Genomic DNA, 56,432 nt, shown 5'->3' with positions numbered 1-56,432 from the left:
GGCGATGAGCTTGCGGCAATAGTGATTGAATGGCAGTAGCGAGGCCAGCCGGAAGCCGCTGTCGAGCTGCGTCTGCACATCGAGAAACTCCGCCCCGGCGCACTCCCAGGTGTCCGGGCTCTTGCGGTCGCCGGCTACGATAAGCGCGTGTGAGTCCCTGCCTGCGAAGAGTCTCACCGCTTCAGTCGGCGGGAAGATGCTGGTAATGGCGATGAATCTCATTGACTGTCAATCACGTCGATCATGGTGCGAACGGTGCCGCCCCAGGTGTACTCCCGCAGGCATCGTGTTCGGGCGCGCCTGCCCATCTGGTACAGGCGAGCACGATCGGCAAAGGCATGCAGCAGGGTCTGGGCCAACGCCTCCGGGGTCTCTGCCGGAGGGGCCCAGCCGAACCGGCCTCCACCGCTCAACTCGGGAAAGCTGTTTCGGTTTAGTCCCACGATGGGCATGCCGCAGGCCATGGCCTCGAGATACACGAGACCCCACGGCTCATTTGTGGCGGGAAGCAGAAAAAGGTGATGGGTCTCGAACAGGCGCTGCAGCTCCTCGAACGGCACGAAGCCAAGGGTCGTCATCCCCTGCGTAGGCGGAAGTTGGAGGCCATCCTCGCACCCTACCAGGGTCAGTTCGAGCTCTGGATCCTGTTCGCGTGCCAACCGAAACGCCTGAACCGCGAGCGGCCCTCCCTTATCAAAAAACCGGCCCTTCGCCGTGAACAGGATCCGCTTTCGGGTGCCGTCCTTCTCTCCGTGAAAGGGCTTCACCAGACCAAGCCCTGTGCCGACCGCGGTTACCTTCTCCGGTGCCAGTCCGTAGTGGTTGATCAGGTCTTCGCGCACGTACTCGGCGATGGGGAAAACGTGCGCGGCCTGCTCATAGGCCTGACGTTCAAGCCGCTCGGCGCTTTCAACCAGGCGGGGATGGAAGTGAGCCATGTCTGTGGCACCCGCCTTCCAGAGATTCCAGGTCGCATCGCAAAACAGGTAGTGATGCTGACCTTGCGGCGCCCGGCGGAACGGGAGGGTCAGCGACCCCATGTGGATGGTGTGACTGCTTCCTGAAGCGGCGGTCGCGCGAGCGCATCGCGCGGCGGCCCGGAGGCGTCTGAGCGGGTGGCGCTGAAAATCGTAACGGCCAAAAAGGGGCGCCGAGAGGCCGGCGAGCAGGGCTTTTTCCAACCGCCCCGGTTCGACGTCAAAGGCCTGTTGGAGCCGGTTCGCCTCCTGCAGCTCGCGAGTGATGTGGGCGGGAGTACCCGACCACGTGCGCGGACTTCTGGGATCCCCCAGGGCACAGAGATTTATGGTGCGAACGCTTTCTGACATGGTACGTTAGGGGCCCGACTCCCTAGGTACCCCTGTCCCGAGCGACTTGCCCAACGAAGTTCTCGTCAACACAACGCGCCGCATCGCCGATCCGCGATGGGTGGTGCCACGACTCGGTCGGTTGGCACTGGCGGGGGGGCTGTCGCTGGGCCTGCTGATCATCGTTTTCCTCGTCTGGTCCGGCCCAACGCTCCTGCCCTACCTGGCGGGTCTGATGCTGGCTGGGGCGCTCGGGTGGTACTGGTTCCAGCGCCCGCTGCTGAACCTGTTCACGCTGATCGTCAGCTTCATCGTGATCATGGGGTACGAGGACGGCACCCAGTCGAGTGAGGTGTTGTGGGGTCTGTACTATCTGGCGTTCCTGGGCCACTGGTTTCTCACGAGGGGATTCCTGTACCAGGAGGGCGTGATCGAAGGGCGCATGGCGCGCGTCCTGCTGGTGTTTCTGATCCTAGCCACCGCTTCGGTCGGACTGACCTGGCTGTTCGGCGGCAGCATCCGATTTTATATCGGAGAGTGGCTGAGCCTGTCCTTTTTCGCCCTGTACTTCCCGGTTCGGGAGGCGGTGCAGCGACACCGGTACGGACTGACCGTCGTGCTCGCTGCGATGATGCTGGTGATCACCTATGTCCTGCTGCGCAACTTCGTCAATTACCAGCAGATCCTGATCCAGGCCAACTATGCCTGGCAGGTCACCACCGGTCGCACGGTTGTCAATGCGTCGTTGTTGCTGATCCCGCTGTTCGGGGCCCTGCTGCTCTATCTGCACACGAAGGACACGCGCGAAAAGTGGTTCTCGGCGGCCGTATTCGCCATCAACCTCGCCGGCCTCGTTCTGTCGCAGACCCGTGGCTACTGGATCGCGTTCGCTGCGGCCAGCGCGGTGTTGATGCTGGTCCTTCCGGGACGCCAGCGTCGGCAACTGATCTCAACCGGGATGATTTCGCTGATCGGTCTGGTCGGCGTAGCCTACCTCGTGCTTGGCGATGTCTTTGTGCTCGTGGCCACCGGCATCCTGGACCGGGTGCTTTCGATCGGGTCTGCGGCCACCGAAGACATCTCGCTGGTGAACCGATGGCGCGAAACAGCGGTCGTCATGGAGCTCGTGAAGCAGAATCCGATTCTCGGCTACGGGATGGGTTTCCAGTTCGGATTCTGGGACCTGAGCTACCTGCCGCCCTTCACCCACGTTACCTCCTTCCTGCACAACGCCTACGTGGGCCTGTTCTTCAAATTCGGCCTGTGGGGATTCCTCATGGTGGTGTACGTCTGGGGTGCAGCAATGCGGTCCGGCGTGCGCAGCTATCGCAGTTCGGCCCTTCCCATGCGGCGCCGCGTGTTTGCGCTGGCAGGCTTTTCGGTGCTCGCGGCCTACGCCGTGGCAGCCATCACATCGAACCCCCTGTACGTGAATGATTCCATGTTCATGATTGGATGCACGATGGGGGTTCTCGGAGGCATCGAGGCGGTGAGGGAGCGTGGTGAGGTCACGCAGGCTGCCGCATGACAACGAGAATCTGATCCCTGGCTGTGAGCCAGATGGGAGGATAGAGCGCCATCCCGGGGTACTGATCCAGGTCGTACTCTCCCATGCCTCGTTTGCGGAGCCAGACAGAAAAGTGGGGTGAAGCACGATAGAGCAGGTTCTTGGCGACTTCCGCCACTCGCTTCGTGAGCGAAGCTTCACCTGCGTGGGAAAAAGGAATCACTTCTTCGAGCAGGAGACCGGACGCCGATGCCGCGTTGGCGCTCCATTTCGGGCTGATGAAGCAGAGGTGCTCGGCCAGAGCCGAGTACCAATAGGCCGCGCCCATGACCTGCCAGCTTGGAGCGTCCAGATTGCCGCTGCTCAGGATCAGCCGGCCGCCGGGATTGAGGTGGTTCGCAAGGGATCTGACGAACGCCAATGGGTCATGCACATGCTCGATCACGTCGAAAGCCGTGATGGCGTCGAATCGTGCATGCTCGGGCAGGTCGGCTGCCGTGGCCCCCAGAATGGTGATGCCGGATCGCCGTGCCCTGTCCGAAGCGCCGGCGTTGATCTCTATGCCGAATGCCAGGTCGGATACGCCGAGCCAGCGCTGAAACGCACCATCGAAGCAGCCGACGTCGAGGTGAGCCGCCGAGGACGGGAGAAACGCTCGAGTGAGCACCCAGTCGGATCGCTGTTGGGGCTCGTAGGCCCACAGGGCCGGGTCGACGGTCTGGTACATTTCCGCCAGCTGCGCGCGAGTCATCACCGGGTGTCGAAACCCCAGGCTGCATGTCTTACAGCGATATAGATGTCCGCCAGGCACCACCTCTTCGCTGAACAAGCCCCCGAAGACATGCGTGTCCGGAATTCTGCCGAGCGATTCCGCAGCGCATGAGCAATCCGGACAGTTTGGCGAGGGGACTTCCACGTCCGACCCAATTCCGCACTGGTGGGGCGGATCCGTCTTCCTTAAAATCGCACCGGCCGCCCGTCGCCATTCCTGCATCTTTCTCCGTCTGCCCCACGTTTTCAGACGGACAACACGGCTGCCCCTGAAATGAAAGCTACCCTTACGTCTGCTCTGCTCCTGGTCTGCCTGCTGCTCGGCTGCGCGTCATCCGCACAGACCGTCACAACCGTAGTCGACACGGACTACATCTACGTGTGCAACCAGGGCGAGGCCAAGGTCACCGTGATCGACGCGGCGACCAACGAGATTGTCGATACCGTCGACCTGACCGAGCTCGGCTACCCCGAGAATGCCAAGCCGCACCACGTGGCGGTCGAGCCCGACGGTTCGTACTGGTATCTCTCGATGATCAGCGCCAATCGTGTTCTCAAGTTCAACCGCGACAACGAGGTGGTTGGCACCGCGGAATTCCAGGTACCGGGCATGTTGCAGCTCAGCGCCGGCGATGACCTCCTGTATGTGGGGCGCTCCATGAGCGCGGTCAACCCGCCGCAGAGCATCGGCGTCATCGAGCGCAGCACCATGGAAGTCGATGAGGTCGACATCTTTTTCCCCCGCCCCCACGCACTGGCCGTGACCCCGGACGGAGACTTCGTGCTTTCGGCGAGCCTTGCGGAGAACCGAATGATCGTTCTGGACCAGGAATCGGGCGATGGGGTCTTCATGGAACTGCCCGGCGAGATTCACTCCCTCGTTCAGTTCGCGATCGCTCCGGACGGGCAGTCTGCCATCGCCGGTGGTGAACTGACCAGCCGACTCTTCTTCCTGGACCTGTCCAATGCCCCTGAAGTCAGCATCCGCGGTACGATCGACGTCGGAGACCGCCCCTGGCACCCGGTGTATGCCGCGGACGGCCGTCACGCGTTCGTGCCGAACAAAGGCGCCGATGCCGTAACGGTGGTTGATACGCAGGAGATGCGCGTCGTCACGGTCATAGAGGGCCAGGGCATGGCGCAGCCCCACGGCTCCGCCCTGTCAGCGGACGGCCGTTTCCTGTACGTCTCTCAGCAGAACACGGGCGCGCCCATGGACATGTCGCCCGGGGCAACCATGGATCACTCAGGTCACGGGATGGTGACCGTGATCGACACCGCGACCAATGAGATCGTCAAGGTGTTTCACATCGGCAATCTTCCCAGCGGGGTCGGCAGCCGCGGCGTCAGCCGATGAAACGACTCGCCGCCGCTCTTCTGATTCTTGCAGGTTGCTCGGGCGGCCCGGTAGTGCTGCAGCCCGACGCTGAAGAGGCGCCCATGTGGACGCGCGATGTGGCACCGGTCACGATTCAGCGTGCCGATGGTGAAACACTGCTGCAGCCGTTCCTGGGTGGTTTCAACGTGCCTCGTCCGCAGTACGTGGACATCGACGCAGACGGAGACCTGGACCTCTTCATCCAGGAAGAGTCGGGTATGCTGCGGTTTTTTGAGCGCTCCGAGGACCGCTATGTCTGGCGTACCGACCACTACCAGAATCTGGACATCGGCGAGTGGTACCGGTTCGTTGATCTGGACCAGGACGGCGACCAGGATCTGCTGGCCGAACAGCGCTTCAGCCACATCCGCTACTTCCGAAATGAGGGCACGGCCGCATCGCCCGAATTCACGCTCGCGGTAGACACGCTGCGCACGGCAGACGGACGGCCGCTGTTCGCCGACCGGCAGAACATCCCGAATCTGGTCGACATCGACTGTGACGGCAACATCGACCTCTTCGTCGGGCTGGTCACCGGCATGATCAAGCGGTTCGAGTCCATCGGCTACGACTCCGAACGCGTGCCGCGCTTTGATCTCGTGACCGAGCGGTTTGAGGATATCGAGATCATTGGCGAACGACAGTCCAGGCATGGCGCCAATACCATGACCTTCGGTGATGTGGACGGAGACGGCGATCAGGACCTCTTCTGGGGGGACTTCTTCGAAGCCGGCGTGCTCCTCATCCGGAATCGTGGCAGCTGCGGCCAGGCGTCGATGCGCGGCGAGCCGGCGCCCTTCCCGCTCAATGACCCCATCGAGACCAGTGGCTACAATGCGCCCAGCGCCGCCGATGTGGATGGCGATGGGGACATGGACATGGCCGTCGGTGTGCTGGGAGGAGCGTTCAACGCGAATTCCACGACAGTCGAGAACCTGTACTACCTCGAGCAGACTGAGCCGGAGCGGTTCGAAACGCGTACGTCCCAGTTGATTCCGATGATCGATGTCGGCTCCGATTCGGTGCCGCGTGTGTTCGACGTGGACGGTGACGGCGATCTGGACTTCACGCTGGCCAACAAGATTGAGCCCGACGACAACAGCGCGGGCCGGGTGTATGTGTGGCGCAACGAGGGCGGCGTGTACCGTGAGGACGGCATTGTCGCGCTGGCCGACACGTTTCACCAGACGGTCGCCCCCGGAGACCTGGATGGGGACGGTGACCTGGACCTGTTGGTGGGGAAGTGGAACCGGGACATTGCCTACTTCCGGAACGACGATGGCGAATACACCTACGTCGCAGCCAAGTACATCCAGCTGACCCGGGGCTCCAACTCGTCGCCGCGCCTTGTGGACATCGATGCAGACGGAGACCTGGACCTGTTCGTGGGGGAGGCGTCCGGTACCATCAACTTCTACCGGAATGAAGGCACGACCACATCGCCCGACTTCCAGCTGGTTTCGGACGAGTACCTGGAGATCGATATCGGTCGCCGAAGCGTACCGGCATTCAGCGACTGGGACGGCGACGGCGACTTTGACCTGTTCATCGGCTCCGAACTGGACGGCATCCTGGTGTTTGAAAACTCCGGAACGCCCATGGTCCCGGAATTCACCGCGCGCGGGGCGCTCGACGTACCGACCCCGGTATTGGTGTCCCCGGAATTTGCCGACATGGACGGGGACGGGGATGAGGACCTTGTGATGGGCGGCGTGTCCGGAGGGGTGGTCTACTTTGAAAGGCGCTAGCGGCCGCTAGTAATGGTATCGCGCCTGTAGGAACTCGATCCGGTGGCCGATGACCCGATACACCAGGCGGTGCTCCTGCGTCAGCCGTCTGGACCAGACGGTGCCATCTGTGTGGCGCAGCGGCTTGGGTTTTCCGAGGCCTGAGAACGGATCCCTCAGGATTTCCTGCACCAGTTTCATCAGCCGAATCGCGGTGCGCCGATCCTTCTCAATCCACCAGGAGAGATCCTCCCGAAACTCGGGGTGAAAGACGGCCTCCCGGGCCGCGTTCACAGTCCCAGGGACTTGGCCAGATCCCCGGGGTCCTGTGCCGGGAGCTGCTCCCGGTGGGACCGTGTCAGCGCAGTGAAGAGGCGCTGTGCATTGGCTGGCGAGCGGAGGAGATGAGCCGTTTCCTGAATGCTGTCCAACTCATCGACCGGGATCAGTGCTACGCTTTCCTTTCCGCGACGGTGGATGATGACAGGCTCGCGTTCGGCGATCGCCTCGTCCCATAGCTTGGCCAGATGTGCCCTGGCATAGGTATAGGTAACGTCTTGCGGCAAAACATGTACAGGGTTTCTGGACATACCTCGAGTCCCATGGATGGTTTCCCTGTTAGAGGACCCTTGCGCCGAACCTGTAACTCAGCTCCTGAGCCTACCCGCCAGTTTCGCTGCCCGCTCTGCATCTGAGGGCTCAACCTCCAGCAGGGCCTCATCGATTCTGGCGGCGCGTCTCACCGGATCCTTTTCCTGGCGCGCTTCCCAGACCTCGTGGGTCACGATGGCCTCGAGGTTTTGAAGGCGCCGAATCAGGTCGGCGCGCTCGGACTTGAGGGAATCCACCTCCGTCTCCAGATCGCCTGTTGACTGACCGAGCTTGGCGAGCTTCTCCTTGTGCTTCAGCCACTCGCTGAACGAGCCTGCCAGAATACCCAGGATGGGAATCCAGACCCAGAAGTAGGCGAACATATACCGGAGGAGGTCTTCCATGCTTTCGGGAGGTTTGCCGCGTCTACGGCAATAGCCATTTCAGGGTTCGCCCGTAGATTGCGCGCAACCACTGCACACCCAATTGAGCAACACCCGCGTAGCCGTCGTCGACATGGGGTCCAATACGGGCCGCCTTGTGATTTTTCGGCTTCTGGATGGGGAATCGTGGTTCCTCGAGGATGAAATCCGGGAAGTGGTTCGGCTCCGCGCCGGCATGGATGAGGACGGCATGTCCAGCGCCGCGATGCACCGAGGCATCGCCGTACTTCGCCTCTTCCGGCACTTCTGCGACAGCGTGGGCGTGGACCACGTGATTGCAACGGCCACGAGCGCCGTGCGCGATGCCGCGAACGGTCCCGAATTCCTGGCCCGGGCGCACGATGCCGCCGGCTGGACCCTGCGCGTGCTGAGCCCTGCGGACGAGGCTCGATACGGGGCGCTTGGTTTGCTGGCAGAGGTCCCCATGGACGATGGGCTGGTCGTCGACATCGGCGGCGGCAGTGCCCAGGTAAGCCGTGTCGTGCAGTGCCGCTGGCAGGACGGCACCTCCTTCCCGCTGGGTGCGCTGCGACTGACCGAGGCGTTTCTGGCAGAAGACCCCCCATCGCCCGAACAGGTGGATGCGCTGCGTGCTGAAATCCGGACTCGGTTCGCCGCGTGTTCGTGGTTGACGCCCCTGACGGAGGGCCATAGACTCGCCGGCCTGGGTGGCTCGATCCGCAATCTGGGCTACATCGAACACGCGCGCCAGAACTGGCCCATGCCCACGCTTCGGGGGTTTCAGATCGAGCGCGCCCGCGTGGACGAACTCGTGAACCGGTTTCTGTCCGTGCCCCGAAACAAGCGGGCGCGCATCCCCGGCCTCAATCCGGATCGGGCCGACATTCTCCCCGCCGGCGCGATCGTGCTGCAGGAGCTGATGATGCTCCTGGAGACGGAAGTCTGCCACACGAGCGTCAATGGGCTTCGGGAGGGGCTACTCCTGGAGCACTTCTTTGCGGGGACCCCGCCGACCGGCCCGGGGTTGCGCAGTTTCTCGGTGAACAGCCTGGCACGCCGCTACAAGGTGCGCCGGGACCACGCCGACCGGGTGGCCCACCTGGCATTGCAGCTTTTTGAGGACTTCCATGCGGAAGCCGGCCTCGGCCCGGAGGAGCGCGAACTGCTGCAGGCCGCCGCCGTGCTGCATGATGTCGGCACCGTTCTCGGCTATCACGATCATCACCATCATTCACAGTCGCTGGTGGTGATGAACGGCCTGCCGGGCTTCACGGCGCGGCAGACGGCGATCATTGCGCTCCTGACGCGCTATCACCGGAAGGGAACGCCAACACCGGGGGTTTTCCGGAGGCTGCTCACCAACGAGGACCGGGTGACGCTGCGCTGGCTCGCCGCCTTTCTGCGGGTGGCAGAGTACCTGGAGCGGGGGCGCAACGGAAACGTCACCAATGTCGAGGTAGCAGACTGGGGGTCGAGAGGCATCACGCTCGTCATCACGGCGGCCGGCGATGCGTCGGTGGAGCAGTGGGACACCGAGCGACAGGCCCTGCCGTTGCTAGAGTCGCTCGTGGAGCGCAGGATCCGGCTGCTTGTCGCGTGAGCGAGACGGGGGCACCCCGCGCGATGCCGGGCAGCCTGCTCAGGCAGGCACCCCTCGCCACGCCGGGCACCCCCGGACACGCTAGGAACCCAGTGCCTCTCTGACCGCCTCCCGGTAGGTGCGTGACACCGGTATGGTCGTTCCCCTGATCTGCAGTTCGGTAGCCGAGACCACATCCACCGCGTCCCGACGCACGACAAACGAGCGGTGCACGCGCAGAAAGCCTGCGTCTTCGAGCCGGGCCGCCAGTTGTCCAAGCCGGGCCTTGGTCATGTGCTGGCCGTCGTCCGTATTGACCAGCACGTAGTCACCCGCGCTCTCCAGCCAGGCGATGCGCTCCGGCGCCAGCCGCACGGTCCGGCGGTCCACCTGAATCTCGAGCGGCTTGGCCGCCCGTTGCGAGCCCGCCAGTTCAGCCTGCAGTCCGTCCCAGTGGCCGATCAGGCGAATGCAGAGAGCGACCGCCACGACGACGTACACGCCCATGAGCAGCCCGGTACGGTCCAGTGCGGCAGGACTCATGGCGTCGATCCGGTAGCCGGCAACCATGAACTCGCCGACCACGAGACCCAGCACAAGCCAGAAGCTCAGAACCACGGTGTAGCAGGTGTACACCAGAAACTCGGTGCGATGGCCGCGCAGCAGGTAGCGGGGCAGCAGCACGCCGCCGATGGTGAGCTCGGTAGCAAAGGCTACTGCCAGGAGAGGGAGTGCGATGCGAAAGACATCGGCACCCTCGCGCCCGAAATACTGAATGTAGAAGGTGGCTGCGAGCGCCCAGAATGCGGCCCAGCCCATCGCCCGTTTCATGACCGCAAACTAGGGCTGCGGACGTCCCTCAGTGGCCTGAATCGATGAACTACGGGTGGGCGTCGGTGGATGACGCCCGCCTGGCCATCCGATTTCAGGGGCGTCGTGCTAGGTTGGGGTCATCACACTACGCGACTCCCATGTTCGAACTCATCAACACCGGCGGACCCATGTTCATGGTGCCGCTCACGCTCCTCCTACTGGCGGTAATCGGCCTCATCATCGCCGGGTTCGTAAAGCCCGACGCCCGCCGGACCGCGCTACTCCTGCACGTGGGCGTGTTCGCCGCGGTGTGGGGAATTCTTGGGCAGACGCTGGGCCTGATTTCTGCGCTGGATGCCATCGAGGCGATGGGCGGGGTCAGCCCGGCCATGCTTGCCGGAGGCTTGAAGGTCTCCTTTGTAACGACCGTGACCGGACTGTCCGTGCTTACGCTTGCGCTGGCTGGGTGGACCGCGATCCGGTATCGGAGCGGGGGGTGATCACCACGCAATCCGCCGGCCGTCCCGGAAGAATCCGCCGGTGGGCCCGAAATCCGGTAGGGTAGCACCCCACAGCACGCTTGCAGCACCACGCTCGACTGTCCGGGACGCGCCCGCGCCCCCCATGTCGGTCTGTACCCAGCCGGGGCAGATGGCATTGCATTTGACCTCGGGTGGGAGCGTGCGTGCGGCGCTGACCGTCAGGGCGTTCAGAGCTGCCTTGGTCACCGAATAGGCCATCGGTCCGCCGAGTCCATCGTCGAACGATCCCCAGCCGCTGGAAACATTGACAATGCGCCCCCAGCCCTGCGACACCATATCAGGGGCCCATGCGCGGATGCAGTGGATTGCGCCCTCAAGGTTGATGCGCACCGAGCGCTCGATGGCATCGCCGGTGACCGAGAGCAGGTCGCCACTCTCGAGGATCGCCCCGTTGTTGATCAGGATGTCCACGGGGCCGACCACCGAGCGTGCTTCCCGGATGCTCCCCGGGTCCGCGAGGTCAAGGCGCACGAACTGAACGCCAAGCTCGTCAGCTGCGGCCATACCGGCCTCCGGGTTGCGGGCGCTGAGCCAGACCTTGTGGCCGACGTCGCGGAGTTGGCGGCAGAGTTCAAAGCCAATGCCGCGGTTTGCGCCGGTGACCAGGGCTGTGCGTTTCATTTGCTACCGATAGATCTCTCTACGATGTCCCAAGTCCACGACTGTCACAACCCGGATGACGTCGACTCGATCTCCCTGACGGCCTCCTCAAACGGGATGGCATCGTCTCCAGAGGACTTGGCCTGATCGTAGGCCCTGATGTCTGCGAGTTCTTCGAACGCCTCCAGTAGCTCGGTGTAGCGATCCATCGCGATTAACACCGCGACACGATTTCCCTGATTGTCCGTCACGAACCGTTCGGTAGAGTTGTTCATCTTGCCAGCACCTTATAGAGGACGGTGCTAATCACTACGCAACACCCCACGTCTCGGCTCCCCTCTGTTCTCGATCCCGCGCTCCGTCTACATTTGGGCAGCCAACCCCTGAAGACGTTTGCGCCCTTCCCTCCGTTTGGCGGCCTTTGCGGCCGCGGCGCTCCTGCTGGCGACTCCCTCTCGCGCGCAGGACGAAGATCCCCAGCCGGTTTCCACACGTACCGGCGTATTCACGACCGAACAGGCCGATCGTGGCCTCGAGCTTTTTGAGGTGCGATGCGGGGAGTGCCACCAGCCCGCCGACTTTCAGGAGACCTTCCTGGAGTCGTGGTCCGGGCAAACGGCCGATGCGCTCTTTCGCGATATCCGAAACACGATGCCGGAAGACTCGCCGGGCAGCCTGAAGGGCAGTGAATATGCCGCGGTCATCGCGTTCCTGCTCCGATTGAACGGGCTTCCGGAGGGCGCCGAGGCGCTTCCCGCATCGACCCGCCGACTCAAGCTCGTGCTCATCGAATCCCCTCAACCCGACTCGACCGGAGGCCTGCCATGACCCGGCTTACTTCCGTTATTGCAATGTGCGTCACCATGGTCGCCGGGGCCCAGGCCCAGGCGGTGGAGTGGACGCACTGGGGCGCTGACGAAGGATCCACGCGGTATGCCCCGCTGGACCAGATCGACGCGGACAACTTCCTTGACCTGGAAGTGGCCTGGACATGGCACGCCAACAATTTTGGGCCGAACACCCAATACATTTATCGCGCCACCCCCATTTACGCCAACGGCAAACTCTACACCGTCGCAGGAGAGCGCCGAACGGTGGTTTGCCTGGATCCGGAAACCGGTGAAACGCTCTGGATGTGGCGCATGCGGGAGAATCCACGCTGGGAGGCCTCGACCCGCAAGAATTACGGCAAGGGCGTGGCCTTTGCCACGGTGGATGGCCGGGACACGATCTACCTGATCACGGCCGGCTACTACATGGTGGCGCTGGACGCCGTGACGGGGCAGCCCGTGCCGCACTTCGGCATGAACGGCATGGTGGATCTGCACCTGGGCATGGGGGACTATCCGGTCGATGCGGACCGCGGAATCCTGGACTCCGGCGACATCACCTCATCCAGTCCGCCGATCGTGGTCAACGGGGTGATCGTGGTCGGTAACTCACACGACCGCGGCTACTACCCGGACCGGAAGGAGAACGTGCCGGGACACATCCGCGGGTACGATGCACGCACAGGCATGATGAAGTGGCGCTTCAACGTGGTGCCACAGGAAGGTGAGTTCGGCAACGACACCTGGGAGGGCGACTCCTGGCGCTACACCGGCAACGTCTCGGCCTGGGCCCCGCTCAGCGCTGATTCCGAGCTCGGACTCGTCTACATCCCGACCGACACGCCCACCAACGACTACTACGGCGGCGAGCGGCTGGGACAAAACCTGTACGGAACCAGCCTCATCGCCCTGGATGTCGAGACGGGTGAGCGCCGCTGGCACTTCCAGATGGTGCATCACGACGTCTGGAACTACGACACGCCGAATGCGCCCAAATTGATGGATGTCACGGTCGATGGGGCCGTGGTGCCCATCGTCGTCCAGACCACCAAACAGGGATTTGCCTACGTGCTGAATCGCGAAACGGGCGAACCGGTCTGGCCGATGGAAGAGCGCCCCGTGCCCGCTTCCGATGCGCCGGGTGAGGTGGCGTCGCCTACGCAGCCCTTCCCGACGAAGCCGCCAGCGTTTGAGCTGCAGGGTATCACCGATGACGACCTCATCGACTTCACGCCGGAGATCAAGGAGCAGGCCCGCGAACTGGCCTCCCGCTATCGCATGGGTCCGCTGTACACGCCTCCGTCGCTGGCGGATCACGAAGACGGGACCAGCGGCACGTTTGTCGTGCCGGGCGCCAACGGGGGCGCAAACATCCCTGGCGGCTCGGCCGTTGATCCCGAGACAGGCATGCTCTACGTCGCTACTGAGCGCGGTCACAGTGTGATTGCGCTGATCCCGGGCCGGGAGCGCACCATCCGCGGGCCTTCCGAGTCGGCCTACGTCTCACTGGGCCCGGGCGGCATCCGCGGGCCGCAGGGCCTGCCTCTGCTCAGGCCGCCGTGGGGCTCGATTGTCGCGCTGAACCTGAATGACGGCACGCTGGCCTGGAGTATCCCGAATGGCGATACGCCTCAATCCGTCAAAGACCACCCTGCTCTACAGGGCGTCGATCTCCCGGTTACCGGCAAACGTAGTCACGCCAATGTGTTGGTGACGAAGTCGCTGCTGTATTACGGCGAGGGTCGCTCCGGAGACCCGGTCCTCCATGCACTCGACAAGGCGACAGGAGAGGAGGTGGCACGGCTCTCCATCCCGGCCACAACGAACACGGCGCCCATGAGCTACATGCACAACGGGCGCCAGTACATCCTGCTGTCCGTGGCAGACGCGCCGGATGTGACGGCGCGCATTGTCGCACTCGCCCTCCCCGAATAGCCGACACCCACTCAAGACCCCATCGCCCGATGAAGTCCCTCCCTGCGATTCTGCTACTTTTGGTCCTGGTGCTGCCCACTCAAGCGCAGGATGCCCGTCATTATGTGCGATTCCAGGCCGGAGAGACGCTCGCGTACGGGGAGCTGGTAGGCGAGACCGTGTACGAGCATGCCGGGTACAACGTGCTGGAGCCGGGCACGCGCACTGGGCGCACCTTCCCGGTGTCGGCGGTCAAGCTGCTGAGTCCGATCGATCCTGCCCAGGTGCCGAAAGTGATCGGCGTGGCGGTCAATACGCGCGGAGCGGGACGCACGGGTCCGGTGCCGAATCCGCGTTGGTTCGCCAAGATGCCGACCAGTCTGCGGGGTCCGGGTGATGCGGTTGAGCTGCCCGAGGAGGCCGGTAACCTGAACTACGAGGGCGAGCTGGTGCTCGTGATCGGCAAGGGCGGGCGACACATCCCGGAGGCCGACGCCATGGACCACATCTTCGGCGTGACGGTGGGCAATGATTTCAGCGAGAACACGTGGTATGGCGAGCGCGCGGGACTGGACCACCCGACGCGACTTATTTCAAAGGGCACCGACTCCTGGGCGCCCATCGGCCCGGCGATTGTGACGGGCGTGAATTACCTGGACCTGGGTGTGGAGGTGCGACTGAACGGAGAGGTTGTCCAGACCGGACGCACGACTGAGTTGGCCAACGGCGTGCCGAACCTGATTTCCTACATCAGCCGGTACATGACCCTGCAGCCCGGGGACCTGATCTTTACAGGCACGGTCGGTCGCGTGCAGGGTGCGCGCCGTGTGATGGAGCACGGTGACGAGATCGATGTGGAGATCGAGCACCTCGGCACGCTCACGAACACGATCGTCAACATGATGGACGTGGCGCACCATGCAGCGCCTTCCGTCATCCAGGCGCCGACCTCCTTTGAGGTGGATGCTTCGTGGCCCAAGCCGCTGCCCAACAACTGGATTCTGGGGCAGGCATCGGGCGTGGATGTCGATGCCGACGGCAACATCTGGGTGCTGCAGCGGCCGCTGACGCTTTCTGCGCGGGAGGCCGGACTGGTTCAGGATCCGCCGATTTCGTCGTGCTGTCGGCCAGCACCGTCTGTGATTCAGTTCTCTCCGGAGGGCGATGTGCTCCGTGCCTGGGGCGGACCGGATTCCGGAATGCGGTGGCCCCGCTCTGAGCACGGGCTGGTCGTGGATCCGGACGGCAACATCTGGATCGGCTCCAACGGTGGCGGTGACCAGGTGGTGATGAAGTTCACGCCGGATGGGAAGAAGCTGCTCCAGATCGGGGAGTGGGGCGAGACCGGAGGCTCCGACAGCCAGACCCTGCTCGGTCAGCCCGCGGACATCGCGGTCGTTGGCGGCGAGGCGTACATCGCCGACGGCTACGGGAATCGTCGTATCGTGGTGTTCGATGCAGAGACCGGCGCCTACAAGCGTCACTGGGGAGCGTATGGCGCGGAGCCCCACGATGATGATCTGCCCGCTTGGGAGCCCGGACAGGACCAGGAGTCCTTCCGCAGCCCCGTGCACGGTGTGCGCATTGCGGACGACGGCAAGGTGTACGTGGCCGACCGCGTGAACAACCGCGTCCAGGTGTTCACCAAGGACGGAGAGTTCCTGCAAGAAGGCTTCGTGGCCCCCAATACCCGGGCGATGGGCAGTGTCTGGGACATCGAGCTCTCACGCGATGCCGACCAGACCTATCTCTACGTGCCGGATGGCACCAATCAAACCGTGTGGGTGCTGCTGCGCTCGAGCCTGGAGGTGGTCGGGTCTTTTGGTCGCGGCGGCCGGCAGGCCGGACAGTTCGGCTGGTTGCACAACCTGGCGATGGACGCGCACGGGAACGTGTACACGACCGAGGTGGATCAGTACAAGAGGGTACAGAAGTTTCGGCCGGTGCGGCGGTAGGGGGTCAGGGCGTCATGAGCTGGAGTCGCCGGCCATCACTCGTTCGGAAGCGCTCGAAGCCACGGTCCATGGTGATGATTCGGGACGGAGCGAGTTCGGCCATCCGGACAAGGCAGGCGTCCGCGAATGACATCGGCGCGTCGCTGTAGCGAGCCATGAGATTGAGCACCACCGCCCGGTGATCCGCAAAGGAGAATCGGACCTCAATCTTGCCCCGTTCCAGCAGAGCGTTCAGGCGCTCACAGCCGTCATGGGTTCGTGCTCGTAGGAGGAAATGGGACTCCGAGATCACGGACTCGCAAGTGAGCAAGGGCGCTTGAAGCGAGCGCAAGGTGTGTTTGGCCCAGGTGTGGCGCTGATCCCTGTGGTCGAGAAGCGCGACAAGTGGACCGGCATCAATAAGGGTCAATATCCTCCCCGTAGCCTTCCATGTATTTCGGGTTCGTGGAGAGGTCGCCCGGCCCTTCGACCGACCCGATGAGGTCCTCGATCCCTTCGAAGAATGTGCCTTTCTGCCCATCGATCCGTTCGAGTTCGCGATCGACGAGGTCCAGCAACGCGGCCTTCGCCGAGATTCCCTGCAGCAGGGCGAGCCGCTTGATCCGCGATTTTTCTTCGGGCGTCAGACGCATACCAAACCAGACCTGGTCTTCCTTTTTCATCTCTAGAGGGGCCAAAGGCTGGTTGTGTAACGGACGTAGCAACAATGCGCCGCGTGTAGCTACGGTTCCGCGTGCACTACTCGGCCGGGGTTATGCGAAGGTCCTCACAGGGTCAGAGGTAGAAACCCGTTCGAGATTGGAAATGCGTTGTCAGCAGCGCTGAAGAGGGGCCGCCTCTCAGCCCGGCAGGTCTCCAAAGCGCTGGCCATCTTCGAGACGATCGCAATCCGGACCCCGGACATTGATCACGGAGAGGCGCTTAAACTGGCAGTCCGCGCAAGGATCTACGCATACGATGCCTACGTCCTTCAGTGCGCGCGGCAGTACAGGGCGCCACTCCTGACGCTGGATGGCAGGCAACGTGAAGTAGCCGCCGAACTGGGAATCTCACTCCTAGAGGTCTAAAATGAGAGTGTACACGTACTCAGAAGCGCGCCAGCAGCTGGCCTCGGTCCTCGATCAGGCCTCCGAAGACGGAGAGATCCGGATCAAGAGACGAGACGGTACCGAGTTCTCCCTTCGCCCGGTTGTCAGCGAGTGTTCTCCATTGGACGTCCCTGCGATCGACGCGGGCCTAACGCGAGAGGAGATTGTGGAGCTTGTGAGGGAAGGACGCGAGCGGGACTAGCATGACCTCTATGGTTCCGGTTCGGGTCCTCTCCAGTATCCCGGCATCCGACGGTGATGGGCGACGGCCAGAACCTCGACCGCATCAGAGGTAACCCGGTAGATGACGGCGTACGGGAATGCCTGGAGATTGCTTCTCCGGTAACCGGTCGCCAAGGGCACTCCAACGTTGGGGAACTCCAGGATTAGCCTGAAAGCCTGCTCGACCTGCTCAACAAAGCTGGCAGCGGCCGACCGTGAGTCTGCCAGGTACCATGCGGTAGCTGAATTCAGGTCGCGCTCAGCCTGCCGGGAGAGTCTAAGCTCCGGAGTCCCTGATTTGTGCATGTAGCCGTTCCCTCACTTCTTCCCAGGGAACGGTGGTCTCTTCGCCACGGTCAATTGCCTCGGCCCGGCGCACGGCCTCCGCCAACCATGCATCTTCGACCTTGGCCGGCTCCAAGCCCGAAAGACTCTGGACGAGCATATCGGCGAAGATGGCTCGATCGCGGTCGCTCAGGCTCAGGACCCGCTGCAGGAGAGAGATCGTGGTCGGTGTCATGGTCATTCCCTTCCTAACAGAGGGACAAGGCTGAGCTTTCGTAACAGTGTATCCCCGCCCAGGTTGCATTCACCCATCCCGGCACGTCCTCTCACATCGCGTTAACAAATCCGCGACTCCCTACGACCGCTCCCGTCCAAGCCTCCTCGGCTCCATCGCCGGCTCAGTCTCCGCATCCTCCATCTCCAGCAGGGGCTCGGCGTCGGCCTCAGCCGCCGGCAATGCCTCCCGATTCGCCGCCTGTTCAGCGTGATCCTGCATGCGCTCCACCGCCCGCCGAGCGATGTCCTCCATCTGGAGGCTACGCGTCTCAGACCAGCGAGGAAGCTGCAGGTAGCCAATGGCGGCCATGATGATGCCCCCGATGAAGAGCGGAGCCGTAACAAGGGCATCAGGATCGGCAGCACCCCGCACGGTCAAAATGAAGAGCATGAAGAGCAGGCCCATGGTACCCACCGTCACCCCGCCGAACATGAGGTCACGGGACGTCTGCTTCATGGTTCGCATGCGAAGGCGATGTTTGTCGCCGTTCGGCTCGAGCATCACATGCAGGTTACCGTTCGACCACTCCTTGAACGCGCCGTGTTCGTGGACCTTGCCTTTTGCGCGGAATGTGTGCCGGAGGTCTCCAACGAGGTCGTGCCACTGGGCCTCGGTCACGCGCCCGGGCAGATCGACGCTACGGGCCACGCCGATGTCGAGGCCAAACAAGGAAGGAGCGGGGTCTGTCCGGACCTGGGTGTGCAGCCGCTCGGCCGCCTTGCGCACGAACTCTGGTGAAAGGCCTGCTTCAGCGCCAATCTCCTGGATCTCCTCCAGCGTGAGCCCGTCGGGTGCGCCCGCACGATTCCGCGCATCGGCCTGCGCTTCGGCGGCCTGGCGGAATATTTCGGCGATGGCCTCTTCGCTGTAGCGGCGGGAGTCGGACATGACGGGAGGGAGGAGTGTGTGGTCGAGCCGTCTACGGAGATGCCCGGATTTCGATTCACGCCGGACCTACCGGTACTGCTGTCCCTCAAACTCGACCCAGCCACCCATGCGTCGCCCGTCGGGGTCGTGGTGTGTCCAGTGAATGACCCCACCGCGGTCGTTCCATTCGTATTCGCCGTGGAAGGACACAAGGTCTCCGACCTCGAGCCCGTCCAGGCGGGGAGCCAGATCGATGTTGTGGGAAACGAGCACCGTGTGACCAGAGGCCAACTCCACGATGAAGCGCTGGTGGCGCGATCCTTCGTTGTCGTCGGGCAGGGTCCGCACGACCGTGCCCTCGCCGGAAAGCCACACATCGGACTGTCCAGCCTCAAACGCCGTCTCGATGTCGCCCGGCCCGGAGGAAACCTGAACGAGGTACAGTGCCACCAGGATCAGGACGCCGAGCAGCGATATGACCGACCGGCGGGACATCACGAACGCAGCATACCGACCCGCTTCAGCAAACTCTCGCGCCCCGGTACCCCACGATCAAACCACCGGCGGTGCAGAATGCCCGACGCCCACCAGGCCCAGAAGGCCCAGGCCGTGCCCAGGACCACATCGCCCACCAGATGCCGCTTGGTAGTCAGTGTAGAGGCCGAAATAATCACGGCCGCGGCCAGGAGCGCCCAGGACCACGCGCGGCCGCGGGATCGCACGGCCAGCCACACCAGGAACGCGTTGGCGACGTGCAGGCTGGGCAACTTGTTGCCGCCTGGCTCAAAGTCCAGCGCCACCTGCCAGGCCAGGAATCGGCCCGACACGGTGTCCGCGATCTCGGGATACGGGTAGATGACCGGCACCGCCGCGTAGACCACGGCCGCCGACAGGGTCGAGACGAAGACGGCTACCAGTAGCCTGTTCAGACGATGTCCGTCCTGCACGGCGAGCACGGCAAACACGGGGATGATGTAGCAGAAGCTGTAGATCCACACCGTCCACTCCCAGAGCGGAATCGCGTGGTCGAGGCCGATGCGGAGGTCGTAGCCCGGTAGATCCGCCGTCAGGATCCCTATTCCGATAAACAGGGCAGCCCAGACCGCATACGCGACAAGCATCATGCGCAAATAGTAGCCGAGGGGCCGGACCGGACTATGCATGCGCGTTGCCCAACATCGATTCCAGATCGGCCAACGAATCGGCATCCGCAGGGCCCAGATCCCGTCGCCAGCGTGCCATGCGCGGAAATCGCACCGCGATGCCCGACTTGTGCCGTTTCGAGCGCCAGATACCCTCGAAAGCAATCTCGAACACCAGTTCCGGCTTCACGCTGCGGACCGGGCCGAATCGCTCCACCGTGTTGCGGCGCACGAAGCGATCGACCTCCCGGATTTCCTCATTCGAGAGCCCGGAGTAAGCCTTGGCAAAAGGCACAAGGGCGTCACCGTCTCGCACTGCAAAGGTGTAGTCGGTGTAGAGGCCGCTGCGTTTTCCGTGGCCGGGCTGAGCATATATGAGCACGGCGTCCACGGTGCGTGGAGCAATTTTCCATTTCCACCACAGGCCGGTGGGGCGTCCGGCTGCGTAGGGGCCATCCAGGCGTTTGAGCATCAGTCCCTCGACGCCACGGTCCCGGCTTTCGGCGCGAAACGCGGCCAGGTCGGACCAGTCCTGCCCCCGAACCACATCGGAAGTGGAAAGGTGAGGATCCGGCCAGACGCCCAGCAGCGCCTCCAACCGTGCGCGGCGGTCACTCAAAGCCACCGCACGGAGATCCTCGCCGTCTGCCTCCAGCAGGTCGTATGCCAACAGCACGACCGGCACCTCTTTGCGCAGCTTCGGGCCGACCTTCTTGCGGCCTATTCGCCGCTGCATCTGGTCAAACGGCAGCACGCCGTTATTCCAGGCCAGGAGTTCGCCGTCCAGCACGGTGCCTTCCGGTAGCCGGAACGCCGCCTCGACCACCTCGGGATAGGCGTCCGTGATCAGCTCGCCCCCACGTGACCAGATGTATACCTGTCCGCCACGAACGACAACCTGGGCCCGGATCCCGTCCCATTTCCATTCAGCCTGCCAGACAGTCACCGCCCCTAGCTCTTCCACCGGCTTCTCCAGAGCGTGTGCCAGGCAAAACGGGTATGGCCTGCTTACAGACGCATCATCCGTATTGTGGTCCACCAGCCGGTTGAAGAACTCCGCGGTCGGCTCCCAGTGGCCCATGAGCCGGTGGAGCAGCACCTCGGCCGGAATCCCGGATGCCTCGGCCAACCCTCGCACCATGAGCTTGCGCGAAACTCCCACCCGGAAGCCACCGGTGATGAGTTTGTTGAAGACAAAACGCTCGGTCCGGCCCAGCGATGCCCATAGCACCATGAGCGCCGTCTTCTGCTGATCCTCCAGCATGTTGCGCAGCGGAAGGATGCGCTCGGACATCATCCGATGCAACGCAGGAGAGTCGCCCTGGCCCTCGGCGGGCAGGAGGAGGGCCACCGTCTCCGCGAAGTCACCCACCGCGCTGTACGACTCCGCGAACAGCCAATCGGGAATCCCTGCGGCTTCGGTGGCCCAGGCGCGCAGGTCGCGGCTGCGCACAAGTCGTTTTGGCCGTTTTCCCGACAGGAAATACACGGCCCAGGCGGCGTCCTCCGGCGGCGCTACTTCGAAGTATGCACGGATGGCCGCCACCTTCTCGTTCGTCTTCGTGGTGGCGTCCAGGGCGGCGTACAGCTCGGCGAATCGCTTCACTCCTCGTCGTCCTCCGGCGTGGCGCTGAATCGCGTCGGCAGGGGCTGCGATTCCAGCCCCTGCTCCCGAAACCAGCGCGCGACAACCTCGGTGTTGCCGTGCGTCGGAAGGACGCGCTCCGCACCGGACTCAGCCACCGCATCCAGTAGCTGGGGCCAGTCCACATGATCGCTCAGTACGAACCCCCGGTCCACGCTTCGCTGTCTGCGCCGACCGCGCACCATCATCCAGCCCGAGGCAAACGCGGTAGTTGTGTCGCCGAGGCGGCGCATCCAGGGCGATCGTCCGGCACTTGGCGGCGCAATCACAAGCGAGCCCGGCTCTACCCGGCCGCTCATGACCGGCGACGTCGGTGGCAGGGCCACTCCTGCCGACCGGTACCGATCATTCATGGCCTCGACCGCCCCGTGGGTCCGGATCGGGCCGATGGAAGCATCCACGCCCGCCAGCACACGCTGCGCCTTGCCCAGGGCGTATGAAAACACCACGGCGGTCTTGCCCTCCGCCGCCGCGGCGCGCCACCATGCGTTCATCTGCGCGAACACCTCGGACGCATCCGGCCAGCGGTAGATCGGCAACCCAAATGTGCACTCGGTGATCAGAGTATGGCAGCGCACCGGTTCAAATTGTGCGCACGTCGGATCCGGGTCGGCTTTGTAGTCTCCGGTCACCACCCAGACCTCGCCGTCGCGTTCGACACGCACCACGGCCGATCCCAGAATATGCCCGGCAGGATGCAGGCTGAGTGTCACGTTGCCCATCCGCTGCGACTCCCCGTAGGCGATGCCCTCAACGGCTCCCCCGGTACGCGCCTCGACGATGGCTACACCGCGCTCTGCAGTCAGGTATGCCGCCGACCCGGGTCGAGCATGGTCCGAGTGTCCGTGCGTGATCACGGCGCGCGCAACCGGCTTCCAGGGGTCGATGTGAAAGTCGCCGGCCTCGCAGTACAGTCCGGCGGGTGATATGGTCAGCAATTCGGCCATGGAGGGCCGCTTAGACACGTGCGTCACCAAGCGGTTCGTGGGCTAGATTCGGGGCCCATGTTCAGCGCAGACCTCATCGCCCGCCTCCGCAACGCCCGCCGGGTGGCGGTGCTCACCGGTGCGGGCATGAGCGCCGAGAGTGGCGTTCCGACATTTCGCGACCCGGACGGCCTATGGGCACGCTTCAAACCAGAGGAGCTGGCCAGCATGGATGCCTTCCTGGCCAACCCGGAGCTGGTGCAGGACTGGTATGCGCACCGGCGTGAGATCGTGCAGAACGCTGCGCCGAATCCCGGGCACCTGGCCCTGGTCGAGCTCGAGGGCCGAATCGCGGAGTTCACGCTCGTCACGCAAAACGTGGACAATCTGCACACGGAAGCGGGCTCGACAAAGGTGCTGGAACTCCACGGCAACCTGACGCGCAACTATTGTCTGGACTGTCGCAGGCCCGCAGCTGATGGCGGGCGATGTGGTTGTGGCGGCCTGATCCGCCCCGACGTGGTCTGGTTCGGGGAGATGTTGCCGGACGGGGTGTTTGAGGCCGCCCATCAGGCGGCCGTCCGCGCGGAGGTGTTCCTGTCGATCGGCACAAGTGCGGTGGTGTACCCCGCCGCAGGCCTCCCGTTGGCAGCGGCAGATGCCGGCGCCTACACGGTGGAGCTGAACGTCGAGCACTCGGCCATCGCCCACGCCATGCAAGAGGTCGTTCTCGGGCCTAGCGGCGAGACGTTGCCTACACTGGTCAGGGCAGTCTTCGGCGGCTGAGGCGCGGGAGTTCGGGCGCCAAAACCGGTAGTCCGGCCTTGGCACGGGCCCGTACGGCAAGCAATAACAACTCCCGCCGCTTCGTTGTGTCTTCATAATTGAGGGTCCTCCACACAGACTCAGACGACTATGAAGACGATTCTCCGACCACTGTCGGCCGGCCTGCTTGCCGGAATTCTGTTTATCGGATGCGCGGCGCCCCGGAGCGCACAGGAAGCGGCCCCGGAAGAGGAGCCGGAGGCGACTGTCGAGGTCCCGGTACCCGAGGCCAACGCTCCGGATGAGAGGGAGGACATCGCGACCGGTCTGCAGTTGGACGAAATCGTGGTCAACTACGAGAGGGCGGTCAAGGCGGGTCACGCCATGGCCATCCAGGCTACGCAGCAGATTGCCCGCCCGCCCTTGCGTGCGGGATGGGACCCGGATTTCAGCACCGAGGACTACACGCGTATCCGGGAGAACGGCTTTCTCAACGTGACGGATGATCCGCTCTCCACGTTCTCGATTGACGTGGATGCGGCCTCATACAGCAATGTGCGCCGATTCATCCGAGACGGCATCGCGCCGCCCAGGGACGCAGTGCGCATCGAGGAGATGATCAACTACTTCTCTTACGACTATCCGAACCCAGAGGCGGGCAAGCCATTTTCGACCGTCATGGAGGTGGGGCCGGCGCCATGGAACGCGGAGCACCAGCTGCTGCACGTCGGCCTGAAGGGAGCGCCAATCGACCTTGTGGGACGCCCCGCGAGCAATCTTGTCTTCCTGCTGGATGTATCCGGCTCGATGAATCAGCAGAGCAAGCTGCCCCTGCTGAAGAAGGCCTTCCGCATGCTGACCGCGGAGCTTGGAGAGAATGATCGCGTGTCGATCGTGGTCTACGCCGGCGCGGCCGGCATGGTACTGCCGCCTACTTCCGGAGATAATGCGGAGACGATTCTGAAGGCACTGGACCAGCTTCAGGCCGGAGGATCGACGGCAGGGGCGGCAGGGATCCAACTGGCGTACGACACGGCCCGCCGCAACCACATCGCCGGCGGGATCAACCGGGTAATCCTGGCCACCGACGGCGACTTCAACGTCGGTGTGTCAAGCGACGCCGAACTGGTTCGGCTGATCGAGGACCGCCGCCGCCAGGGCACCTATCTCACGGTGCTCGGATTCGGCACGGGCAACCTGAAGGACAACAAGATGGAGCAGCTTGCCGACCACGGGAACGGCAACTACTACTACATCGACTCGGAGCTGGAGGCGCGCAAGGTGTTGGTGAGCGAACTCGGCGGCACCCTGCACACCATCGCCAAGGACGTCAAGCTGCAGATCGAGTTCAATCCCGCGCACATCCAGGCCTACCGGCTGATAGGGTACGAAAATCGGCTGCTGGCCGACGCCGACTTCAACGACGACACGAAAGATGCAGGAGAACTGGGCGCTGGGCACACCGTCACGGCGCTTTACGAACTTGTGCCGGTGGGCGTTGAATCGAGCGCAGCCAGAGCGGTGGATGAGTTGCGCTATCAGGCACCGGGGAGGACCCTCGCTGCCACCTCCGGGGAGCTGCTGACGCTGAAGTTGCGGTACAAGGCTCCTGATTCGGAGTCGAGTGAGCGCATTGTGCATGCGCTGCAGGAGCCGGATCGCGGCACGGCGGTCACCGCAGATTTTGCCTTTTCGGCAGCCGTCGCCGCGTTCGGCATGATCCTGCGGGACTCGGAATACAAAGGCGCCGCCAGCCTGGAGCAGGTCCGGCGGCTGGCCAGGATGGGCAAGGGACAGGATCACCGGGGATACCGGTCGGACTTCCTCGCGCTCGTCGACGACTACGACCGCCTGGCCCAGACAGCGAGTCGGTAAACCGACCACCTGTCAAAATATTGCAGATAAGGGCTTAAGGATGTGTAAATGTAAACGATATACATCATTGCGTGCCCGGTCTGGCACTTTACCGTGTCTGGCCCGCGTACGCGACCCTCCGGGGTCGTTGCACGCTACATAAAGGCCATATCTACGCGGGCATGGCCGAAATCACATCCCCCATGTGAAATGCCCGTACTTGCAGAGAACCTCCCCAACGAAGCACCCACTTCACACCTGACCCTGGCCTGGGAGAATCCCGAGCCCTCCTATGTAGACCACTATGAGCGCATCCTGCTGGCCGAGTGCCGGCATCGCTCGAAAGCCATGCGCATTCTCGAATCACTTCCCACCGGATGGATGGTGGAAAAGCGACGCGGCGATCGCCTGATGTTTCAGGTCTTCGTAGGTGCCCAGAAGACTCCTCGCATACAGCTGCACCCCGTGCGGCTGGCAGCCTAGAGGTGAGCGATGACTGAAGCGGCAATACTCCGTCCGGAGAAGCGATCCAAGACCCACCACAGTTCCGGCCCGCCGCCCCTGCGGCTGGTCTGGAACAACCCGGTGCCGGCTACCATCGTCACCAGCCACCCGGAACTCGTTCTGGAATGTCGAAGTCGGCGGCACGCAGATCACATTCTGCGGCTGCTCGACTCCGGCTTTGTGCGGGAGAGACGAAGCGGTGAGCAGGTCGTCTACGCAGTTTACCAGGGAACCGAACCCACGCCCCTGAGACTCGTCAAGACCGGCTCGCAGCGCAGAGCTGCCTGACCGAACGTCCGGACCCCGCGGACGAGCCTGCCGGAACGCGAACATCGCGGGGTCCGGACGCGGTTGGGGTGTGCCTGCACCGAGAACCAGCCGAACCGGGAGTTTTCCACAAGCACTTAAATCGGGTCTCCCGAAATCCGATAACCACTTCGTGCCCGGTCAGACAGGCCTTGTCTGGCCCGCGTACGCGCCCCAGGCGTTGCACGAAGTTTCTCGACCATATCTACGCGGGCATGGTCAACACGCGAGTTACCAAGTGTGTCATGTCCGCTACCGCTACCCGAGAAGCAACCCTGAATCTGGCCTGGGAGAACCCGGAGCCAGTACCTGTCATCCAGCATGCGCCGGTCTTCCTGGCCGAGTGCACCGAGGAAGAAAAGGCCCGTCGAATCGTAGGCAACCTGCCGACAGGCTGGCTCTTGCTCAAGTGCGACGGCCCGGCCATCGAATACGAGATTTTTGTCGGCAGCCTGCGCAAGCCCAACGGCCCCGCATGGACGGCCGATCTTCCTGCCTGATCCTGGCTGAGTGGCGCTGAGGAGACTTACCAACCCGGACGCTCTGCCAGGGATCGCGTAGCTTCGAGGCCAACCTACCGGCGGCTTCCATGGCTTCACCTGAATGGCAACGCGTACTGGGACCTGATGAACTCCCAGACGGACGCGTCAAGTCCGTCAGTTGTGGGCTGCGCACGCTGTGCATGACCCGGTTCAACGGACGGTACGGGGCGCTCGACAATCGCTGTCCCCATCAAGGTGGGCCGTTGGGAGAAGGCTCGATAGAGAACGGCCTGCTCCGATGCCCATGGCACGGCTGGGACTACGACCCGATCTCCGGCAAGGCCCCCGGCTTTGACGATGGGGTCGAGACCTACCCAGTCGAGGAGCGCGCGGACGGAGTCTACGTGCAACTGCCGCCGGAGCCTGAGCACGAGCGCACCGTTTCGGACGTCATGGCGGAGACCCTGGTCAATTGGGGCATCTCCGCGTGCTGGGGTATGGTTGGACATTCCAATCTCGGTTTGGCCGATGCGCTCCGGAGGCAAGAGGCGTCCGGAAAGCTGCGCTTTGTCGGGATCCGTCACGAAGGCGCTGCGGCCTTTGCGGCCTCGGCGTACGGGAAACTGACGGGGCGGCCCGCCGCCTGTTTCGCCATCGCAGGGCCGGGTGCCACGAACCTCATCACCGGACTTTGGGATGCCCACGTAGACCGCTCGCCCGTCATTGCACTGACCGGCCAGGTCGATACGCAGGTCCTCGGACCGGGCGCGTTTCAGGAGGTGGACCTGCAGGCAGCCTATGGTGGGGTGGCGCAGTGGAGTCAATCCGTGCTGCCCGGCTCCCGGCATGCCGAGCTGGTCAATCTGGCCGCGCGCACGGCCATCCTGAACCGGGGAGTCTCGCACCTGATTTTTCCCGATGAGGTCCAAAACATTCCCGCCCCGACCGCCGAGGCGGGCAGTCCCCATGGGCGCCTGCCAGACCGCGATATCGCTCCGCCCGAAGAGGGGTTTCAGCGGGCGGCGGAAGCCCTTGCGGCAGCCCGCCGACCTGTGATCATCGTCGGACACGGGGCCCGGTATGACATGGAGGCAGTAACGGAGCTTGCCGAGAAGCTGCGGTGCCCGGTGCTGACCACCTTCAAGGGCAAGGGACTGATTTCAGACCATCATCCCCTCGGCTGCGGAGTGCTGGGGCGGTCTGGCACGCCCATCGCCAGCTATTTCATGAACGAGGCGGATCTGCTGCTCGTGTTCGGTGCGTCGTTCTCGAACCACACCGGAATCACAAGCAAGATCCCGACCATCCAGGTTGACTTCGACCCGCTGGCCCTGGCGCGATTCCATGCCATCGACCATCCCCTGATGGGTGCGATCGGCCGCACGGCGCGCATGTTTGCCGACGCACTCACGCAACCTGCCGCGCAGGATCAGTCGCACGAAATCCGGGAACGATGGGCAATCTGGCGGGCCGAAAAGGAACGGCGAGTCGGAGAGGACTCCGGTGACGGCATCAGTTCTGCCTCGTTGTTCCAGGCGTTGAACCGGCACATTGACCCGGACGCGGTGATTGCCGTGGATGTGGGAAACAACACCTATTCATTTGGACGCTACTTCGAAGCCACGTCCCAGGCTGTGCTGATGTCTGGTTACCTGGGCAGTATCGGATATGCCTTGCCGGCAGCGATGGGTGCCTGGGCGGCCACTCAGGAACCGGACACAACCTGGCATGGCCGGCAGGTAGTATCGATTTCCGGCGACGGAGGATTGGGGCAGTACCTCGCGGAGTTGACGACCCTGGTCCAGTACCACATGAACATTACCCACGTGGTGCTCAACAACAGCGAACTGGGCAAGATCTCAAAAGAGCAACGCGCCGGCTCGTGGGACGTCTGGAAGACGGGGCTCAGCAACCCGTCCTTCGCCAGGTTCGCGCGACAATGCGGTGCGATGGGGGTCGAAGTGAAGGAAGACGGGCAGCTGGATGCAATGCTGAAGGCGGCCCTCGACCACAAAGGACCGGCGCTGGTCGAAGTTCACACGGACGCGCTCCTCGTGTAGGAGCGAGAGCTAGATCTCGCCCCGCCGGGCGAACTCGGCAATGTGATCGGCGGCCCGGAATGCGAGGGCCTGTATCGTCATGGTGGGCTGGCCACGCCCCGAAGACACAAAGCTCGATCCGTCGCAGACAAAGAGGTTCGGCACATCGTGCACCCGGTGGTAGCGGTCCACGACAGACGTGCGTGGGTCGTTGCCCATCCGGCAGGTACCGAGCAGGTGAACCTGACCTCCGCGTGTGCCCACCGGCCGACTCCACATGCGGGTGGGATTCATGGCGGAGACGATTTCCGCACAGCGCTCGACAAAGAACTCCTGGACGGCGATGTCGTCGGGGTGATCCTTAAGGGTTACGATCAGTCCCGGACGCCCGTAACGGTCCACATTGTCCCTGTCCAGCACCACGTTGTTGGTCTCGAGAGGGATCGTCGTGGTGTGGCCGTTGACGTCGATGGTGCGGTTGTAGTAGTGCGACACGAGACGCTTGTACTCGGCGCCCCACGTGGGCTGATCGGGATGCAGGCCGCGCCGGGCAAAGCTGACCGGCCCAAACTGAAAGCGGGCATCCATGCCGCCCCCTCCCCAGAAGCCGCGTGAGGGATCGGTGTCGTAGAAATCCCAGCAGATCTGGGTGACCTGGATCCCCTTGAACTCGTTCATGGGCTCCTCGAACTGGCCGTACACGTGCACCTGGCCGTTGTCCAGGATGTATTTGCCCACGGCGCCACCCGAGTTGCCAAGTCCGTCGGGAAATCGATTCGAGTCAGACATCAAGAGCAGCCTCGGGCTCTCGCACCCGTTGGCGCAGACCACGGCGGCCTTGCAGGGCTGAGCCACTTCCTGACCTTCGCCATCGAAATAGACCACGCGGGTTACGCGCCCCGCATCGCTCGTATCGATGCGAGAGGCCGTGCAGAGCGGGCGGATTTCGCAGTTGCCTGATGCCTCCGCCTTGGGAATCATGCTGACGAGGCTGGAGGACTTGGCGTCCACCTCACACCCGTTGCCCATGCAGAATCCGCAGTGGATGCAGGGCGGCCTGCCGTCATAAGGCTCAGACAGGATGGCCATGGGAGCCGGATCGGAGTGCCAGCCCAGACGCTCGCACGCCTCCTTGAACAGCACGCCCGAGCTCTTGATGGGCATCGGCGGCATCGGATAGGGTCGCGAGCGCGGCGGATCGAAGTGATTCGGCCCGCCGGAGACGCCGACCTCCCAGTCCACCTTGGTGTAGTAGGGTTCGAGGTCTGCGTAGGTAATGGGCCAATCCTCGATACCGGTTCCGGCTACCGGACCGAACAGACTGCGCTCAATGAAGTCGATCTCGCGGAACCGCCAGTAGTTGGCGGTGAAGTGCACACTGGTGCCACCCACCATCGGCAGATAGAACAGCGCGCCGCGGTCCTGAATCTCGGCATCGGCGGCCGTGCGGAATTTCTGCGGCGTGTAGTTCTCCAGGTGGCCGAGCCCGCGCGCCTCACGGCCGCCGATCTCGTCGTGCCTGAAGCCCTCCTTGGTCAGGTAGGGTCCCTGCTCGAGTACGACGACGCTGAACCCCGCCGTCGACAACTCCTTGGCCATGACACCCCCGGCGGCGCCGGAGCCAATCACCACAAAGTCTACTTCCTCACGCTGGGAAAAGCGGCGCACGCGTCAGGAGCCGGTCGTTGCCATGCACTCGATCTCCACGCGGGCGTTGCCGGCCATACCGTTCACGCCGACCGCACTGCGTGCCGGCGGGTTCTCCGGGAAGTACTCACGATAGATCTCGTTCATCGCGCCCCACTCGGCCATATCTGCGAGGAAGACGGTGCATTTGACGACATGGGCCATCGACGAGCCCTTCTCCTCAAGCGAACTCTTGATCGCCTCCATGGTGCGGCGTGTCTCTGCCTGAATGCCCTGCTCGCCGTCCCGCGACAGCCCGAGTTTGCCGGACAGGTAAATCATGTCGCCGACGCGAACGGCCTCCGAAAGCGGAGCTGATCCGCCGAACGGGTAGTACTCGACGTCGGGCTCGGGTGCATCCTGGGCCTGCGGCGCGGCGCAGCCTACGAGCACAAATACACTAAGAAGAGGAATCAGGCGCTTCATGGTAGGGGGCGTCATAATGTCCAAAAGGTGGTTGCCAGGCGTGTCGGTCGTCGAAGCCGAGCAGTTGCCAGCCCAGCTTGTCGCGGTTGCCGCCGTGTTTGGGGTGGGCAAACATACCGGTGATCGTCGCATCGCGCAGTCCCCGGAAAAATCCCGAGTCCTGGATGGCCTGCGCCACGGCCAACTGTTCGGCCGGTTGCAGATGGGCGATGCGGTCCTGCCCGGGATATCGTTCGGCGACGGCTTCGGAGACCATCGTCAATCCATCCTGCAATTCGGTCAGTTCCCCCGGGTCCTGGGAGACGACCGCATCGATGTACCATACAGCCCCGGCCTCGAGGGCCCCGGGTCCGGTCTCATCAGACGGAACGATCAGCGCGGTGAGCGCATCCACCTCGGCGGCCTGGTCCGCGGTCAGCGTTTGGTAGCGGCCGGCATCCCGATTGGCGCAGGCCAGTTCGAAGAGTGCCAGGGAAGGGGTAGCGTAGACGGCCCAGGAGCCGCCCACGGCGGCTGCCGACGACTTGAGGAAGGATCGACGACTCGGCATGGGCACAGAGTAGGGACGGGTCCGCAGCAGAGGCAAGCACGAACGCCATCGCTGACTAGATTGCACGAAGGAAATCGCCAGCTCGCATGAAAGCTCTCATCCTTGTCCTCGCGTGTTCAGTTTGCGGGGCGGCCTCGGCCCAGACCACGGCATTCATCAACGCCAATCTGCTCGACCCTGCGACGGGCGAGGTGGTGAACGGGACACTCGTCGTGGAGAACGGCCGGATCGCGGCGCTGGGCGACGTCGAGGTCCCCGAGGGTGCCGCTGTGCACGATCTCGAGGGCCGGTTTGTATTGCCCGGGTACGTGGATGCCCACGTGCACATTGCCACGGTCGCGGGTATGGAGCGCGCCCTCGCCAGCGGAGTGACCACGGCCCGCAGTGCAAACACGCCGGCGTATCAGGACGTCACGCTGCGGGAGATGGTGCGGGAAGGCGTGCTGCCCGGACCGGAGATGCTTGCCACCGGCACGTTTGTCACGCCCGATCCGGGGGATCGCATTCTGGGCGATGCCCGACTCGCAACCCTGCATCGCGGAATAAACACGGACGATGAGCTCCGTCAGGTGGTATCGGTGAACAAGGACCGGGGAGTCGACTGGGTGAAGACGCGAGGTACGGAACGGGCCGGGCTTCCTAATACCGATCCCCGCAAGCAGGTCTACACCGAAGCCCAACTGAGGGTCATTGTGGAGGAGGCGGGGGAGACGCCGGTTCTGGTACACGCACATGGGGACGAGGGTGCGCGGGCGGCTGTTCTGGCAGGTGCCCGGAGCATCGAGCACGGGACCTATCTGAGCGATGGCACCATCGCCCTCATGAAGGAACGAGGCACCTACCTGGTACCCACCTACACCATTGTCGAGGATCTGCTTCTGCCCGGCGGCGACTACGACAATCCGGTCCTGATCATCCGCGCACAACACATGCTGCCGAATCTGGAGCGCGCGATCGCTGCGGCGCACGCGGCCGGCGTGTCGATTGTAACGAGCACGGACACCGCCTACGGTCCGGAAAGCGTCGCGCGGGTCGGCACGGAGATCGTCAACTTTGCCCGGATCGGCATGTCACCAGTTGAAGCCATTCGCGCCGCGACGACCGTCGCAGCGGCCATGTTGGGCATGGAAGATCGAATCGGGCGCATTGCAGTCGGGTTTGAGGCGGACCTCGTGGTGATAGACGGAAACCCTCTGGAGGATGTGCGCCGGGTGCAGGATGTGCTGGCGGTCATGAGCAACGGAAACCTTGCCGTGAATCGGCTCCCGTTTGCCCGCGGGGATGAGGACTGAGGGTTGACCGGCTTAACGCACGCTTAACAAAGGTGGCGCAACAATAGTTGTTGTAACAACTAAAAGGGGTATCACCAAACTTTCCAATACCATGAGCGACCTCCTTGTAGCCACCAGCATTCGCGAGAGCGTCGAAGAGCTGAACTCCATGATTCTCCAGGGGCAGATTCTGGAGGCCTTCGACAAGTTCTACGCCGACGACGTGGTTATGGCCGACAACTTCACCGGCGATCGTGCCGGCTTCGATGCGTGCCGCAAGTTTGAAGAGGACTTTGTTGCCAACCTCACCGCGTTCCGCGGGGCGGAAGTGCAGGACATCACCGTCGACGAAGACAATGGGCTCGCCTTCGTCAAATGGCACTTCGACTACACCCATAAGGAATGGGGAGACAAGAACTACGTCCAGGTTGCCGTGCAGCGCTGGAAGGACGGGAAGATCGTTCACGAGCGCTTCCTGTACGGGTTCTAGTCAAGTCAGGGAATTCTGCCGTCAGGTGAAAACCCCTGTCGCTTCGGGCGGCAGGGGTTTTCTCTTGTGCAGGTCGCTTCCGTGGTCGAGGTTACTCGACGGGCTGCAATCCGTCTAGCACCCAAGGCATGAGCTCCGATACGGTCGGATGCACCAGGACCACTTCCCGGTAACTGCGACAGGGGATGCCGCTATGCATAATGGCCGCAAACATGTTGATGATCTCATCACCACCCGGGCCGAGGATGGCGGCTCCCAGAATCAGATCGGAGTCCGCATCGACCAGGAGCTTGGCAAAGCCCTGCGTTTCTCCCATTTCCTTGGCGCGGGAGATCTTGCTCATCGGCCGCGTGGCCTTCAGAACGCTGTGTCCCTTCTCGACGGCCTCCTTCTCGCTCATCCCCACCCGGCCCAGGGGCGGGTCACTGAACAGCGCGTAGATGGGGAGGCGCTGGGAGATCGTGCGCGTGCCGCCAAACAGCGCGTCCAGCACAATCTCCGCGTCGTTGACGGCCGTGTGGGTAAACGCCCCCTCGCCGTTTACGTCGCCGACAGCGAAGACGCCATCGACAGACGTGCGACAGCGGTCATCAACCACGATGTATCCGCGGTCGGACTTCTCGATGCCCGCGTTTTCGAGCTGTAGCCGCTCCGTGTTCGGTTTGCGACCGGCGGCCACCAGCAGGTGCGAGCCGGAGATCGGCTGTGCGCCGGTAGGCGTCGACACGGCAAGTTCGATGCGCCCCTCCACCTCGCGCACGTCGTGAGTGGTAGCCTGCAGCACGACGCGCACGCCCTCGGATTCGAGGATTTCGCGCACGTTCTCGGCCACGTCGCGGTCCTCCCGCGGCATGAGCTGGTCTCCCAGTTGCAGGACCGTGACTTCTGAGCCGAAACGCCGAAACACCTGGGCGAACTCGACGCCGATGTACCCTCCCCCCAGAATTACAAGGTGGGAGGGGAGCTCCTCGAGGGCCAGCAGTCTCTCCGAATCCAGCCACGGCACCGCGTCCAGCCCCGGCACCGGCGGAGCGGAGGGGCGTGTTCCGGTGTTGATGTAGATCCGCTTCGCCTCGAATCGCCGGCCACCGCCGACCACCGTGCGCGGCCCCTCGAATGAGGCCCAGTCGCGGATGAGGGTCACATTCTCGGATCCCTCCATCCAGCTCGCCAGGCCGTCGGAGCTGTCGTTCCGGATCTTGTTCATGCGCTCGCGCACTCGCGCGAAGTCGATTTTCGGCTCCGGGATGTCGACGCCGTAGAACGCCGCCCTGCGCGCCATGTGCGCGGCGCGCGCGCTCGCGACCAGGGTCTTGGTCGGCGTGCAGCCGTAGTTGACACAGCTTCCGCCCACCTTGTGGCCCTCGAAGACCACGATGCGCTCGCCGGTGGGAATGAGCTTGCCGAGCAGGGTGCCGGTGGCCTGGCCGGTGCCAATGATGATGTGGTCTGCGTGCTCCATGCCTCAAGATCGGGTTCGCGCTTGGGTGCGCGCCGACCGGTGTGGCGTTACGGGGGAGCTTGCGGCGCGGCGGGTCTGGGGCGGCTGGCGGGTTTGGCGCGTTCGGCGCGGCGCTCCGGGTGCTCGCCCGTGGAGCGTTCGGCGCGGGGTCCCGGTGGCGTCAATCGCACGCCGACGAGCGCAAAAGTGTAATCCGGCGGGGCCATTCCACTCCGCACGCGTCTCTGGCGCCGTGAAGGTGTAATGTGGGGGGGGCTTTCCCACTTGGGGCGGGCCGCGCGGCGTGTGAAGGTGTAATCCGGCGGCTCCATTCCACTCCGCACGCGTCTCTGGCGCCGTGAAGGTGTAATGTGGGGGGGCTTTCCCACTTGGGGCGGGCCGCGCGGCGCGTGAAGGTGTAATCCGGCGGCTCCATTCCACTCGGTGGCGCTCGGGGCGGCGCAGGGGCAGGGGGGCGCCACGCCGCCGCCCCCGGGAAGTCGCGGGAGGTGCCACCCGACCACCCCGGCGCGCAGGCGTAATCCGGCGCCGCCATTCCACTCCGCGGGCTCCACGGCGCCGGGGAGCACCAGGCGCGACCCGAGTCCCGTAATCCAATTTGCGACACCATTGTCCGAAATAGAGAAGGTTGCATGAATCACGCATCGAGGCCTTTGGAAATCACACGCCCGGCCGTAATTAGAGACAAGCGACTCCGAAATCATCAACCATGTTCTCGAAGACATTCCGATATGGACTCCAGGCGGCGATTCTCCTCAGCCGGGCACCCGAGGGGGAGTTCCTCAAGGTTCGAGACCTCAGCCGATCGCTTGGTGTGCCGAAGTCCGTGCTTGCCAAGACGCTGCATACCCTCGGACAGGCCGGAGTCATCGAAACGCTGCGCGGCCCGAAAGGCGGGTGCCGGTGGAACCCCGGTTCCGATAGCCTCTCACTCGCTGATCTGGTGCGCATCCTGGACAGCCGCATGCAAGGGACGGAGTGCTTCCTCGGGCTCGATCACCCCGCACAGGGCATGTGTGTGCTACCGGGATTCACACCGGCGCGCATGCTGTGGGCCATGGACCGGGTGACCCTGAGGGAGGTGGCAGATCGCCACGGCACGGTCTCGATGGCCGAGGCTGCCCTCCGGGAAACGCCGGAGCCCTAAACAAGACAATAGACTCGCAAATACACAATGAAACACGCCATCGCACTCCTGCTCTTCGCCTCGGTGCTTCTGGCTGCATGTGGCAGCGGCGCTCCGGAGCAATCCGGAGCCCCTGCTGAAACCCCGGGCCTGTCGGCCAGCGAACTGGAGAACGGCATCGGGCCCATCCAGACGGTCTCCCTGACAGCGATTGACGAGGCGCTTGCCGCCCGCGGGCAGGAGCTCTTCACGATGAAGTGCTCCGCCTGCCACAAAATGGCCGAGCGCTACGTGGGGCCGCCGTTGGCTGAGGTCACGACGATACGCTCTCCGGCATTCGTGATGAACATGATCCTCAATCCCGCCGAGATGATCGAGAAGCATCCGGAGGTCAGGAAAATGCTGGCCCAGTACATGTCGGCCATGCCGAATCAGCAACTCTCCGAGGACGACGCACGGGCCGTGCTCGAATACCTGCGCACGCAGGCGCAATGAACCACCGCCCGGCCAAGCCGGGCCCCGCGCCGAGTGCGCGGCTCCCTAACACGTAATCAAGCGATACCACCATGAAACGCTCCACACTCAAGTCCATGATCGGTGTGTTGGCGGTTCTCGTGACCGTTTCGATGGTCGCCATCTCCTGTCAATCCACTGAACCGATGGGGTCCGGCACTTCGGTCGCGGCCTCCAAGGTCTATGTCCCGCCAGGCGAGTACGACGAGTACTACGCCTTCATGTCCGGCGGCTTTTCCGGCCAGGTCACGGTAATGGGTCTGCCGTCAGGGCGGCTCCTCAAAACCGTCGCCGTGTATTCCCAACACGCAGAAAACGGCTGGGGTTACTCCGAAGAGACCAAGCCGATGCTGGAGACCTCCTACGGGTTCATCCCCTGGGATGACTCCCATCACCCGCAGCTCTCACAGACCGACGGCGTGCCCGACGGTCGCTGGCTCTTCATCAATGCCAACAATACCCCGCGGGTAGCCCGCATTGATCTGGCTACGTTTGAGACGGAAGAAATCCTCGAGGTGCCGAACTCGGCCGGCAACCACGCCAGCCCGTTCATCACCGAGAACTCGGAGTATCTGGTGGCGGCCACTCGCTTCTCGGTACCAATTCCGCAGCGGGACATCCCGATCTCCGAATACAAGGAGCAGTTCAAGGGCAACATCTCTTTCATCAGGGCCGACGTGCCGGGCCAGATGGATGTGGCCTTCCAGATCATGATGCCGGGCTATGACTACGACGTGAGTCACGCAGGCATGGGTCCAAGTCACGGCTGGGCCTTCTTCTCGACCTACAATACCGAGCAGGCCAATACGCTCAAGGAGGTCAACGCCTCCCAGAACGACAAGGACTTCATTGCTGCCGTCAATTGGCAGCGCGCCGAAGAGTGCGTCGAAAACGGCAGCTCCCGACGCATGGACGGCGAGTATCGCCACAACATGATGATGCACGGCAGCCGCGTGGCGATGAGCCATGAGCGCAACGGCGTCAATGTCATCTATCCGGAAGACTGCGCCGGGCTGGTCTACTTCCTGCCGACGCCGAAGTCACCCCACGGCGTTGATGTGGATCCGAGCGGAGAGTACATCGTCGGCGGCGGAAAGCTGGCCACCGTGATTCCGGTGCACTCGTTCACGCGCATGCAGGAGGCCATCGCCAATGAGTCCTTCGAAGGCGAAGTGGACGGCATCCCGGTGCTGCAGTACGAGGCTGTGATCGCAGGCGAGGTCGAGAACGCTGGTCTGGGGCCGCTCCACACCGAGTTCGACGGCAGGGGCAACGCCTACACGACCGCATTCCTCAGCTCCGAAGTCGTCAAGTGGCGCCTGGGCACCTGGGACGTGGTGGATCGCATCCCGGTCTACTATTCGGTCGGTCACCTGATGATTCCTGGCGGTGACGGGCGGCAGCCCTGGGGCGAGTATCTGGTTGCGATGAACAAGATGACCAAGGATCGTTACCTGCCGACTGGCCCCGAGCTGGCGCACTCGGCACAGCTGATCGACATCTCCGGCGACAAGATGGAGATGCTGCTCGACTTCCCGACCATGGGCGAGCCGCACTATGCGCAGGCCATTCGAGCCGAACTCGTCACCGAGCGCCAGGTCCAGATGTACGAACTGGCAGACAACACCCATCCGCACGCGATCAAGTCCGAGGCGGAGGCCCGGGTTGAGCGCACCGGCAACGAGGTGCATGTGTACATGAGTTCCATCCGCAGCCACTTCGCTCCGGACAACATCGAGGGCATCCGGGTCGGCGATACGGTCTACTTCCACGTGACAAACCTCGAGCAGGATTGGGACGTGCCGCACGGATTTGCGATCACGGGACAGCAGACGTCCGAACTGCTCATCATGCCGGGAGAAACGCGGACCTCGGTCTGGCGCCCGCAGCGCGAGGGAGTGTATCCGTTCTACTGCACGGACTTCTGCTCGGCACTGCACCAGGAAATGCAGGGATACGTGCGGGTATCGCCGCGCGGATCCGGCGTCGCCCTGACGCACAACGCCGGCTAGACCTGCGCGCGGCCGGGGCGTCCCCCGCGCTCCGGCCGTCGGGTTTCCCGGGCGATGGGGTCTTCACAGGTCCCATCGCCCATGATCCGGCCCCCTGAATGGAGAAGACCATGACGAAGCGTGCCCGAATCACCCTTGCACTGGCCAGCCTGCTGCTGCTGGTCATGTACGCCGCGCCTCTGTGGAATATCACGCTGGAGGCGCCGCAGTACCCCGAGGGTCTGGGCCTGAAAATCATGCTGACGGACGTGCAGGGGCAGAAGCCGCACGACCTCAGCAACATCAATAACCTGAATCACTATATCGGCATGAAGCGCATCGAGCCGGACGCCATTCCGGAGCTGCGCATCATGCCCTGGATCGTTGCGTTTCTGATCGTGTCCGGGTTGGCTGTGGCGGCCGTGGGCAAACGATCCCTGCTGTACACCTGGTGCGGGGTGTTCCTCCTGGTGGCGCTCGCCGGGCTCGCCGATTTCTGGTTGTGGGCCTACGACTACGGTCACAATCTGGACACCGAACATGCGGCCATCAAGGTGCCGGGCATGACGTACCAGCCGCCGATTATCGGCAGCAAGAAGCTGCTGAACTTCACGGCCCACTCGTGGCCGGCGCTGGGGGGTTGGGCGGCGTTTATTTCGCTGGGCGTTGGCATGTCGCTGGCCTGGCAGAGCTGGCGCTCCGAGCGCACGACGCGGGTGGCCGGACGTTTGGGGGGCGCGGTAGCTGCGGGTTTCGCCCTTCTGGTAACCGGATGCGGTCAGCCCGGTCCCGAGCCCTTTGTCTTCGGCCAGGACACCGATGCCTTCTGCCGCATGACCATCAGCGAACCGGTCTTTGCCTCGCAGCTCGTCACGAGCACCGGCAAGGTCTACAAATTCGATTCCGTTGAGTGCATGGTGGGTTACGTGCACGCAGGGCGGGCCGACGATGTCGCGCAATTGTGGGTGACGGATTCGGCCCGCCCGGGCCAGCTGATTCCGGCCGAAGAGGCGTTTTTTGTGCAGTCGTCGGCCATCCGCAGCCCGATGGGGGGCGGCCTCATGGCCGTGTCGGATGAGGTCGCGGCTCTGGCGCTGGCCACGGAACGCGATGGCAGTGTGCTGTCGTGGGGCGAATTGACGCCGGCCGTTGCGGAACACATACACTGATGCTGCGCGTGCTGGCCATAGCGCTGCTTCTGGCAGGATCTCCGGGGCCCGCGCAGGCTCCCGAACGGGCGAGCGCGGCGCCCCAACTGCCGCAGGCCCAGGCGGTCCAGGCTCCTGAACGGGCCGACGCGGCCCACCTGCTGCAGACCCGCGCAGTCCAGGCCGGCCTCTCGCTCGCCGCACGCGTCGCCGCCGCCGCACCGGGAGACACCCTGCGCGTCGCAGCCGGGACCTACATGCCGGGCACCATGCGCATCGCCCGTCCACTGACCCTGATCGGACAGGACTGGCCGGTAATCGATGGGCAGGGCGAGCACGGTCTGCTTGAAATCACAGCCGACAACGTGACAGTGAAGGGCTTCGTGTTCACCAACACCGGCACCACATTCATGGAAGATCGTGCCGCCGTCAAGTTCACCGACTCGTCCGAGTGTGAGGTAGCCCGCAACCGTTTCGAGAACACTTTCTTCGGTGTGTACCTGGCGCGTGCGTCAAACTGCACGGTGTCACACAACGTGTTCACGGGCACGCCGGATCGAGAGGTCAACGGCGGCAACGCCGTGCACGCGTGGTATTCGGACTCGCTGACCGTAGTCGGCAACCGCATCTCCGGCCACCGGGACGGCATCTACCTCGAGTTCACCACGGACGGTCACGTGGAGAGCAACACCTCGTCCGACAACCTGCGATACGGCCTCCACTTCATGTTCTCGGATCGCTGCGCCTACGTCGGCAACGAATTCGAGCGCAACGGAGCGGGCGTCGCCGTCATGTATGCGGATCAGGTGCGCATGGAGCGTAACCGTTTCAGGCAGTCCTGGGGACCTTCCGCCTTCGGGCTCCTGCTGAAGGAGATCAAGGGCGGAAGCCTGATCGCCAACACGTTCGAAGCGAACTCCGTTGCGCTTCACGTAGAAAGCACGGATCGCATGGAAGTGACGGGGAATCACTTCACGCGCAATGGCTGGGCAGTGCGCGTGATGGCCGATGCGCAGGACAACGTATTCAACCAAAACGTCTTCCTCGGCAACACCTTCGACGTCTCCACGAACGGCCGCAAGACCAGGGGAAGCAGCTTCCACCAGAACTACTGGGACCGGTACCGCGGCTACGACCTGGACCGCGACGGCTGGGGGGACCAGCCGTTCTACCCGGTCAAACTCTACGCCGTGCTGGTCGAGCGCCAGGAACCGGCCCTGGTGCTCCTTGGAAGCGCGTTCGTGTCTTTGCTGGACGCGATGGAACGCGCGTTGCCGCTTCTGACGCCTGTGGGCATTGTCGACGAATCGCCCGCCATGAATCCGACAGAGCAGCCATGAGAGTCGTTCAAGATCAGAGCCCACCGCTTGCCCTGGAAGGCGTCGAGAAGGCCTTTGGTCCGTTGCGGGTAATCCGTGGCGTGGATGTGACGTTTTGCTCAGGTGAGTCCGTGGCCATCATCGGTCCGAACGGCGCCGGCAAGACGACGCTGATCAAGATCGTGCTGGGGCTGGTGGGCGCGGACGCGGGCGAGGTTGAGGTGTTCGGCGAGTCTGTGCATGGAGCCCACGCGTATCGCCGGTATATCGGCTACATGCCGCAGTCGCCTGCATTTCCCGAGGGTCTGACCGGTCGAGAGCTCATTGAACTCGTCCGTTCGTTCCGGCCCGGAGTGGAAAGTGTGGAAGCGGACCTGATTCGCCGTTTCGCTCTGGGAGAGGACCTTGACAAACCAGCGTCGACCCTGTCCGGTGGCACCCGACAGAAGCTCAGCGCCGTGCTGGCCTTCATGTTTGAGCCGCCGGTGCTGATTCTGGACGAGCCGACTGCGGGGCTGGATCCGGTCGCCTCGGCCAGCCTGAAGGACTATGTGCGGCAACGCGTGCAGGCCGGGACCACGGTGCTGCTTACCTCTCACGTGATGGCCGATCTGGAGGAGCTGTGCTCTCGCGTGGTGTTCCTCATGGACGGTCGTATCCAGTTCGACGGAACGCTCGAAGGCCTGCAGGCCAAGACCGGCGAGTCCCGGCTGGAGCGTGCCATCGCCCAACTCCTGACCCGTGAAGTGGCATGAACGGCACCCTTCGAACCATCATCGCATACCAGTTTCGCGACGCCCTCAAGAGCCGTTGGATGCTGCACCACACCCTGATTTACTTCGTGGCCGCCGAAGCCCTGGTGCTCATGGCAGGAAGTGGGGAAAGGGCGATGGCGTCGCTGGTAAATGTGGTGCTCCTGCTGGTCCCGCTCGGGGCCCTCGTATTCGGCGCCATGCACCTCTACAGCATTCGGGACTTCCTGAAACTGCTGCTCACACAACCGATGGATCGCGGTACGCTGTTTACAGGAGTGTACCTGGGCCTGGCACTTCCCGAATCCGTCGGGCTCGCATTGGCGTTGGGCGCGCCGTTTCTGCTGCATGGCTTTCTGTCGACCGAAGTACTGGCCCAGCTTGGCCAACTGATTCTGCTGGCGGTGGCTCTGACATGGATCTTCACGGCACTCGCTCTGCTCATCGCCACGCATGTCGCCGACCGGGTGCGCTGCGTGGGCACAGCGCTTGCCGTCTGGCTGTTGATGTCCGTCGCCTATGACGGTCTGATCCTGGTGGCCGTAGAAGCGCTGTCCCGCTATCCGCTGGAGAAGCCGCTCCTGGCTCTGATGCTGCTCAATCCCGTGGATCTGAGCCGGGTGCTGCTCATGCTGGCCCTCGAGGCAGAAGCGCTCATGGGCTATACCGGAGCGGTGTTCAGTCGCTACCTCGGCGGGTTCCAGGGGCTCGCGCTGGCCGGTTTCTCGCTGCTGGTGTGGCTGAGCGTGCCGTTCATGCTGACTCGGCGGGCGTTTGCCCGGCACGACTTCTGAGAGCGTCTCCAGTCAGGGGCCCAGACGCAGATCGCCCAGGGTATACGCAGTCGACAGCGTATCGACCGTTTGCCGCTCAAACTCCTCCGCCAGCGCCGAACGATGCACCGCCCAGGCCTCATGCATGGGGCACGGCTTACGATTGCCGCAGCCTGGCAGTCCAAGGATGCACTCGGTGAACAGGGCGTCCCCGTCGATCGCCTCCACGATCTGTCGCACAGACACCTGTGACGCGGGTCGGGCCAACCGAACGCCTCCTGTGGGCCCGCGATAGGCGGACAGGATGCCCGCATCGACCAGCTGTCGCAGCACCTTCGAGAGAAACGTCGGCGGTATGTTCAGTTCGCCCGCAATAGACCGGGCGGGCACGAAGCCGTCCTGTTCCAGGGAGCCGAGGTAGGCGGTGGCTCGAACGGCGTATTGAGCTGCGGAGGAAAACACGAATGAAGAGTAGAGTGTCCAGAATACGGAACGGCAGAGCACGGGGTGGGTTCGCGCGCCAGCATGCGCGTATTGCTTCTCCTTCTTTGCATCGTGGCCGGCACCGCCTGTGGTGGCGCCAAGGTATCTCGCACTCCGTTGCCTGCGGAGGCCCAGGCCTGGCTGGACCGCGCGGCGGAGGCTGAGTCGGCGGGTGATTTTCTCCTGGCGCTGGTGCTGGCAGATTCGGCCGAGGCCCGGGCCCAGGGGCACCCGACCCCGCTCATTTTTCAGGCCGGCGTGCAGCTTGCCATGGGCCGATACGCGGCCGCAGACAGCCTGTATGCGCTGGGGCTCGAGGCCGATCCTTCCTACCCGGGCGCGTGGCTGAATCGCGGCAATGTGGCATTCACGCAGCGGCGCTTTCGCACGGCATCGAACTACTATCAGCGAGAGGTGCGCGATGAGGCCCGCGTCTGGCACGCGCGCGGTGCGGCGCTGGAGCAGGTCGGCGCGCTGGATAGCGCCAGCGCGGCCTTTCAGACCGCGGTTGACAGAGACCCCCTCTTTGCGCCGGCCCGGAAGAGCCTTGCCGAGTTCATGGAGCGTGGTGGAGATATCGACGGAGCTCTCCGCGAAGCCCGCGCGGCGTTTCAGATGGACTCTACGGCATCCGGATTGAGGCTCCTGCTGGCTCGTCTGGAGGCCAGGCACGGCGATGCCGAGCAAGGCGTGCGCCTGCTTGAAGGGATTACCCGGGCCGAACCGTGGAATTACACCGCCCGGTTCGCGCTGGGCCAAGCCCTTCAGAGATTGGGCGATGGGCGGGCTGCCGATGTTCTGGAAGCAGCGGACTCCGTGCGCGCTGCCGCGCAGCCCATCGAACGCATGGAAATGAACGCCAGAGACTTCCCGAGCGTCGAGAATCTGGTTCGGTATGCGGAAGGGCTGCGTCTGGCCGGCCGGCTCAGTGATGCCCTGGAAACGTATCAGCAGGCCGTAGCGCTGGATCCGGGAGATTTCCGTCTGGCAAGCAATCTGGCAACCCTGTACCTGCAGTCCGGGCAGACCGAGGAAGCGTTGGCCCGCTATCAGGGCATCATTCGCACATTCCCTCAGGCTCCGGAGCCGTGGATCAACCTGGCCCTGCACTTTGGGCGGGCAGGGGATCTGAGACAGGCCAGCCGGTATCTGGCGGGCGCGGAGGTCAGGGCTCCCGACCACCCGGCCGTGGTGCAGATGCGGGCGCTGATTCCGCGCGGGGGATAGGCCCGGATCAGTTTTGCACCACCGCCTGATAGCGCGCAAAGTATTGCTGCGCGCTCAACGTGTCCCCGCTCAGGACCAGCAGCCTGGCCGTGTTGAACAAGACGGACGGGTCCTCCGGGGAAATTGCCTCTGCCTGCCCCAGGGCCCATTCCGCCTCGTCGAGCCGACCCTGACGTAGAAGTACGACGCCGAGCCCCCCCAGGGAGAAGGCATCAGGCCAGCGGCTGGCTGCAAGCACGGCCAGACGAAGCGTCTCGTGGTCCAGCGCTGGGTTTTCGAGTCCGGTGCGCAGCCAGCGAAATACCAACTCCCGGTTAAGCGGCTGCCAGCTCACCAGTGAGCGTGCGGAGCGCAGCGCACTCAGCGAGTCGCCGGCGGCGAGCAGGAGCGCGGTGGCCTCGGACTGCGCGGTCTGAAACTGGGTGCGGCCGGTAACGATCATGGCAGCCAGAGAGTCGATCCCGCCACGCCGAAGCGCGGCAACGACGGGTGCCCGCTGGTTCGCCAGCACGGAATCCGGGTCGGGGTTGCGCACAAACGGGTAGTCTCCAAGCAGCCGGGCCAGCAGCAGATCTGCATGCGAGCGGTCCAGGTCGTCCAGGCCGAAGTCCGGCTCGAGCGCGATCCGAGGCTCCGGAGCGACCGAGCGGGCAAATGCCTCGGCCATCAGCCCATAACCCCGTGCACTGGGGTGGAGATGGTCGGTGAACAGATCGTATCCGGGAATTCCGGTGGCGCTGGCCGCATCGAACACCGGGCGCAGGTCGACTACTGTTGCCTCCGTTTGAGAGACAATCCACTGGTTGAGTGCGCCCGGCGCCCTGAACCGCAGGCCGTCCGCGTCGCGGGCCCGGGAGAAGGCGTCGCGCGCCGCATCCACCTCACCATTCCCGAGCAGCGCCTGACCGACCGCGAACAGGCTGTCGGCGTGCGGCCCTCCGGAGAGGGGCGCCTGTCCAGACAGATTGTCCACCAGGGTGCCCAGGACAACAGGCACTCCGGCCTCTCGAGCGGCATGCAGCAGCCGGGACATGTTTTGCCGGTACTGTTCAATGCCGGCTCGGAAGACCTCGCCACCTTCCGGGATGTCGGCCTCGCGCACCACCCGGGCCATCAGCGTGCGATCCGAGGGACCGGGTTGGCGGCGGTCGTCCTGAAACAGGCCTTCTGCCAGGGTGAACAGGACCGTCTTTCGCAAACGCAGGATGAGTCGCTTCAGCCAGGGGAGGTTCGCCAGTGCCGACTCCGTGGTGGCCACTCCGAATGCACCATAGAATTCGTTGTGGCCGGCATAGACCACGAACACGTCGGGGTCGTGGCTCAGCACTGCACGGCCAAGATCCAGCACGGTGTACGACGTCACCGCAGACATACTCAGATTCACGACCTCGACGTGCCTGTCCGGCATGGCCGCCTGCAGAAGCACTCCGAGTCTTCCCGGAAAGCCGTTGTAAAAGCGGTAGGGGAACCCTGCCGTGGTCGAGCCTCCGAGTGTGACTACCCGATACGTCGAGTCGGCTTTCTCATGCGCAAACGGCGTGAACGGCACCCCCGGTCGGAAGTCGCTGAAGTACCTCTCCACGTAGGCCGGATTCAGCGCCAGATGCGATCCCGATTCGTTGACTGGGATGAAGACCTTGCGACGGTCCTCCGCGACGCCGGCCGCGGACAGCGCGAACTCTACGAGAAGCAGAAGGACCAGCGGCAGCAGGAAGGCGGCGGTGCCAAACACCCATCGCTTGAGGGGTGGCGGGTTCGAGCCTTGTTCAGCGGGCCGGGAGGTCATACCTTGCGTTGAAAACCTTTTCAGACGGCTCGTCCTGTGCGGGCCCCAGCACTCAATTCAGCATGCCGACCACCATCAGGGATGTGGCCAAGCGGGCGGGGGTATCCATCTCCACGGTCTCCCGGGTGCTGAATAATACGGCCGCGGTCAATGAAGGCAAGCGCGAGCGGGTGATGGAGGCCGTGCGTGCTCTGGACTACGTGCCGAATCCGGCGGCGCGTTCGCTGCTGGGACAGGACACGGGTGGGATCGGCGTGCTGCTGCCCTATGTAGCCGGGGAATACTTCTCCGAGTTTCTCACAGGGATGGACTATGTGGCCAAGGACCACGGCAAGTTCCTGCTCATCTCAACCTCGCATCACGAGACCAAGGAGTGGCAGGCAGCCGTTCGAACGGTCAACCGTCGGGTGGACGGACTCCTTGTCATGGCTCCGCAGCGCACGCCGCGCCAGCTGAACCTGGACTCGTGGGCGCCCACCGTGTTCGTCAATACGCCGGTCGATCCCGACACCAATGCCGAGTTCCTGAATTTTGACGACCACGGCGGCAGCGCAAAAGCCGCGAGGCACCTGGTAGGGCTCGGCCACCGGCACCTGGCCTATGTACAGGGTCCGGAAGCAGCGTTCGATGCCTCCGAGCGGCTGCGTGGTTTCGCAGACACCGTGCGGGGAGCGGGCGGCCGGCTGACGGTGATCAAGGGTGGCTTCGAGCAGCGAGACGGATTCCGTGCGGCAGAAGCCATCGGGACCATGCGAGACCGGCCTACCGCGGTAGGCTGCGCCAATGACTACGCCACGCTCGGCTTGTTGTCGGGGCTACAGCAACAGGGGATCGCTGTGCCGGAGGACATCTCACTGGTCGGGTTCGACGATCTGTCTCCTGCGCGTTTCAGCAATCCCGCCCTGACCACCGTCAACGTTCCAATCCGGGAAACGGGGATCCGTGCCATCGAACTGGTGATCCGCAGAGCACTGGACGGGCCGACCGATCGTCCGGTGCAGGAGGTGATCCCACTTGACCTGATCGTGCGGGCCTCGACGGCACCGCCGGTCAAGGTCTGACAGCCCGCCGCCTGTCGATTGCGCCGGACCCGGCAGCTACGGAGATCCGTAACCAACCGCCTTGAATTCCGGGTGTCCGGCTACGGACCCCATCGCCCATTCCGAGCACCCATGAGAGCAGCTGGTCTTTTTGTAGCCCTTGTCCTTCTGAGCGCGCCGGCCTCCGCGCAGTCCTGGAATCTCGTTTGGGCGGAGGAATTCGACTACGTCGGCGCGCCCGATCCTGACAAGTGGGTGCATGATCTGGGAGCTGGTGGCTGGGGCAACCAGGAGGCGCAGTACTACACGGACCGTCTGGACAACGCCCGGGCCGACGGCGACCATCTGATCATCGAGGCGCGCGCCGAGTCGTTTGGCGGAGCTGCCTACACGTCGGCCCGTCTGAAGACCCGGGGCAAGGCCGCGTTTCGGTACGGTCGGGTAGAGGCACGGGCACAGTTGCCTTCCGGCGTGGGCACGTGGCCGGCCATCTGGATGATGCCCGAAGAGTCGGTCTACGGAGTGTGGCCGGCAAGTGGCGAAATCGACATCATGGAACATGTCGGCAAGGACGAAGGGCGGGTGCATGCTTCCCTGCACATGGGAGCCCGGAACGCGCCGATGGGCAACAATCCGACCGGCAGCCGACTGATCTCTGACGCTACCAGCGCATTCCACGTGTACGCGGTGGAATGGAGTCCGCGGGAGATCCGGTTCTACATGGACGATGAGCTGGTCAACGTGCAGACGCCGGGCACGTCGGAAGTCGGGAGCTACAGTGACAATGGCCTGGGCTACGAGTTCTGGCCCTTTGACCAGGATTTCCACATCCTTCTGAATGTGGCGATGGGTGGCCAGTGGGGAGGGCCGACCATCGACGACTCCGCCCTGCCGACGCAAATGCTCGTCGACTATGTGCGGGTGTACGAACCGGTCGGAGAGATCCCGGAGTCTACACTTACTGCGTCCGCCACGACGGTGAATCCCGGGGATACCGTCAATGTGTCCGCCAGCTCAAGCGATCCGAACGGCCAACTGGAGTCGCTCACGCTGCTGCAGTCAGGGGTGCCCATTGCCTCTGCCACGTCGTCGCCGCTTGAGATCTCCGCTGTCGGGGTCGCAGAGGGATGCTACTCGCTGACCGCGCGGGGAGTGGATGAAGCAGGCTGGACGGGTGACAGCGCGCCGGTTGAGGTGACGGTGGGCGCAAACTGCGGCCAGGCACCCATCACGATGGTTCCGCACGCCGTTCCCGGCACACTGGAAATGGAACTGTACGACCAGGGTGGCAACACCATTGCCTATCGCGAGCTGGACCAGGTCAATTCAGGGCGCGGATTTCGGGTTGACGAGAGTGTCGATATCGCGCCGCGCAGTGACACAGACGGCTTCTACGTGGGATGGATCGGCTCGCGCGAGTGGATCGAGTACTCGGTTCGCGTGGAGGCCGGCATCTACCGCATCGAGGCCGAAGTGAACGGGGATGGGGCCTTTGACCTCGAGATCGACGGGCAGGCGGTCGCGTCGCTGGCTTTCCAGGACGCGGGTGTTTGGACCACAGCGGAGGCGGTGAATGTGGATCTGCCCGGGGGCGATGTGGTGATGCGTTTTCAGCCGCAGGCGACCGGGTTCGAAATTGACCGGATTACCTTTGTGAACACGGGTGCGGTCCCGGAAGCGACGCTTAACCTGCCGCTCGACGGCACCCAGGTGCCCAGCGGGGGAGAGGTGCAGGCCTCAGCTACAGTCTCCGATGTCGATGGCGATCTGACGCAGGTTGAAATCCGGCAGGGCATCGCCCGAATGGAGAGTTTCTCGGCGCCGCCCTATGAGACGACCCTGAGCGATCTCTCGGATGGCTGCTATTCACTGAACGCCCACGCACGTGACGCGCGGGGGAACCGCGCGACCAGCGATCCTGTGTCGGTGCAGGTAGGAGCAAGCTGCGTGTCCGCTCCCTATCGCATGCGTCCCGAGATCATCCCTGGTGAACTGCGTGCGGCCTGGTTTGACCTTGAGGATGGGCACCTGGACATCGACGGGACGGATGCGCTGTTCCGTCCGGAGACTGTGGACCTTGCGGAAGACCCCGATGAGGGTGTGTACGTGACGTCCACCGTAGCCCGGGAGTGGATCCGCCACACGGTAACCGTCCGCGAGACGGGCTCGGCCGGCCAGTCCTTCCGCCTGTCCGCGCGGGTCCGTGTGCCTGACGCCGGCTCCTTCCAGCTGCGTTTCGACGGCGTGGACGTGGGCGATGAGCAGGTGCTGACGCCAACCGGTCAGGCCTGGGAAACGCAGGACCTCGGCCAGATACCGCTGGATCCCGGCACCGGGAAGTTGCAACTGCGGATCCGAACTGGCGGATTCGACATTGCCTGGATATCGCTGAGTCCAGAGGGAATCTCGTCGGTGGACGCGTCCGTGCCCGAGCTGGTCCGCCTCGGCACACCGTTCCCGAATCCTTCGCGAGAGCAGGTGCAGGTACCGCTTGAACTCGGCGCCTCGGCGCTCGTGCTCCTGGAGGTGTTCGATCTGCAGGGCCGTCGCGTAGTGTCCGGTTCACCGGAGCGGCTCCCGGCAGGGATGCATCAGCCAGGACTGGATCTTCCCGGGTTGGCGAGTGGCCTGTACATGATGAAGGTTTCGGTCGATGGGCTGGCGCAGTTCCGCACCATTACTCTGGTGCGCTAAGCGTGGAGCCACCGGAGCGGCCACGACGGGGCAAAGCCCATGATTGGTCGTCGTGACAAGATTTTCATCTTTGCGACCAGCGGCGGCAGCACAGGGTGCCGGAAAGCGGTTTTTGAGCAGTTTCGGCGGTTGACCTCATCGCTTGATGAGTGGCGGACGGGAGGCTGCCCTTGACGGCAGTATGAAAAGAGTTTACTTTCTTGAAAACCTTTTCAGGGAAGTTGCAAGAACACCCACCGCGCCCGACTTCGGCCAAGGTTCTTCCTGCCTGACTTCCTGATTCCGGCTCCCTGCCAACTCAACGATTTACCCTCATGCGAAACGCTACCGCGTGGACCCTTGCAGGTCTTCTCCTCGCAGCGGCCGTTCCTGCACAACTCTCCGCCCAGTCCACGGACCTCGGCGCAGAGTTCGTCTTCTTTGTGGACGGCACCAACGTGCTGCTGCCTGGCTATGACGGCCAGACGGTGGACGACCCGACTGACAGCTCCAACAAGGTTGCTCAGTTCACCTACGCCGACTGGGCAGCCCCCGGCTTCCAGCTCAACAGCACCGATGCTCCCCAGGGCGGTGACATGACCGCCATGGTCGGCGAAACAGCCGACTCCGGAAAGTCGCTCTACCTGCGCATGTGGGTTGATCCCGCGTTTGCCGGCAAGGCACTCTGCCCGGGCGCTGACAACTCCGCCTTCGGCACGGCCCCTGACGACTGCCTCTCTCTGACCTTCTTCGACTGGTCCGATGGCGGTGCCGTCGAAAACAACCGCGAGGGCCGCGTAAAGTGGTACATCCCGAACTGGGCGCGGAACGGCGAATGGCATGAGCTCGCCATCCCGCTGCCGGCCAGCAACGTGGCTGTGCACGACTCTGCCCTGGTTGGCAAGAAAGTCGACGGCTCCGCGCTCGACACGCCGCTGGATTCTCTGGCCGCCTACTGGGACTACGCCGGTGGCTGGTCCGGTGAGACGGCAGGTTGGGGCGGTACTTCCGGTACGCCGCACGGCCCGAACGATGACCGCTGGCAGGACTTCGAGTGGGACAAGGTGCGTGGACTGACGGTGCACTTTGACTACAACCACGGTGGCGCTGCCGTGCTGCTCGACAACGTGTACATCGGCGACTCCTCCACGGACATCTCAGCTGCTGCTGGTTCGCCGGCCGCCATGGGCGCTGTCTCGATGACCGCCAGTGGATCCGAGAACCTCATTTCCTGGACGCACAATCCTGACTTCGGCGGTTACAAGGTCTACGCCGACCTCGCCCCGATCACTCAGGCTCGCATCGACGCCGGAGAACTGTCCGCCATCGCGACCGTGCCGTTCAACGCGGCCGCCTTCGAAGTGACACACAGCATCGCCGTGCCTCACCCGAGCATGGCGCCGCTGGACGTGCACTACGCCGTCACCAGCACCAGCCTCTTCGGTGCAGAGAACACGGACGTGTCGGCCAGCGCAGGAAGTGTTGCCAACGCCGATCTTCCGCAGCAGCAGGTCATCTACGCGATGACCGATACCGACGCTGATCTGGCGTTCGACAACCTGGCTGCAGGAACGGTCTCCGACGACGGCTTCCCTGATGGAAACGCCTTCGTGATCAACCAGGCGCACTTCAAGACTGCCGGTGGCGTGCCCGACGACGACACCGACCTCTCGGCTTCGCTGAAAGTGGCCTTTGACCGCATCCAGGGCGGCACACTTTGGATCTACGCCGAAGTCACCGACGAATTCTTCTCCTTCCCGACTCAGAGCGATCCTGTCGAAGCCGGCAACGGTGGATGGCAGTATGACTCCATCGAAATGGGCTGGGGCTCGTACGATGTGCGTGACATCCAGGGTGGCAGCATCCTTGGCGGATCGCCGCACACCGAGTACGCCAACGGCTCCGAGCCGGACTACCAGCTTCGTCTCGTCGCCATGAGTGATGACGGCACGAACATCACCGGTGCCACGACCTTCTTCGCCGCCGACCAGCCGGGTTCCGCCGACTTCGGCGTGCCGGTGGCGTCTGGTGCGGCAGCTGACGTGCTCGTAGACGGCAGCGGCAATACCATCGGATGGAAATTCCTCGGTGCGATCCCGTTTGAGTCGCTGGCCGTCACCGGCCTCGATCACGTGGCCTTCGCACTGCCGGCCGACGACGAGTTCAAACTCGTCCCGTTCAACATCGCGCTGAACGACGCCGATACCGCAGGGCCGACCCGCGAGACCCAGATCCAGTGGTCGCTGAAGCCCAACGCCGACGGCAACTGGTGGCAGAATCCGTCCCAGTGGACCACCGTCGCCGTCGCAGGACGCGCAACGGCAGTGAACACGGAAGACGATGTGGAAACGCCGTTTACGTTCTCGCTGGATCAGAACTACCCGAACCCGTTCAACCCGGCGACCACCATCTCCTTCAGCCTGGCTCAGACCGGCAAGGTGCAGCTCTCCGTGTACAACGTGCTCGGACAGCAGGTGGCCACCCTGGTCAACGGTGAGATCATGTCTGCCGGTCAGCACGAGGTGCAGTTTGACGCCTCACAGCTTTCCTCCGGCATGTACCTGTTCCGTCTGGACGCCGGTGCGGAATTCTCCCGCACCCGCTCCATGATGCTGATCAAGTAACCCCCCCAGCGACCCAGGGGCAGGGCCGGTCTGGCCCTGCCCCTGGTCGTTTTCAGGCCTGAGCCCCGAGGGCCGGGCCTTTAAACTTTCCCCTGGACCATGGGACGAATCTCCAGGTGGCTACCCCTGGCAGCGCTGCTGCTCTGGATGGGGTACGCACCCTCAGCTTCCGCCGACACGAATTCGCCCGTCATCTACGGCAAGATTGCGGGAACGGTCATAGACGCCACGACGGGCGATCCGCTGCCCGGGGTGAACGTCGTCATTGACGGGACCACGCAGGGCAGCGTTACCGACCTCGACGGTCAGTATCAGATTCTTCGCGTGCGTCCGGGTACCTACGCAGTGCGGGCCAGCTTCATCGGCTTCGCCAGCCAGCTTGTCGAAAACGTGGAGGTGATCGTCGACAAGACCACCCGCGTCGACTTCAACCTGGCCGAGGAGGTGTTTGAAGGCCAGGAAGTGGTGATTACCGCTGAGCGCGGCGTGGTTCAGGTGGACCGGACCACGACCACTGCGGTGGTCAACTCGGAGCAACTCGAAGCGCTGCCCGTGACGTCCCTGAATGACGCCGTCAACCTCCAGGCCGGCGTGGTAGACGGCCGCTTTCGCGGGGGCCGATCCGGTGAGGTGGCCTATCTGGTGAACGGCGTGCCCATCAACAACGCCTTCAACAACCAGGCGGCGTTCGAGGTCGAACAGAACATGGTCGAGTCGCTGGAGGTGATCTCCGGCGTCTTCAATGCCGAGTACGGACAGGCGCAGTCGGGTGTCGTCAACATCGTCACCAAGGACGTTCCCGACCGCTGGAGCGGCTCCTTCCTGAGCTACATCGGCACGATAGCCTCAGGTCGCGAGGTGGAGTTCCTCGAGCGCACCGTCAATTCTGGCAGCTTCCTTTCTGCCGACGATTTCCAGTCTGTGATGGTGCCCTATTCGGAGGCGGCCGACGCCATCAACCAGAGCGACGTGCAGGTCTCTGTGGGCGGCCCCATCATCAAGGACAAGTTCGGTCTGCAGATGACCGGCAGGTACCGTCTGGATCGCGGCCACCTCATCGGCCGTGACCTCTTCGCGCCGAGCGACTCGTCCCAGTTCCTGAATTCCGGTTTGCCCAGCAACTTCTGGGTGATCGAATCCACCGGCAGCGGTGATTTCGTCTCCATGAGCGGCGTGGAGCGCCTCTCGCTGAACTCGACCCTCAACTACAAGCTGGGCCGGACCACGTTCGAGTACAATCTCTTCCTGCAGGACGGCAACTTCCCTGGTTTCAGCCACGGCTCGAAGTACGTGCCGACCGGGCTGAACACTGGCTACTTTTCCTCCCAGACCCACATTCTGTCGGCGCGCTATGCCGTGGGATCGAAGTCGTTCGGCACGGTCAGCTACAGCCTGTTGAGGGACAAGTATGACAGCTATCTCTACGAGAGTCCGTTCGACAATCGCCACCAGTCGAGTCAGCTGAGCTCGCTGGCCGGTCAGAACGCGTTTGCCGTGGGCGGCAACGACCTCTTTCAGGTTGACGAACTCACCCAGACGCATACGCTCCTGGCTGACTTCTCCAGCCAGCTGAACAATGTGCACCTGGCCAAGGCGGGCATCCTTGCCCGATTCCACAGCCTGGACAACACCTCGTTCGGCATCGAGAAGTCTTCCCGAACGCGCTTCCAGCCGCAGCCCTCTCCGGATCGATTTGCCGGGGACTCGCTGAAGGCCAGCCCCCTGGAGTTCTCTGCGTACATCCAGGACAAAATGGAATTCACGGGCCTCATTGTGAATGCAGGTCTGCGCTTCGATTACTTCGATCCGGACTACGCCATCCCTGTGAAATGGCAGCAGGCGGACGCGGAGGAGGTCGCTGTGACGACCATCGACCCGAACACGGGCCTCGAAGTGCCCACCGGGCAGACGACGTCCAACCGTGAAGACGCCGACGTCAAGATGCAGCTATCGCCGCGTCTCGGCATCGCCTTCCCGATTTCGTCGACGGGGGTCATGCGCTTTTCGGCGGGTCTCTTCTTCCAGACGCCGAGTCTGAGCCTGCTGTACACGAACCCGGAGTTTGAAGTCAACCCGGCCTCCAGTTCAAACCAGTTCGGCAACGCCAACCTCGATCCGGAGCGTACACTTTCGTTCGAGGTGGGTCTGCAACAGGGCCTGACTGACAACATGGGTCTGGAGCTCACGATCTTCTCGAAGGACGTACGCAATCTGACGGGGCAGGAAATTGCACGACTGCCCAATGGAGACTTCGCCGTTCGCTGGATCAACCGTGACTACGGCACCATCCGCGGACTGACATTCTCCCTCTTCCAGCAGCCGGGGGCGAATCTCTCCTGGACGCTGGACTACACCCTGCAGTTTGCCGAGGGGACCTCCTCCGATCCCGGGGAGGCGTTCGGCCGCCAGCAGTCGGGCCTCGATCCGATCCTTTCGCTGGTGCGGCTCAACTGGGACCGGCGCCACGTGCTGAACAGCACGGTGACGGTTACCCCGGTAGAGGGGCTTCAGGTCACGATGATCAACCGGTTGCGCAGCGGTGAACCGTACACCACGGTACGGGACTTTGTGCGGTCGACCCTCACGAACAATGACGACCGGCCGCTGCAGTTCTTCTCGGACCTGCGGGCGTACTACTCGCTGCCGTTCACGTCGCGCGACGTTCAGGCCTTCCTTCAGGTCGAAAACCTGTTCGACGTGCCGGTCCAGTACGCGGTTTACGCGTCGACCGGGAATGCCGAAGAGTCGCTTGAAAAAGAGCTCGTACGCCAGACGGGAGGTGCCGTCGGCGGACTCAATTCCCTGGACGAGTTCTTCTATCGCCAGGACTGGTACTCACCGCCGCGGCGTATTTCCCTCGGCCTGAACGTCAAGTTTTGATGCCAGCGCATATGTACAGACTCCCTGACTCCGTGCGTCGCGCTTCCTTCGGCGCTTCCTTCGCCCGACTTCTGGTAACCGGCTTTCTGGCCCTGGCCGTGCTTCCGGTTGCCGCTCAGGAAGGTTCAAGTATCCCAGATGAGTACCGGGGCGATGAGGACTGGATTGCCCGCGGCATCCTGGACGGCAACCTGATCGAAACCAACTTCCGAAACCACGGCGAGCTGTCTCGCTGGTCCGACCTGCCCTGGGGCGTCTGGCCTCGTGGGATCGGCGGCAGGCACATCGACGGCATCGGCCTGCTCGTGGCGGGGCGCGTGCCCGGTGAGCGGGCGAAGTGGCCCAGCTATGGCGGCCTTGCCGATACGCTTGTGAACCCGGTGCTGCTCACCTACCGGGATGCCGGCAAGCGCCTTGGTCCCGACGGCACGCTCTGGGGATGGCTGCCGCTGAGCGGCTTCCACAATCCCGACCGCATCAACCGTCTGGGAGAGCGCGAGCCCACTCCGGCACTGTCGGACGACCCGAGTTCCTGGCCGCAGTTCTGGCCGGATCGGCTGGAGAATCCCGACGACCCGGGTTGGGGCGGTCAGTGGAATGGATTCTTCGGTCGCGGCGTGTTCAACGCCGACCTGGAATCCTTCTACGTAGTCGATGACTACTCGGACAAGGAGTACCACCTGGACCCGGACACGGGGTTGCCGCTTTCCCAGTTTGGCGTGTTCTATCCGGATGCTGCCGACTCGACAAAAGGAGGGCTCGCCCTGCAGTCGACCGTCCGGCTCTTCCAGTGGGCAAACCTGCTGGCGGAGGACACCATGTTCATCCTCTACAGGATTACGAACACGGGCTCCTTTGATTACCGCTTCAATCTGGCCGGCGACGAAGGCATCTTCTTCGCGCAGATCATGGACTACGGTCTTGGCAACGAGGAGGGTGACGAGAACGCGGCATTCGACCCCCAGGTCGACATCACCTACGGGTGGGACCAGGATGGCATCGGACAGCGCACGGACGGCACCCTCTATGATCTGGGCTATACGGGCTTCGCATTTCTCGAAAGTCCGGCCCGGCCGAACGATGGTCTGGACAATGATGAGGACGGCATTGCCGACGAGCAGCGTTTTGGTGGAGCGGGAGATCGCATAGAAGGGCAGGACGCCATTGCCGCGGCTGTCAATTCCCGCTACGACATGATCAACTTCGAGCGCGTATATGGCGCTCTGGAGGACCGGCCGGCCTACAGACGGGGCGTCTGGTGGACGGGGGATGAGAACCTGGACTGGGTCGGATTCGAGGATGCCAATGAGAACGGTGTCTACGACTCCGGCGAACAGGTTTTCTCCGATGTGGGGCGCGACGGCAAGGGCCCGTTCGACCTCAACTATCCGGGTCCGGATGACGGGGAGGCGGACGGCATGCCGACCCCGGGCGAACCGGCCTTTGACGAACTCGACGTGGACGAATCGGACCAGATCGGCCTGACCGGCTACGACCTGAATGCGAGGCCGTTCTATGAGTCGGGAGACAACCTGCGGGACGACACCTGGCTCTTCGACCGCGTCTTGAACTTTGCGCAGTTCCCGCTGGGTACCGCTCCGGCAGCCGAGACCGCTGATGTCGAACCGTTCCTGATGTATGTCTCGGGGCCCGTATCCCTCGCTCCGAACCAGACCGACTTCTTCTCAACGGCGTGGCTGTTTGGCGAGGACGAGAACGACTTCTTCAAGAACCGTCGCACGGTGCAGAGCATCTACGACAACGACTACAACTTTGCCCAGCCGCCCTTCACGCCCACGCTGACGGCTGTGCCTGGAGACGGACGTGTGACCCTGACCTGGGATACCCTGGCGGTGGCGTCCTTTGACCGGTTCACGCAGGAATTCGACTTC

55 protein-coding genes (2 of these 55 only partly in view) are annotated in these 56,432 nt (G+C 63.6%); 31 read left to right on the top strand and 24 right to left on the bottom strand.

The window, feature by feature from the left end; all coding sequences use genetic code 11:
- Together JJ896_10485 and JJ896_10480 are read right to left on the bottom strand one after the other, a co-directional pair.
- Window positions 1-222, bottom strand: partial view of a DUF288 domain-containing protein gene (locus tag JJ896_10485; GenBank protein MBO6780068.1) — the start only. 756 nt of this gene lie to the left of the window's left edge; 222 of the gene's 978 nt are visible here — the first part of the coding sequence; the start codon lies at window positions 220-222; its stop codon lies off the left edge, out of view.
- Window positions 219-1,328, bottom strand: a complete 1,110-nt coding sequence (locus tag JJ896_10480) for a glycosyltransferase family 4 protein (protein ID MBO6780067.1) — start codon at window positions 1,326-1,328, stop codon at window positions 219-221. Before JJ896_10480 ends, JJ896_10485 begins: the two co-directional genes overlap by 4 nt.
- A gap of 46 nt (window positions 1,329-1,374) precedes the next feature.
- Here JJ896_10480 and JJ896_10475 point away from each other — a divergent pair, with 46 nt between their 5' ends.
- Window positions 1,375-2,835 carry an O-antigen ligase family protein gene (locus tag JJ896_10475; protein MBO6780066.1) on the top strand — a complete coding sequence of 487 codons (1,461 nt, stop codon included), beginning with the start codon at window positions 1,375-1,377 and terminating at the stop codon, window positions 2,833-2,835.
- On the opposite strand, the gene JJ896_10470 is transcribed toward JJ896_10475, so the two are convergent.
- Window positions 2,816-3,565: a class I SAM-dependent methyltransferase gene (locus tag JJ896_10470; GenBank protein ID MBO6780065.1), complete on the bottom strand. Its 750-nt coding sequence runs from the start codon at window positions 3,563-3,565 to the stop codon at window positions 2,816-2,818. The genes JJ896_10475 and JJ896_10470 overlap by 20 nt on opposite strands.
- 294 nt (window positions 3,566-3,859) lie before the next feature.
- Between JJ896_10470 and JJ896_10465 the strand changes: the two genes are divergently transcribed.
- Both JJ896_10465 and JJ896_10460 read left to right on the top strand, forming a co-directional pair.
- Window positions 3,860-4,942, top strand: a complete 1,083-nt coding sequence (locus tag JJ896_10465; GenBank protein ID MBO6780064.1) for a YncE family protein — start codon at window positions 3,860-3,862, stop codon at window positions 4,940-4,942.
- Window positions 4,939-6,711 carry a VCBS repeat-containing protein gene (locus tag JJ896_10460; GenBank protein MBO6780063.1) on the top strand — a complete coding sequence of 591 codons (1,773 nt, stop codon included), beginning with the start codon at window positions 4,939-4,941 and terminating at the stop codon, window positions 6,709-6,711. Before JJ896_10465 ends, JJ896_10460 begins: the two co-directional genes overlap by 4 nt.
- Before the next feature lie 6 nt (window positions 6,712-6,717).
- Here the strand turns inward: JJ896_10460 and JJ896_10455 are convergent, their stop codons facing one another.
- Genes JJ896_10455 through JJ896_10445 form a run of 3 tightly spaced genes read right to left on the bottom strand, consistent with a single transcriptional unit; the run spans window position 6,718 to window position 7,685 of the window.
- On the bottom strand, window positions 6,718-6,984 hold the full coding sequence (locus tag JJ896_10455; protein ID MBO6780062.1) for a Txe/YoeB family addiction module toxin: 267 nt from the start codon (window positions 6,982-6,984) through the stop codon (window positions 6,718-6,720).
- Window positions 6,981-7,280 carry a type II toxin-antitoxin system Phd/YefM family antitoxin gene (locus tag JJ896_10450; GenBank protein MBO6780061.1) on the bottom strand — a complete coding sequence of 100 codons (300 nt, stop codon included), beginning with the start codon at window positions 7,278-7,280 and terminating at the stop codon, window positions 6,981-6,983. Before JJ896_10450 ends, JJ896_10455 begins: the two co-directional genes overlap by 4 nt.
- A 57-nt stretch (window positions 7,281-7,337) precedes the next feature.
- Window positions 7,338-7,685: a hypothetical protein gene (locus JJ896_10445; protein ID MBO6780060.1), complete on the bottom strand. Its 348-nt coding sequence runs from the start codon at window positions 7,683-7,685 to the stop codon at window positions 7,338-7,340.
- 82 nt (window positions 7,686-7,767) lie between these two features.
- On the opposite strand from JJ896_10445, the gene JJ896_10440 reads away from it, so the two are divergent.
- The gene (locus tag JJ896_10440) at window positions 7,768-9,285 is read left to right on the top strand and encodes a Ppx/GppA family phosphatase (protein MBO6780059.1); all 1,518 of its coding nucleotides are present in this window, start codon (window positions 7,768-7,770) and stop codon (window positions 9,283-9,285) included.
- 81 nt (window positions 9,286-9,366) lie between these two features.
- Here the strand turns inward: JJ896_10440 and JJ896_10435 are convergent, their stop codons facing one another.
- A complete protein-coding gene (locus JJ896_10435; GenBank protein MBO6780058.1) occupies window positions 9,367-10,095 on the bottom strand; it encodes a LytTR family transcriptional regulator in 729 nt (242 codons plus the stop codon).
- 140 nt (window positions 10,096-10,235) lie between these two features.
- Here JJ896_10435 and JJ896_10430 point away from each other — a divergent pair, with 140 nt between their 5' ends.
- Window positions 10,236-10,577, top strand: coding sequence for a MotA/TolQ/ExbB proton channel family protein (locus JJ896_10430; GenBank protein MBO6780057.1), 342 nt, complete (start codon window positions 10,236-10,238; stop codon window positions 10,575-10,577).
- Here the strand turns inward: JJ896_10430 and JJ896_10425 are convergent, their stop codons facing one another.
- Window positions 10,578-11,240 (bottom strand): SDR family NAD(P)-dependent oxidoreductase, encoded by a 663-nt coding sequence (locus JJ896_10425; protein ID MBO6780056.1) that lies wholly within the window; start codon window positions 11,238-11,240, stop codon window positions 10,578-10,580.
- A gap of 44 nt (window positions 11,241-11,284) precedes the next feature.
- The gene (locus JJ896_10420) at window positions 11,285-11,494 is read right to left on the bottom strand and encodes a hypothetical protein (GenBank protein MBO6780055.1); all 210 of its coding nucleotides are present in this window, start codon (window positions 11,492-11,494) and stop codon (window positions 11,285-11,287) included.
- Window positions 11,495-11,612: 118 nt separating this feature from the next.
- Here JJ896_10420 and JJ896_10415 point away from each other — a divergent pair, with 118 nt between their 5' ends.
- The 3 genes from JJ896_10415 to JJ896_10405 are packed head-to-tail and all read left to right on the top strand — an operon-like array spanning window position 11,613 to window position 15,918.
- A complete protein-coding gene (locus tag JJ896_10415) occupies window positions 11,613-12,047 on the top strand; it encodes a hypothetical protein (protein MBO6780054.1) in 435 nt (144 codons plus the stop codon).
- Window positions 12,044-13,984 (top strand): PQQ-binding-like beta-propeller repeat protein, encoded by a 1,941-nt coding sequence (locus JJ896_10410; protein ID MBO6780053.1) that lies wholly within the window; start codon window positions 12,044-12,046, stop codon window positions 13,982-13,984. Before JJ896_10415 ends, JJ896_10410 begins: the two co-directional genes overlap by 4 nt.
- Before the next feature lie 29 nt (window positions 13,985-14,013).
- Complete coding sequence (locus JJ896_10405) at window positions 14,014-15,918, top strand: fumarylacetoacetate hydrolase family protein (protein ID MBO6780052.1); 1,905 nt, start codon at window positions 14,014-14,016, stop codon at window positions 15,916-15,918.
- A 4-nt stretch (window positions 15,919-15,922) separates the two neighbouring features.
- Here the strand turns inward: JJ896_10405 and JJ896_10400 are convergent, their stop codons facing one another.
- On the bottom strand, window positions 15,923-16,249 hold the full coding sequence (locus tag JJ896_10400) for a hypothetical protein (protein MBO6780051.1): 327 nt from the start codon (window positions 16,247-16,249) through the stop codon (window positions 15,923-15,925).
- A 64-nt stretch (window positions 16,250-16,313) separates the two neighbouring features.
- Window positions 16,314-16,580 (bottom strand): hypothetical protein, encoded by a 267-nt coding sequence (locus JJ896_10395; protein MBO6780050.1) that lies wholly within the window; start codon window positions 16,578-16,580, stop codon window positions 16,314-16,316.
- A gap of 147 nt (window positions 16,581-16,727) precedes the next feature.
- Here JJ896_10395 and JJ896_10390 point away from each other — a divergent pair, with 147 nt between their 5' ends.
- Window positions 16,728-16,985, top strand: coding sequence for a type II toxin-antitoxin system VapC family toxin (locus JJ896_10390; GenBank protein MBO6780049.1), 258 nt, complete (start codon window positions 16,728-16,730; stop codon window positions 16,983-16,985).
- A gap of 1 nt (window position 16,986) precedes the next feature.
- Window positions 16,987-17,208, top strand: a complete 222-nt coding sequence (locus JJ896_10385; protein MBO6780048.1) for a type II toxin-antitoxin system Phd/YefM family antitoxin — start codon at window positions 16,987-16,989, stop codon at window positions 17,206-17,208.
- Window positions 17,209-17,216: 8 nt separating this feature from the next.
- Here the strand turns inward: JJ896_10385 and JJ896_10380 are convergent, their stop codons facing one another.
- The 7 genes from JJ896_10380 to JJ896_10350 form a co-directional block, all read right to left on the bottom strand.
- A complete protein-coding gene (locus JJ896_10380; protein ID MBO6780047.1) occupies window positions 17,217-17,534 on the bottom strand; it encodes a type II toxin-antitoxin system RelE/ParE family toxin in 318 nt (105 codons plus the stop codon).
- The gene (locus tag JJ896_10375) at window positions 17,506-17,748 is read right to left on the bottom strand and encodes an addiction module protein (protein ID MBO6780046.1); all 243 of its coding nucleotides are present in this window, start codon (window positions 17,746-17,748) and stop codon (window positions 17,506-17,508) included. The genes JJ896_10380 and JJ896_10375 overlap by 29 nt, the downstream gene beginning before the upstream one ends.
- Before the next feature lie 120 nt (window positions 17,749-17,868).
- On the bottom strand, window positions 17,869-18,678 hold the full coding sequence (locus JJ896_10370) for a hypothetical protein (protein ID MBO6780045.1): 810 nt from the start codon (window positions 18,676-18,678) through the stop codon (window positions 17,869-17,871).
- Window positions 18,679-18,744: 66 nt separating this feature from the next.
- Window positions 18,745-19,152 carry a DUF3465 domain-containing protein gene (locus JJ896_10365; GenBank protein ID MBO6780044.1) on the bottom strand — a complete coding sequence of 136 codons (408 nt, stop codon included), beginning with the start codon at window positions 19,150-19,152 and terminating at the stop codon, window positions 18,745-18,747.
- The gene (locus JJ896_10360) at window positions 19,152-19,820 is read right to left on the bottom strand and encodes a phosphatase PAP2 family protein (protein MBO6780043.1); all 669 of its coding nucleotides are present in this window, start codon (window positions 19,818-19,820) and stop codon (window positions 19,152-19,154) included. Before JJ896_10360 ends, JJ896_10365 begins: the two co-directional genes overlap by 1 nt.
- The gene (locus JJ896_10355) at window positions 19,813-21,405 is read right to left on the bottom strand and encodes an ATP-dependent DNA ligase (GenBank protein MBO6780042.1); all 1,593 of its coding nucleotides are present in this window, start codon (window positions 21,403-21,405) and stop codon (window positions 19,813-19,815) included. Before JJ896_10355 ends, JJ896_10360 begins: the two co-directional genes overlap by 8 nt.
- Window positions 21,402-22,409, bottom strand: coding sequence for a ligase-associated DNA damage response exonuclease (locus tag JJ896_10350; protein MBO6780041.1), 1,008 nt, complete (start codon window positions 22,407-22,409; stop codon window positions 21,402-21,404). The genes JJ896_10355 and JJ896_10350 overlap by 4 nt, the downstream gene beginning before the upstream one ends.
- 39 nt (window positions 22,410-22,448) lie before the next feature.
- Between JJ896_10350 and JJ896_10345 the strand changes: the two genes are divergently transcribed.
- The 6 genes from JJ896_10345 (at window position 22,449) to JJ896_10320 (ending at window position 28,341) form a co-directional block, all read left to right on the top strand.
- Window positions 22,449-23,156 carry an NAD-dependent deacylase gene (locus JJ896_10345; protein ID MBO6780040.1) on the top strand — a complete coding sequence of 236 codons (708 nt, stop codon included), beginning with the start codon at window positions 22,449-22,451 and terminating at the stop codon, window positions 23,154-23,156.
- Between the two features lie 129 nt (window positions 23,157-23,285).
- A complete protein-coding gene (locus JJ896_10340; GenBank protein MBO6780039.1) occupies window positions 23,286-25,010 on the top strand; it encodes a VWA domain-containing protein in 1,725 nt (574 codons plus the stop codon).
- Between the two features lie 189 nt (window positions 25,011-25,199).
- Window positions 25,200-25,472, top strand: a complete 273-nt coding sequence (locus JJ896_10335; protein ID MBO6780038.1) for a hypothetical protein — start codon at window positions 25,200-25,202, stop codon at window positions 25,470-25,472.
- Between the two features lie 9 nt (window positions 25,473-25,481).
- Complete coding sequence (locus tag JJ896_10330) at window positions 25,482-25,781, top strand: hypothetical protein (protein ID MBO6780037.1); 300 nt, start codon at window positions 25,482-25,484, stop codon at window positions 25,779-25,781.
- Window positions 25,782-26,044: 263 nt separating this feature from the next.
- On the top strand, window positions 26,045-26,299 hold the full coding sequence (locus JJ896_10325; protein ID MBO6780036.1) for a hypothetical protein: 255 nt from the start codon (window positions 26,045-26,047) through the stop codon (window positions 26,297-26,299).
- A gap of 89 nt (window positions 26,300-26,388) precedes the next feature.
- Window positions 26,389-28,341, top strand: coding sequence for a Rieske 2Fe-2S domain-containing protein (locus JJ896_10320; GenBank protein ID MBO6780035.1), 1,953 nt, complete (start codon window positions 26,389-26,391; stop codon window positions 28,339-28,341).
- Window positions 28,342-28,350: 9 nt separating this feature from the next.
- Here JJ896_10320 and JJ896_10315 read toward each other — a convergent pair whose 3' ends face one another.
- The 3 genes from JJ896_10315 to JJ896_10305 are packed head-to-tail and all read right to left on the bottom strand — an operon-like array spanning window position 28,351 to window position 30,982.
- Window positions 28,351-29,988: a GMC family oxidoreductase gene (locus JJ896_10315; GenBank protein MBO6780034.1), complete on the bottom strand. Its 1,638-nt coding sequence runs from the start codon at window positions 29,986-29,988 to the stop codon at window positions 28,351-28,353.
- Window positions 29,989-29,991: 3 nt separating this feature from the next.
- On the bottom strand, window positions 29,992-30,432 hold the full coding sequence (locus tag JJ896_10310; GenBank protein MBO6780033.1) for a RidA family protein: 441 nt from the start codon (window positions 30,430-30,432) through the stop codon (window positions 29,992-29,994).
- A complete protein-coding gene (locus JJ896_10305; protein MBO6780032.1) occupies window positions 30,407-30,982 on the bottom strand; it encodes a gluconate 2-dehydrogenase subunit 3 family protein in 576 nt (191 codons plus the stop codon). Before JJ896_10305 ends, JJ896_10310 begins: the two co-directional genes overlap by 26 nt.
- 86 nt (window positions 30,983-31,068) lie before the next feature.
- Here JJ896_10305 and JJ896_10300 point away from each other — a divergent pair, with 86 nt between their 5' ends.
- Both JJ896_10300 and JJ896_10295 read left to right on the top strand, forming a co-directional pair.
- Complete coding sequence (locus JJ896_10300; GenBank protein ID MBO6780031.1) at window positions 31,069-32,274, top strand: amidohydrolase family protein; 1,206 nt, start codon at window positions 31,069-31,071, stop codon at window positions 32,272-32,274.
- A 91-nt stretch (window positions 32,275-32,365) separates the two neighbouring features.
- Window positions 32,366-32,743, top strand: coding sequence for a nuclear transport factor 2 family protein (locus tag JJ896_10295; protein ID MBO6780030.1), 378 nt, complete (start codon window positions 32,366-32,368; stop codon window positions 32,741-32,743).
- A 91-nt stretch (window positions 32,744-32,834) separates the two neighbouring features.
- On the opposite strand, the gene JJ896_10290 is transcribed toward JJ896_10295, so the two are convergent.
- A complete protein-coding gene (locus tag JJ896_10290) occupies window positions 32,835-34,205 on the bottom strand; it encodes a mercuric reductase (protein MBO6780029.1) in 1,371 nt (456 codons plus the stop codon).
- A gap of 709 nt (window positions 34,206-34,914) precedes the next feature.
- On the opposite strand from JJ896_10290, the gene JJ896_10285 reads away from it, so the two are divergent.
- From JJ896_10285 to JJ896_10255, 7 genes are all read left to right on the top strand, one after another.
- A complete protein-coding gene (locus JJ896_10285) occupies window positions 34,915-35,352 on the top strand; it encodes an Rrf2 family transcriptional regulator (protein ID MBO6780028.1) in 438 nt (145 codons plus the stop codon).
- A gap of 27 nt (window positions 35,353-35,379) precedes the next feature.
- The gene (locus JJ896_10280; protein MBO6780027.1) at window positions 35,380-35,826 is read left to right on the top strand and encodes a cytochrome c; all 447 of its coding nucleotides are present in this window, start codon (window positions 35,380-35,382) and stop codon (window positions 35,824-35,826) included.
- A 71-nt stretch (window positions 35,827-35,897) separates the two neighbouring features.
- Window positions 35,898-37,856 carry a Sec-dependent nitrous-oxide reductase gene (gene nosZ, locus JJ896_10275; GenBank protein MBO6780026.1) on the top strand — a complete coding sequence of 653 codons (1,959 nt, stop codon included), beginning with the start codon at window positions 35,898-35,900 and terminating at the stop codon, window positions 37,854-37,856.
- 110 nt (window positions 37,857-37,966) lie between these two features.
- The gene (locus tag JJ896_10270; protein MBO6780025.1) at window positions 37,967-39,004 is read left to right on the top strand and encodes a nitrous oxide reductase accessory protein NosL; all 1,038 of its coding nucleotides are present in this window, start codon (window positions 37,967-37,969) and stop codon (window positions 39,002-39,004) included.
- A complete protein-coding gene (locus JJ896_10265; GenBank protein ID MBO6780024.1) occupies window positions 39,004-40,323 on the top strand; it encodes a nitrous oxide reductase family maturation protein NosD in 1,320 nt (439 codons plus the stop codon). Before JJ896_10270 ends, JJ896_10265 begins: the two co-directional genes overlap by 1 nt.
- Window positions 40,320-41,057: an ABC transporter ATP-binding protein gene (locus JJ896_10260; GenBank protein MBO6780023.1), complete on the top strand. Its 738-nt coding sequence runs from the start codon at window positions 40,320-40,322 to the stop codon at window positions 41,055-41,057. The genes JJ896_10265 and JJ896_10260 overlap by 4 nt, the downstream gene beginning before the upstream one ends.
- Window positions 41,054-41,848 carry an ABC transporter permease subunit gene (locus JJ896_10255; GenBank protein MBO6780022.1) on the top strand — a complete coding sequence of 265 codons (795 nt, stop codon included), beginning with the start codon at window positions 41,054-41,056 and terminating at the stop codon, window positions 41,846-41,848. The genes JJ896_10260 and JJ896_10255 overlap by 4 nt, the downstream gene beginning before the upstream one ends.
- A 12-nt stretch (window positions 41,849-41,860) precedes the next feature.
- Here JJ896_10255 and JJ896_10250 read toward each other — a convergent pair whose 3' ends face one another.
- A complete protein-coding gene (locus tag JJ896_10250; protein ID MBO6780021.1) occupies window positions 41,861-42,289 on the bottom strand; it encodes an Rrf2 family transcriptional regulator in 429 nt (142 codons plus the stop codon).
- Between the two features lie 63 nt (window positions 42,290-42,352).
- Here JJ896_10250 and JJ896_10245 point away from each other — a divergent pair, with 63 nt between their 5' ends.
- Entirely contained in the window at window positions 42,353-43,537 is a 1,185-nt protein-coding gene (locus tag JJ896_10245; protein ID MBO6780020.1) for a tetratricopeptide repeat protein, read from the top strand.
- Window positions 43,538-43,544: 7 nt separating this feature from the next.
- On the opposite strand, the gene JJ896_10240 is transcribed toward JJ896_10245, so the two are convergent.
- Window positions 43,545-45,323: a hypothetical protein gene (locus tag JJ896_10240; protein ID MBO6780019.1), complete on the bottom strand. Its 1,779-nt coding sequence runs from the start codon at window positions 45,321-45,323 to the stop codon at window positions 43,545-43,547.
- Window positions 45,324-45,385: 62 nt separating this feature from the next.
- Between JJ896_10240 and JJ896_10235 the strand changes: the two genes are divergently transcribed.
- The 5 genes from JJ896_10235 to JJ896_10215 form a co-directional block, all read left to right on the top strand.
- Window positions 45,386-46,384: a LacI family DNA-binding transcriptional regulator gene (locus tag JJ896_10235; GenBank protein ID MBO6780018.1), complete on the top strand. Its 999-nt coding sequence runs from the start codon at window positions 45,386-45,388 to the stop codon at window positions 46,382-46,384.
- Window positions 46,385-46,495: 111 nt separating this feature from the next.
- Window positions 46,496-49,057 carry a family 16 glycosylhydrolase gene (locus JJ896_10230; GenBank protein MBO6780017.1) on the top strand — a complete coding sequence of 854 codons (2,562 nt, stop codon included), beginning with the start codon at window positions 46,496-46,498 and terminating at the stop codon, window positions 49,055-49,057.
- Between the two features lie 314 nt (window positions 49,058-49,371).
- Window positions 49,372-51,660 (top strand): T9SS type A sorting domain-containing protein, encoded by a 2,289-nt coding sequence (locus tag JJ896_10225; GenBank protein ID MBO6780016.1) that lies wholly within the window; start codon window positions 49,372-49,374, stop codon window positions 51,658-51,660.
- A 99-nt stretch (window positions 51,661-51,759) separates the two neighbouring features.
- On the top strand, window positions 51,760-54,540 hold the full coding sequence (locus JJ896_10220; GenBank protein MBO6780015.1) for a TonB-dependent receptor: 2,781 nt from the start codon (window positions 51,760-51,762) through the stop codon (window positions 54,538-54,540).
- An 11-nt stretch (window positions 54,541-54,551) separates the two neighbouring features.
- Window positions 54,552-56,432, top strand: the 5' portion of a protein-coding gene (locus tag JJ896_10215; protein ID MBO6780014.1) for a hypothetical protein. It continues 1,542 nt past the right edge of the window; 1,881 of the gene's 3,423 nt are visible here — the first part of the coding sequence; it begins with the start codon at window positions 54,552-54,554; its stop codon lies off the right edge, out of view.

The organism is Rhodothermales bacterium (assembly GCA_017643395.1).
Taxonomy (GTDB): domain Bacteria; phylum Bacteroidota; class Rhodothermia; order Rhodothermales; family UBA10348; genus JABDJZ01.
This window is presented reverse-complemented; position numbering and strand designations above follow the sequence as displayed.

What these genes read in the sequence shown, in the direction of transcription:
- JJ896_10480 (MBO6780067.1), bottom strand. Translation starts at nt 1,328, where the DNA reads ATGTCAGAAAGCGTTCGCACCATAAATCTCTGTGCCCTGGGGGATCCC.
- JJ896_10470 (MBO6780065.1), bottom strand. Translation starts at nt 3,565, where the DNA reads ATGACTCGCGCGCAGCTGGCGGAAATGTACCAGACCGTCGACCCGGCC.
- JJ896_10465 (MBO6780064.1), top strand. Translation starts at nt 3,860, where the DNA reads ATGAAAGCTACCCTTACGTCTGCTCTGCTCCTGGTCTGCCTGCTGCTC.
- JJ896_10460 (MBO6780063.1), top strand. Translation starts at nt 4,939, where the DNA reads ATGAAACGACTCGCCGCCGCTCTTCTGATTCTTGCAGGTTGCTCGGGC.
- JJ896_10450 (MBO6780061.1), bottom strand. Translation starts at nt 7,280, where the DNA reads ATGTCCAGAAACCCTGTACATGTTTTGCCGCAAGACGTTACCTATACC.
- JJ896_10445 (MBO6780060.1), bottom strand. Translation starts at nt 7,685, where the DNA reads ATGGAAGACCTCCTCCGGTATATGTTCGCCTACTTCTGGGTCTGGATT.
- JJ896_10435 (MBO6780058.1), bottom strand. Translation starts at nt 10,095, where the DNA reads ATGAAACGGGCGATGGGCTGGGCCGCATTCTGGGCGCTCGCAGCCACC.
- JJ896_10430 (MBO6780057.1), top strand. Translation starts at nt 10,236, where the DNA reads ATGTTCGAACTCATCAACACCGGCGGACCCATGTTCATGGTGCCGCTC.
- JJ896_10425 (MBO6780056.1), bottom strand. Translation starts at nt 11,240, where the DNA reads ATGAAACGCACAGCCCTGGTCACCGGCGCAAACCGCGGCATTGGCTTT.
- JJ896_10420 (MBO6780055.1), bottom strand. Translation starts at nt 11,494, where the DNA reads ATGAACAACTCTACCGAACGGTTCGTGACGGACAATCAGGGAAATCGT.
- JJ896_10410 (MBO6780053.1), top strand. Translation starts at nt 12,044, where the DNA reads ATGACCCGGCTTACTTCCGTTATTGCAATGTGCGTCACCATGGTCGCC.
- JJ896_10405 (MBO6780052.1), top strand. Translation starts at nt 14,014, where the DNA reads ATGAAGTCCCTCCCTGCGATTCTGCTACTTTTGGTCCTGGTGCTGCCC.
- JJ896_10395 (MBO6780050.1), bottom strand. Translation starts at nt 16,580, where the DNA reads ATGAAAAAGGAAGACCAGGTCTGGTTTGGTATGCGTCTGACGCCCGAA.
- JJ896_10385 (MBO6780048.1), top strand. Translation starts at nt 16,987, where the DNA reads ATGAGAGTGTACACGTACTCAGAAGCGCGCCAGCAGCTGGCCTCGGTC.
- JJ896_10380 (MBO6780047.1), bottom strand. Translation starts at nt 17,534, where the DNA reads ATGCACAAATCAGGGACTCCGGAGCTTAGACTCTCCCGGCAGGCTGAG.
- JJ896_10375 (MBO6780046.1), bottom strand. Translation starts at nt 17,748, where the DNA reads ATGACACCGACCACGATCTCTCTCCTGCAGCGGGTCCTGAGCCTGAGC.
- JJ896_10370 (MBO6780045.1), bottom strand. Translation starts at nt 18,678, where the DNA reads ATGTCCGACTCCCGCCGCTACAGCGAAGAGGCCATCGCCGAAATATTC.
- JJ896_10365 (MBO6780044.1), bottom strand. Translation starts at nt 19,152, where the DNA reads ATGTCCCGCCGGTCGGTCATATCGCTGCTCGGCGTCCTGATCCTGGTG.
- JJ896_10360 (MBO6780043.1), bottom strand. Translation starts at nt 19,820, where the DNA reads ATGCATAGTCCGGTCCGGCCCCTCGGCTACTATTTGCGCATGATGCTT.
- JJ896_10345 (MBO6780040.1), top strand. Translation starts at nt 22,449, where the DNA reads ATGTTCAGCGCAGACCTCATCGCCCGCCTCCGCAACGCCCGCCGGGTG.
- JJ896_10340 (MBO6780039.1), top strand. Translation starts at nt 23,286, where the DNA reads ATGAAGACGATTCTCCGACCACTGTCGGCCGGCCTGCTTGCCGGAATT.
- JJ896_10335 (MBO6780038.1), top strand. Translation starts at nt 25,200, where the DNA reads ATGCCCGTACTTGCAGAGAACCTCCCCAACGAAGCACCCACTTCACAC.
- JJ896_10330 (MBO6780037.1), top strand. Translation starts at nt 25,482, where the DNA reads ATGACTGAAGCGGCAATACTCCGTCCGGAGAAGCGATCCAAGACCCAC.
- JJ896_10325 (MBO6780036.1), top strand. Translation starts at nt 26,045, where the DNA reads ATGTCCGCTACCGCTACCCGAGAAGCAACCCTGAATCTGGCCTGGGAG.
- JJ896_10320 (MBO6780035.1), top strand. Translation starts at nt 26,389, where the DNA reads ATGGCTTCACCTGAATGGCAACGCGTACTGGGACCTGATGAACTCCCA.
- JJ896_10310 (MBO6780033.1), bottom strand. Translation starts at nt 30,432, where the DNA reads ATGAAGCGCCTGATTCCTCTTCTTAGTGTATTTGTGCTCGTAGGCTGC.
- JJ896_10305 (MBO6780032.1), bottom strand. Translation starts at nt 30,982, where the DNA reads ATGCCGAGTCGTCGATCCTTCCTCAAGTCGTCGGCAGCCGCCGTGGGC.
- JJ896_10300 (MBO6780031.1), top strand. Translation starts at nt 31,069, where the DNA reads ATGAAAGCTCTCATCCTTGTCCTCGCGTGTTCAGTTTGCGGGGCGGCC.
- JJ896_10295 (MBO6780030.1), top strand. Translation starts at nt 32,366, where the DNA reads ATGAGCGACCTCCTTGTAGCCACCAGCATTCGCGAGAGCGTCGAAGAG.
- JJ896_10290 (MBO6780029.1), bottom strand. Translation starts at nt 34,205, where the DNA reads ATGGAGCACGCAGACCACATCATCATTGGCACCGGCCAGGCCACCGGC.
- JJ896_10285 (MBO6780028.1), top strand. Translation starts at nt 34,915, where the DNA reads ATGTTCTCGAAGACATTCCGATATGGACTCCAGGCGGCGATTCTCCTC.
- JJ896_10280 (MBO6780027.1), top strand. Translation starts at nt 35,380, where the DNA reads ATGAAACACGCCATCGCACTCCTGCTCTTCGCCTCGGTGCTTCTGGCT.
- nosZ (MBO6780026.1), top strand. Translation starts at nt 35,898, where the DNA reads ATGAAACGCTCCACACTCAAGTCCATGATCGGTGTGTTGGCGGTTCTC.
- JJ896_10270 (MBO6780025.1), top strand. Translation starts at nt 37,967, where the DNA reads ATGACGAAGCGTGCCCGAATCACCCTTGCACTGGCCAGCCTGCTGCTG.
- JJ896_10265 (MBO6780024.1), top strand. Translation starts at nt 39,004, where the DNA reads ATGCTGCGCGTGCTGGCCATAGCGCTGCTTCTGGCAGGATCTCCGGGG.
- JJ896_10260 (MBO6780023.1), top strand. Translation starts at nt 40,320, where the DNA reads ATGAGAGTCGTTCAAGATCAGAGCCCACCGCTTGCCCTGGAAGGCGTC.
- JJ896_10255 (MBO6780022.1), top strand. Translation starts at nt 41,054, where the DNA reads ATGAACGGCACCCTTCGAACCATCATCGCATACCAGTTTCGCGACGCC.
- JJ896_10245 (MBO6780020.1), top strand. Translation starts at nt 42,353, where the DNA reads ATGCGCGTATTGCTTCTCCTTCTTTGCATCGTGGCCGGCACCGCCTGT.
- JJ896_10240 (MBO6780019.1), bottom strand. Translation starts at nt 45,323, where the DNA reads ATGACCTCCCGGCCCGCTGAACAAGGCTCGAACCCGCCACCCCTCAAG.
- JJ896_10235 (MBO6780018.1), top strand. Translation starts at nt 45,386, where the DNA reads ATGCCGACCACCATCAGGGATGTGGCCAAGCGGGCGGGGGTATCCATC.
- JJ896_10230 (MBO6780017.1), top strand. Translation starts at nt 46,496, where the DNA reads ATGAGAGCAGCTGGTCTTTTTGTAGCCCTTGTCCTTCTGAGCGCGCCG.
- JJ896_10225 (MBO6780016.1), top strand. Translation starts at nt 49,372, where the DNA reads ATGCGAAACGCTACCGCGTGGACCCTTGCAGGTCTTCTCCTCGCAGCG.
- JJ896_10220 (MBO6780015.1), top strand. Translation starts at nt 51,760, where the DNA reads ATGGGACGAATCTCCAGGTGGCTACCCCTGGCAGCGCTGCTGCTCTGG.